The organism is Terriglobus roseus, assembly GCF_900102185.1.
GTDB lineage: Bacteria > Acidobacteriota > Terriglobia > Terriglobales > Acidobacteriaceae > Terriglobus > Terriglobus roseus_A.
In genome coordinates, this window is sequence record NZ_LT629690.1 from 113,687 (window position 1) to 171,357 (window position 57,671).

Genomic DNA, 57,671 nt, shown 5'->3' on the forward strand with positions numbered 1-57,671 from the left:
CATCAATCTTCCGTTCCTCACGCTGTATGCGTTTTCGCTTGAAAACAATCTGCGACGCCCCAAGGCGGAAGTCAGCTTCCTGATGAAGCTGCTGAAGAATTATCTGGTCAGCAATGTAAAGCGCATGCAGGACAACAATGTCCGCATGAACTACATTGGCCGCACCCATGAACTGCCGGAAGAAGTGCAGGAAACCATGAAGTGGGCGCAGGCGGAGACCGCAAAGAACACCGGCACCACGCTCACACTGGCGCTCAATTACGGTTCGCGTGCAGAGATTGTGGACGCAACGCGTTCCATCCTGCGCGATCTGATGGAAGAAGCGCACCGGCGCGGCTGCTCTGTAGAAGATCTGTTAAGCGTGCAGGGCGGCGTCGAATCCATCGACGACGAAACCATGTCGCACCACATGTACACGCGCAACATGCCCGACCCGGATCTACTGATCCGTACCAGCGGCGAGATGCGCATCTCCAACTACCTTCTCTGGCAAATCGCGTACTCAGAGTTGTTCGTCACAGACCGCCTGTGGCCGGACTTCCGCGGTGTACACCTGCTGGAAGGCATCGCAGCGTTCCAACAGCGCAGCCGCCGCTTTGGCGGTTTGGATACAGAATTCACCGACGAAACGTTACCTGATCCTCAAATGCCGCAGGCCGCAACGCCGGAGATGGTTAGCCGCTAGCCGATGCGGACGCTCGACCGCATCCTCGGCTGGGTTCTCGTCGGCTGCAGTCTGGCGCTATTCGTCCTTCTGCACCGCTCATACTCAGGAACTGCTGAACCACTCGTTCTAAGCACCACGCTCTGCGGGCTCCTCTTGGGTTCCATGAACCTGATGCGAGCCGAACGCCCCCACGATCGCACACTCGCAAAGGTTTGCGTCGCAGGCAATGCGTTTTTCGCCGTTTTGCTCGGTGCTCTGGCGCGTGCCACAGAGAATCTTCCCCTGCCGCTGACCTTGGCAGCTGTTTGTGTGGCCCTCTTGCTACTCAGCATGCGAACACGCCGACGCAGCCGCCCGATGTAAAGGGTATTCTCAACACTGGCCTATGAAGAGAATCCTTACTGCCACGGTCCTGATCGCCCTCGTGTTTGGGTTGATCTTCTGGGGAAATCAGCTTGCTTTGATCGTCATGTCAGCGCTGGCGGCGCTGCTGGCCGCGTATGAATACGTGGCGCTGACGCGAGCAGGCGATGAAGTGGTTCCTGCATGGTGGTTGCTCCCCGCCGTGGCTCTGCTGTTCGTGGTGACGTACTGGCGTCCTCTCGATTCGCCGCTTCCCGTGTTAAGCGCGCTCGGCCTCAGCCTGTTGACCATCGTCGCCTTTCGCGAAGCAAAGAGCGGGCATCTAGAACGCGTTCTTCCAATCGCCGCCGCAGGCTTTTTCGGCCTCATCTACATCGCCTATCCGTTGACGCTCCTGCCGCAAATCGAGGCAAAGGAAAACGGCCCCACACTGCTGATCTTCCTCATGCTCGTGGTTTGGACAGGAGACATCGCCGCGCTCTACATCGGCAAGGCATTCGGCAAACACAAGCTCGCTCCAGCACTCAGCCCCAACAAAACACAGGAAGGCGCACTGGCATCCATCGCCGGTTCGGTGCTGATTGCAGCGATCCTGGCAGGCGTATGCGAACTCTTCGGTCGCCGCGGCAGCACCCTGCTACACATCTCCGAGCCTCTCTGGCAAACGCTTCTGCTCGCAGCACTGGTCAACGTAGCAGCCCAGGTAGGCGATCTGCTCGAAAGCGCACTGAAGCGCGGCGTCGGTGTAAAGGACTCCGGCGCAATGCTGCCAGGACACGGGGGCATCCTCGATCGCATCGACGCGCTGCTCGTAGCTGCGCCAGTGCTCTGGTACCTACTCCTTCTCAAAGACGCCGCAGGATTCGGCGGATTCTAGCGACCTCGCAGCCGGGCATGCGTGAGCTAACATGCCCGCCCCTGCGATAAACTTTTGATAAAGATGCTCCGTTCTCTCCTGATCTCACTTTCCCAGAACAACACTATGCGCGGCATCATGGAGCGGTCGGCTCCCGGTCGCAAGCTGTCCAGCCGCTTCGTCGCTGGCCTGACCGTGGAAGACGCGCTTCGCGTCACGCGCGACCTCAACGCGCAGGGATTCGCCGTCACCGCCGATGCCTTAGGCGAAAGCGTGCGGTCAGAGGCGGAAGCACTCGCTGCTGCTGACATCTACCATCGTCTGCTCGACGGCATCACCACAGCGCGCCTCAACGCGAATGTAAGCCTCAAGCTGACGGGCGTGGGCATGGATGTTTCGCCGGAGCTGGCAGAACGCACCACCGGCGACATCGTGGCACACGCCGCGCATGAGGGAAACTTCGTCCGCATCGACATGGAAGGAACGCCATACACCGAAGCGACCATCGCCCTCACAGAGAGGCTGGCCCAGCAATATCCCGGTTCAGTGGGAACTGTGTTGCAGGCCTACTTGTTTCGCACCGCCGATGACACGGCGCGCCTGCTGCAGCAGGGCATTCGCATCCGTCTCTGCAAGGGTGCTTACAAGGAAGCTGGCGACGTTGCTTTCCCCGCCAAGTCTGACGTGGACGCGAACTATGTGAAGTTGATGCAGACGATGCTGCCCTCAGGAGTCTTCTGCGGCATTGCCACACATGATCCCGCGATGGTCGAAGCGACCGAACGTTTCGCTGCAGAAAACAACATCCCGCGCTCCGCGTTTGAGTTCCAGATGCTCTACGGCGTGAAGCGAGAATTGCAGCGGGAGCTGGTGCGTAAAGGCTACGGCGTGCGGATTTACCTGCCCTTCGGCACTGACTGGTATCCGTACTTTATGAGGCGTTTAGCAGAGCGTCCCGCCAACGTTCTTTTCCTACTGCGAAACCTCGTGTCCAATTAACGCCACTGCTGGCTTTTTCACGACGTTTTCTGCATCTTAGGGAGAGATTTCCCGTCTCTAATCTTTGTGACCCAAGTTATGATTCGTAGTCGTTTTGCGCCTGTACTTCTTGCACTGGCGTGCACCACCCCTGCCCTGCATGCACAGCAGGCCAGCGTTCCCGTGCAAACTGCCGCAAACGACAATGCTGTCGTCGCAGTGGCCCAACCCGTAAACCTGGCAGCGGAATCGTCCAGCCTGCCGGATGCTCCGGGAAGGAATACGGACTCCGATCAGCAGTCTCAGGATCCGCATGCCGCTAACGCAGGGCAGACTGGCCACACGGCAACAGGAGAGCCTCAGCAGACGCAACGCATCCTCGGCATCATGCCAAACTTCAGCGCGGTATCCGCCGACACCAAGCTGCCTCCCATGACGTCGAAGGAAAAGTTTGTGCTGGCCGCGAAGAATTCTTTTGACTACTCAAGTTTCGTGCTCGCCGCATTCACTGCAGGCTTTGCCATGAACGGCAATTCCTATCCTGAGTTTCATCAGGGCGTGAAGGGATACGCGCGTTACTACTGGCATGGACTGGCTGACACGGCCAGCGAAAACTTTATGGTGTCCGGCGCCATGCCGGTGGTCTTCCATCAGGACCCGCGGTATTACACACTGGGCCACGGTGGCTTCAAAAAACGGGCGTTGTATGGTGCCACCCGCATCTTCGTCTCGCGTTCGGATGACGGTGCCGCCATGCCGAATTACTCAGAGATCATCGGTGCTGGAGCAGCAGCCGGCATCTCTTCTCTGTACTACCCCACGCGTTATCGCACGTGGACCAAGGTTGGGCAGAAGTGGCTGACCAGCGCACTGATTGACGGAGCCGGTTACACATTCAAGGAATTCTGGCCTGACATCAACCACAAGCTCTTCCACACGCATTAATTCTTCGCATACGAAAGGGCGGACTAAGGTCCGCCCTTTTCAATTCAGTATGTCGATCGATCAACGCGCAGATTATTCCTGCGCTGCTTTCTTTCGTGCTTCCCACACCTTCACATATTTCCAGTGAGCATAGACAGCGTGGTTGAGGTGGAAGATCAAACCTTCCGCGCCATCCAGAAAGCCTAGCCGGAAGATGTAGTTCTTCACCCATCCAAAGAATGGATTGATGAAGGACTGTGCCAGCAACGCCCAGTTGGGTGTTCCAGCCTTGCGTCGTGACAACGACACCACCGTACCGGTGGAGTACTCGTTCATGTGGTCAAGATAGTTGGCGAAATCCGGATAGCCGTAGTGCTGCAGATGATGTTTTAGGTAGGCCTTGTCCGCATCGTATTGCGGCGTGCCATGTGGCCCAATGCTTTCGTCCACGGTGGCCATGCCGCGCCGGAAGAGCCGCAGCTTTTCATCAGGAAACAGGCCGCCGTGGCGCATCCATCGCGTCATGAAGATGTTCAGCCGCGGCATCCAGAAGGCGTTCACCGTCGCATTGCGTAACGCATTCTGAATCTCGACAGCCAGCTCTGGCGTCACCACTTCATCCGCATCCAGCAACAGAATCCAATCGCCGGTGCACTTCGCAATGGCAACGTTCTTCTGCTCCGCGTGCCCTTTGAAGTCGCGATTGTAGCTGTGCTTCGCGCCGTATTGCACGGCAATCTCCGGCGACCGATCCTTCGATCCAGAGTCGACGATGACGATCTCATCCACCCACCCCTGCAATGCAGCCAGCGTGCGGGGCAGGTTCTTCTCTTCGTTGGTGGCGATCATCGCCACGGAGATAGTGGGCCCGGAGTTTTCGTTCGTGTTCACAGCAGTTGAGTCTAGAGCATTTTCTGTTTAGAAATCGAAACGCGCACCCAATTGAATTTGGCGACTCGGCGTGAGCGTTGTCGTAATGGTACCGGCGCTGGCCATGGGAATCTCGCACGGAGCACCGATGATCCTTGTCGTTGTCGGCGTCGCATTGAGACAGGTACTCATGTTTGTCGCTGCTGAAGTGGGCGTACTGGTGAACACATTGCGCTGACTCGGAATGCCGAAGTTAGGCCGATTCGGCAGATTGAAGACCTCCGCGCGAAGTTGCAGTCGGGCGCGAGTACCGAAGGAGAAATTCTTCGCAAGCGCTGCGTCAAACGACACCAGTCCGGGACCAATCAGCGTATTTCTTCCCAGGTTTCCATAAGATCCTGAGGGCTTCAATCCATAGTTTGTGGGCGCTATAGCGAACGCACTCGGATCGAAATATTGGACCGGGCCACCCTTTACTGGGTTGGAGCTGCGACCGGGCACCAGGTCTGGCCGCAGTGGCGAAGGGCCAGTTCCAAAGTTTGCGCCTGCGCTGTCATAGCTGATCAGTGCAGAGAACGGCGCACCGGAGGCGAGGATGCCAATGGCGTTGAACTGCCATCCCTCTGCAATCGCACGTGGCCCACGGAAGAAGCGCGGCAGGTTCGCCGTCAGGAACGTAGACGAGTAATTGCGCAGATCGTAGTTGCTCAGACCCTTCTCCGCAGCCAACGAATCCGGATCCTGCGGCACATCGTTTTCAGAACCCTGCGCTGTTACCAGCGAACTGGTGTCCAGGCTCTTGCCCCAGATGTATGTCGAGCGTAACTGCAGAATGTCGCGCCACTGCCACGCCAACACTGCTTGCAATGCGTTGTAGCTGGAGAGGCCGTTGGTCTCCTTATAGCGAATGGCGGTGAAGTTCGGATTGCGTACCGGAGTGCCAACAGGGAAGAACTTGCGCCCATTTACGTAGGTCGGCAGCGACTGGTTCTCATCCACAATGCGTTGATCGTGCACGCCGCGATTGGCGTCGTAAGCCAGCGTGAATGAAATTCCACGATGCAGTTGTTGCTGCATGCTCAGATTCCACTGCATCACGTAAGGCGCTGCAGGGTTGTACTGCACCACGTCGATGCGCCCCAGCTTGAGGTTGGACGCCGTGATGTTCGCATGCGGAAACGTGGGTGGCGACACCGTGCCTACCGTGAAGAATGGAGGCTGACGGCTGCCCGCGTTCAGATAGAAATCTGTCCACAACGGATCAAAGTACACGCCGAACGCACCACGAATGCTGGTGTTCTTCTCTCCCGGCACGTAAGCAAAACCAACACGCGGCGCGAAGTTCAACTTCGACGGATCGGTGTACATGGGGCCGATGGTGTCTGCCGTATCGTGCAGCACATCGCGCACCGTGGCCTGCAAGCCATTCTCTTCCTGCGGCACGCTGGTGTGTTCATAACGGATGCCGCCGGTCAGCGTAAGTGCATCGTTTGCACGCCACGTATCGCTTATGTACGCCGCATCCATGTGCTGCCGCCAGTTGCGTTGCGGATTCGAATTCGGCAAAGCCACTTCAACGCTGGAAGCCGTTCCCGCCATGAAATTCGCAACAGACGTGAACTGATAGAAGCCGTTCTGGCTCTGCGCCGCTTCCTGCGGGAAGATGATCTGCTGCTCATCGACACCAAACGACAGCGTATGGCGGCCAATCGTCCACGTCAGATCGTCCGCACCCTGAAACAGGTTCAGTTGGTTCACATTCGGACCAAAGCGCATGGGGCCAATCATCGCCAGGCCGGTCACACTGATGGAACCAAAAGGCCTTCCCGGCACGAAGGACAACGAATCAGGAATGTCCTTAATCAGCGTGTATTCCAGCGTGTAGTACGACCGGTTGTAAGCAACACGCGCTTCGTTCACCAGGTGGTCATTGAAGCTGTGCGTCGTCTGGGCCGTCAGGTACTGCGTGCGCGAACGATTATGCGCCTGCGAAATCTGCAGCGAATCCGGCGTGTACGCATTAGCGTTATCGAACTGATAACGCGCAAACCAGCTTGTCCGTTCCGAGTGCTGATGGTCGTACCGCAGCACGAAAAAATCTTCCGTGGTCTTATTCGTGTTCGTGGTCTTGAAATACCCCGTGCCATCGTTGAACAGAGTGCTATTAGGCGAAGGGATGATCGTAAGGAACGGCTGAACACTGGCCACAGCAGTCGCACGCGCCGTCGCATTCGGCACCAGCGCGCTTGTGGTTACGCCAAGGCTCTGCCGCAGACCCTCATAGTTGCCAAAATAAAAATCACGCTTTGAGATCGGACCGCCCAGCGATCCACCAAACTGATTGCGACTGAAAGCCGGGATAGGCAACGAAGCCGAGTCAAAATAATTCTTCGCATCCATCGCAGAGTTACGAGCAAATTCAAACGCACTGCCATGAAGCTGCGACGTTCCACTGCGAGTAATCTCGTCAATCACGCCGCCGCCGGTGCGCCCAAACTCCGCGCCATAGCCACTCACCAGCACGCGGAACTGCCCCACCGAATCCACACCCAGGATCGTGCCGCTCGCTCCGCCCGGCGTGTTGTTGTACGCGTCGTTTACATCGGTGCCATCCAGTAGGAACGCCACCTGGTTGGTGCGACGCCCAGAAATGCTGATCTGCTTACCCAACCCCTGCGAATCCGGATTCAATCGCCGAGACATCACCACGCCCGGCGACAGATACGCAAGCTGCGTAACATCGCGACCATTCAGCGGCAGTTCACGAATCGCACGCGGCCCAGTCACCGTCGACAGCGACGCATCCTCGCGCTCAATCTCGGTCTCAGGCGCAGCCTGCACCTGCACGCTGGCAGAAGCTTCCACACGCAGCGCAGCATCCAGCGCGGCATGCTGACCCACGGTCAACGTCAGCTTCTGTTCCGTCGGCGCAAAGCCCGCGGACGTAATCTGCACCACATAATCGCCCGGTGCAATCTGCGGAATCACATAAACGCCGGTGCTATTGCTATCCACCGTACGCACCGTGCCGCGATTGGCATCGGTCAGCGTCACATGCGCTCCGGGAACAACAGCCCCCGACTGGTCATGAACAATGCCAGACAGCGAAGCATTCGCGCCCTGAGCCATGGCAACGCCGGGCAGCAGAACGCAGGCAAGCGCCATCGCAGGCGCGCTCAAGCCACGCGCACGGGCGGGCAGAAATCTCTCATTGCTAAACAAGCGCATGGTATGCCGATTGGACGGTAGTGGAGCCCGAAAGGACTCGCGCAATTATGCTACGGATTCCGACGGTGAATTGTCACGGCATTCGCCTGGTCAATGGACGTCAGCAACAAAGACGAGACATTCACGTGCGCAGGCCGCGTAACCGCCCACACAATCGCATCCGCCACGTCGTCCGGCGACAGCGGCGTGGTGTTGGCATACACTTTGGCCGCACGCTCTTTATCGCCGCCAAAGCGAACTTCGCTGAATCGCGTCTCCACCATGCCGGGGTCAACGCTGGTCACGCGCACCGCAGTCCCCATCAGGTCAATGCGGATGCCCTCTGACAAAATCTTCTCTGCCGCCTTGGTCGCGCAATACACGCTGCCACCGGCGTAAGCGGTCCATCCAGCCGTCGAGCCAAGATTCACCACATGGCCACGATTACGCGCCACCATACCCGGCAGAATCGCACGCGTCACATACAGCAAGCCCTTGGTGTTGGTGTCGATCATCTCTTCCCAGTTGTCGATGTCGTCCAGATAAAACTTGTCCATGCCACGAGCCAGCCCAGCGTTATTCACCAGGATGTCCACCGCACGCCATTCCTCGGGAAGATTTGCAATCGCATCGGCAACAGCAGCACGATCCCGCACATCCAGCGCAAACGTATGCACCGTAGACGCACCGGCCTGCAAAAGCTCGTCACGCATCGCGTCCAACGCATCCGTGGAGCGCGAACACAGCAACAGCTTTGCGCCTTCTTTTGCCAATGCCAGTGCTGTTGATTTCCCAATGCCCGCGCTGGCGCCCGTAACAAATGCAATGCGATCGCGAATGCTGATTCCCATAGGTATCAGTAGACCAGACCGCTCCGGCATATGTCATTGCGCGCAAAAGAAAAAGGCTGCGCTTTCACGCAGCCCTTTCCTTCCTCCAACAACCTTGTTTCTTACTGACCGACCGTTGGTTCCGCCTGCGTCTTCACGCCAATAGAAGGTCCTGAAACCACCATCTCCACGCGGCGATTCTGCGCGCGACCCGAAGAGGTTCCATTGTCCGCAACAGGATTTGACTTACCAAATCCAAGCGAGGACACATTCGTCGGGCTCACGCCATTGTTCACCAGGAACGCTTGCGTGGAATTCGCACGATCCTCACTCAACTTCAGGTTGTAGGCATCGCCACCAATCGCGTCGGTGTAACCCTCAATCTGCAGTTTCAGATCAGGATATTGCTGCAGAATCGCGGACACCTTCGCCAACGAAATCTGCGCATTCTGCTTCAACGAGCTCTTGCCCGTGTCGAACAATACGTCACCCAGAGTTACAACCAGGCCACGCGCCGTTTCCTGCGTTGCCAGCACTGCGTTCAACTGTGCCCGCAGCTTTTCACGCATCGCCACCACGTCCTGCCGAGCAGCATCAGCTTGTGCCTTTGCTGCTGCAGCGGCTGCATCAGCATTGGCTGCATTGGCTTCAGCACGAGCGCGTTCCGCGGCTGCGCGGTCTGCCGATGCACGCGCACGTTCTGCGTCCAGCGCCTGTTGCTGCGCTGCCAGTTGTGCTGCAGCAGCCTGTGCCTGCGCATCCTTGCGCGCATTCACTTCAGCAATCTGACGTTCGGTTTCCTTCTTACGCAATGTTGAGATACGAGCATCTTCTGAACGCTGCACCGCCTCGCGAGCCATCGTGATTTCCATCTTTTCATCGCGATGCTTGTTCATATCCATGGCATCCGCGTTGTCCAGATTCGTCTTTACCTGCGCCATGATGTCTGACGCATACTTATCCGCTCCAGCCAGCATGGCAATTTGATAAGCGTTATGTGCTTCGTACAGTTCCAGCGGGCTGTGCTCATCACGCGTAATCGGACGGAACACAGTCTTCGCGCCATCCGTCTGCGCATACAGACCCTTTGGCAGCAACGTGTAGTGGGCATCCACGTGTTCAATCACACCGTTGGTCTTGCCTTCGATCACGTGGTTCTCCATCACAACCACATCGCTCGGAACCTTTACAGCAAAGTAAGGTTCAGCGGTGATGATCAAACCAAACGATTGCAGCGGAACAGTAACATTCATCTTCACGCGCTGGCTGCCACCGGCGGGAAGTACTTCACCTAAGTTAGTCGGAGCACCATCAGGAGTAATTGCCCACAAAACATAGGTCAGGTATTCGGGGCCAAAACCATTGGCTGGCGGCAGATGGTCTACGTCCAGATCGACGGTGATGCGACCCTTGTCGCTGTTCACCTTCGCATCGCCCTTGGCGCCTGCCAACAGGGCCGTACCATTCATGTCCAGTTTGGTATCGCCGCTGCGGTGCTTGTAATTCACCGCGTCCAGATTGCGCTTCACCACGTTCACGCGATACAGCGGCTGTCCATTCAACTCGCCCACAGGACGTCCGCCATTTTGAATACCCGTGCGCGCTGTCTGCGGGTCCGCCGTGGGATTCAACTCTTGTGCGTGTGCGAACACGCCGCACGCCAGAACACTGGAAAGAATAGCAACTGCGCCAACCCGCACCGATTTATATCCGTCGCGTTTCATGATTCTCCTCTGAGAGCGGTGTAGCCGTCGCGTGTAGTCAACAACAGGCATTCGTTCCGCTTCTTGGCATGGAAAGATGCAGAGGATAAGTTCTAAGTGGCCCGAAAAATGCGGAAAAGTATAAGTCGCACGCGACGATAATTTCTAAGTCATGGTTGCCCATGACTTAGAAAGTCGTTATCTGGCGCTGGTATTTTGATCGTTCGAAAATTTATTCACTCTTACCGGGGCGGGTCATCAGGATGCGAATCGCTTCCTGCGGCGAACGGCCTTCATGCAGGATGGCATGCATCTCGCGAGTGATGGGCATCTCGATACCCAGACGCGCAGCCAGGCCCAGTGTCGCACCTGTGCAACGCACGCCTTCTGCAACCTTGCCGTTCAATCCCGCAATGATCTCGGGCAGTTTCTTGCCCTTGCCAAGCTCCACACCCACGGTGCGATTTCTGGAAAGCGAACCCGTGCAGGTCAGAACAAGATCGCCGTAGCCTGCAAGGCCCGCCATGGTTTCTGGCTTCGCTCCGGATGCAACGGCGAGTCGCGTCATCTCTGCCATGCCGCGTGTAATCAGAGCAGCGGCTGCATTGCTGCCAAGCTCAAGTCCTGCCACCACACCAGCAGCAAGTGCGATCACGTTCTTCAATGCGCCGCCAAGCTCAACACCAGTGACATCATCGTTCACGTAAACGCGAAGAGAGTCGGATGAGAAATCGCGTTGCAGTTGCTGCGCAGCTTCCGTGTCTGTCGACGCAAGTACGATCGCCGTCGGCAACGCTGCTGCAACTTCCTTCGCAAACGAAGGCCCGCCAAGCGTGGCAAAGCGCACAGGCGATGTAGCAGCAACTACTTCACTCATACGCAGAAACGTTGCGTTCTCCAGTCCCTTCGATGCGGAGACAAAGATCTGATTCTCACGCAGCACGGGTTCCATGGCGCGCACCGTATCGCCCACAAATTCTGAAGGGGTAACGCAGAGCAGTACGTCATGCTCTTGAGCAGTCAGCAGCAGGTCCTTGGAGATGCGAAGATCTTCCGGCAGAGCATAGCCCGGAAGAAACTGCTTGTTCTCGCGTGTTGCAATCATTGCATCCACATGCGCGGGCGTATGCGCCCACAGTGTCAGCTCATGCTTCTTTTGGCGCGCCAACGACAGGGCCAGCGCAGTACCCCACGCACCCGCTCCCAGAATTGCAATCCTGCTCATGCTTCCTTTTTCTTTGCTCCGAATTTGGGTTCGGTGCGGTTCAGCAGACGCGAGATATTCGCGTGATGTTTCACAATGACCAGCAACGGAATCGCAATGTAGACAAGGTCCACAATGAGCTGGTGCCGTCTGTCGAAGAAGATGCAAAGCACTGCGAGCGCCGCGGCAGAGATGATGGAGGCAAGCGACACATACTTCGTCAGCGCGAAGATGATGGCGAAGATCACCACCGCAAACAACGTTGTCAGCGGCATCAGGTAAAGGAACACGCCCAACGCCGTGGCAACGCCCTTGCCGCCCTTGAAGCCAAGCCACACTGTGTACATGTGACCCAGCACGGCGAACAAGCCCGCCATCGCTTCCAGATCATAGCCGCTCGGAAATCCAAGGCGTTGTGCCATGTGCCATGCGAATGCAACGGCAACGAAACCCTTCAGTGCATCCAGCACCAGCGTCGCAATGCCCAGTCCCTTGCCGCCCGACCGCGCCACGTTCGTCGCGCCAATATTGCCGGACCCGGTAGCGCGAACATCTTCATTCTTGAAGAAGCGGACAAGCAGGTAGCCCGTCGGGATCGACCCCAACAGATAGGCAACCAGCAACGTAATGATCCAGATCAGGGTCGGTGTCATGACTCGGTAGAGTGTAGCAAGCCGGGCCCACGAACAGACGGTTCCACAGGGCAGCGGCACCCCGCGTTATTCCCTTTCGAATGAAAAACCTGTCCAAGCCCCTAACCCCTTCAAACCCAACAAACCAAAAGAAATAGAGTTGGCAGGTTATTTCCTTCAACTCACTACAATTGAAGTAAGGAACTACCCGCGCCGGCCTCTTGCCCCAGGCGCGTCAAGTTAAGTCCTTTAGAAAGACGATTTTGCCTCTAAACCTAATGGGCTGACGATTTTAGAGACATCGCTACCGCAACCCCTTTAGAAAGACGATTTTAGAAAAACAGGGGAGGGGGTACCCCCTTACGAAAGCAATTTCTGCCGCAACATCACCAGCGCATATTGCGACGCAAACCAGCGGACGCGCTCACGGTCGCCGCTCAGGTTTAACTCACGAACCTGCGTACCTTCCGCATCGGCAAGCGCAATGTAGACACGGCCAACAGGCTTGTTCAACGTCGCTCCTCCAGGTCCAGCGATACCGGTAACACCAATCGCCAGGTCAGACCCAATACGCGCGCGAATGCCTTCTGCCATCGCCCTCGCCACAGGATCACTCACTGCACCATGCTTCTGGATCAGCTCCTTCGGCACATCGGCAAACAGCGCCTTCAACTCATCGGAGTAGACAACTGCGCCACCAAGGAATGAGCGTGATGATCCGGAAACAGCAGTGAGCCGTTCCGCAATCAGTCCGCCAGTGCAGCTCTCCGCCGTGGACAGCGTCAGGTGACGCATGCCCAGCATGAGCAGAACCACCTGCTCCAGCGACTCGCCGTCGGCAGAGAAGACGGAGTCCATCATCTCGTGCTCGCACTTGGACAGCACCTCGTCCACGCGCTCCTGCGCCTCTTCCAGCGTGGGCTTGGCACACAGGAAGTGCAGTTGGATCTCGCCGCCCGTACTCAGAATGGTCGTGCTCACATCGGGATACGAAAGGTAGATAGGCGAAGTGCGTGCATCCACTTCACTCTCAGGCACCACAGCCATGCGCAGCCAACGATACGCAATGTGCAACCGCGGAATAACCTGCTGCAACCGCGGACGCACCTGCTCCACAAACATGGGCAGCAGCTCCTTAGGCGGTCCCGGCAGCAGCGCAATATACCGCGGCTTCCCCCCATACTCCGTAGCCATCCACTGACCCGGTGCCGTACCGTTGGGGTTAGGCAACAACTTAGCCCCATCGATCACATCAGCCTGTTTGAAGTTGATCTCCTGAATCACAAGGCCGCGCTTGGCGAATCGCTGCTTCAGTCCTTCCACAACGGTCTCGTTGCGCGTCATGCCAACACCAAGCGCAGACGCGACAGCTTCACGCGTAAGGTCGTCCTCAGTCGGTCCAAGACCACCGGAGAACAGCACAATGTCCGCACGCGTAAGCGCGATCTTAGCCGCATCCACCAGATGCTGGAAGGTATCGCCAAGGATGGTCTTGAACGCAACGGTGACGCCAAGCTTATTCAGCTCCGCAGTCATGGCAAGCGAGTTGGTGTCCTGTCGGTAAGGCGTGAGCATCTCGCTGCCCACGGCAATAATCTCCGCAATCATGCTGGGTGTCGGGTCGGTGGCCATGTTAACGGTTCAACCGTCCTTCCACTCCAAGGTCCACGGTGTACAGAGCACTGTTGGTCGCCAACACCGCTTCGCCTGCCTCAGTGAACGCCAGTCCAACAAGACCTGCACCACTCAGTACAAGCGATGCTTCCTTCTCTGGTGTGATGCGGATGATGCCGCGTTCACCATGCAGCGACGCGGCGACGTACACGTTGTCCTGCGTATCCACGGCCATACCTTGCGGACGTCCCAGACCGCGATACCACACACTCACCTCACCATCCGGTGAGATGGCATGGGTCGCCTCGTTGCTACTCGTGGTCGGTCCCGTGACCAGCAACGTCCCATTGCCCAGGAACGCCAGATGGTAGGCCGATACGGATGGCTCCAGCGTGGCGAACACGAACACGTTGCCCTGCGTATCCAGCTTGAAGATGGTGCCGCTGCGGTCACCAACGTAGAGGCTGCCGCTGTCGTCGAAGGCCAGTCCTGTAGCAATGCCCATGCCCTCGGCGAACTGCACCGATGCGCCGTCAGGGTTGATGCGGTAGACCGTGCCCTCCGAACGTGAGGAGCAGTACAGATGCCCGTTAGGGCCAAAGGCAAGTGCGCTGGCGTTCTGCAGGCCCCGCACGAAAGGGCGCATCTGGTAGTCGCGGTCGATACGGAAGATGGAGACGGGTACATCCTGCCCACGCGTGCCGGAGAAGGTGGCGAAGATATTGCCCTCGCTGTCCACGGCAGGGTTGGCGATGGGATGCAGGTTATCCGCGATCGGTACAGCCACATTCAGCGGTAGAGGATTGCTGTGGTGATCGTGGATGCGCACAACGACATCGCCGGAGATAGAACCGTCGGGGACGCGGAAGCTTACGCGCGATGGGGAGGTATAGGTAAGTGGAGCAGCGCTATCGCCTATGGTGATGTTCGGGCGCGTGGCGTCGGCGAGGTGTGCGCCGTATAGGTCCACTACGCCGTCCGGCATCGCTGCGGCGGGGGTTATCCGGTCAAGGTGCGGTGCGTTGGGGTCGGCGTGGCCGCGGAGATGGGAGAGCAGCGTCATCACTCTTCAGGGTATGCCGCGATGGTGGCACTTGCAACGTTGCTAGTGTTTGGGTGCGCTCTGGATGAGGTGGTAGATGATGAAGCCCTGCTGCAGGAGTGTCTGCACAATGAGGCCGTAGACACCAGCGGCCAGGTCGTCCACCACGATGCCTGTGCCTTCGGGGAGTCGTTCCAGGCGGCGTACTGGCGGTGGCTTGAGGATGTCGAACACCCGGAAGCAGAGCAGTCCCAGCAGTGCGAACGGCATAGAAGGCAGGCAGAAGACCAGTGTCAGCCACTGCCCCGCAACCTCGTCGATGACTACGATCTGTGGGTCTTTGCGGCCGCTCTCGCGGGCTACGCGGGTCGCTGCAGGAATGCCAACGGCCGTGGCTGTTGCGGCCATGATCAGGGTGATGAGCGGTAGCCAGTGGAACGGTACGTGGCGCGCCACCACGAACCACACGATGACTGCGGCGACGGAACCGTATGTTCCGGGGCCGGGCTTGAGGAAGCCTGCGCCGAAGAAGGTGCCCACGATCCATGCCCAACGGGTACGCTTCACGCCGGGAAGGTGTTCGGCGGGAAGCACCTCGTCGCGGGTGATGGTGTCGTGTTGTGCGTCGGGAATCTCAGCCACGCTTAGTTCTCGTACTTGCGCTGCTGCTCGCGCTCCAGGTCTTCCAGTAGGTCGGGGTCAAGGATGGGTGAGGTGATCTTGTAGTCTCCGCTGGCCCACTTACCGAGGTCGATGCGGCGGCAACGATCACTGCAGAAGGGGAAGTCATCACTCTTCTCGGTGATCAGTGTTCGACATGTGGGACAGCGGAGTACTTTGGTAGCCATAACAGTTATTGGATGCTGCTGGTTATGCCTTGGCTGCGACGACCTGTGCGCGGCGTGCGGCGAGCTGCTTCTTCACGGCCTCAAACTGTGCTTGTGCCTTCTCACTGCCGTCGACCAGCTTCTTGGTGTTGGGCATGAAGGTGTTTCCGGTAGCTTCCTCGGAGATATCCGCGAACTTGGCGCGGATGAAGAGTGCTTCACCCTGTGTGGCGAGGAAGAGGTCAGAGTCGACCGCGCCGTGCAGCGGTAGCTGAGCAGCCATTTCCCAGAAGGTGATTACCTGACGCCAGTAGACGTTGTTGGGGTTCGTGGGTTTGTGGATCTCGCGGAATTCATCCACGCTTGCGGGCCAGAACTCCATACCGACGTAATTGCGCGCCTTGCGCATGACCTCTTCGCGGCGGAGCTCGTAGAGCTTGAGGACGATATCTGCATCTGCGGGTGTTGCCATTGTCTGTATGATCCTTCTTCCAGTGCTATTCACTCGGCTCTAACGGGATGCCGATCTGGATCGGTCCGCTGGCCCTGAGTGGATTGTACGGTGCCGTGAACCGCTCGAACTCCGGGACGTTGCGTTCGCGGCGGCCAGATTGAGGTAGCCACTCGCGTAGAGCCCAGATCCATGTGTCGCGAAGTGTGGCGATGTCATGCACGGTGAAGATGGCGTATTCGCCGGCTTCGATAGTGATGCGGGCAGGCGAGTTCACGCCTTCGTAGCTGGGGACTGCAATGCCCGTGAAGTAGTGGAGCTTGCCATCAGCGGTGCAGGGCGATGCGCCGTAGACGTGCGTTGCCGAGTGGAGTTCCGGGACTGGACGCGACATGAGTTCTGCCCACTGTGATGGGATGCGCTCGGTTGCGTCCTGCTGTCCTTCGTAGATGACCATGGTGCCTGCGAGGAGGATCGTGTCGATGTGGCGGAACTCGGGTTGCATCATCGGTTGTCCTTTGCGCGGGCGTTTGCCTAGTCGAGAATCCTTGCGACCACGTCGTAGTCGTGGGCTTCAGTGATCTCGGCCTGGTAGAAGGTGCCGGGTAGGAGGGCTTCGTGGGGGCCGAAGTCGTTCAGTAGGACGTGGCCGTCGATCTCCGGGGCTTGCTGGAGGGTACGGGCCTGCCATAGGAGTTCGGTCTCCTCGCTGGGGCCTTCCACGAGTACTTCCACTACCTTGCCAACCTGTGCGGCGCGGGCTTTGGCGCTGAGCTTGAGCTGGGTGCGCATCAGCTTGCGGCGGCGTGACTCGATGGTGCGCTTTGGCACCTTGTCGCCGAGGTCGAAGGCTGGTGAGCCTTCCTCGTCCGAGTAGGAGAAGACACCGAGCCAGTCGATCTTGGCGGCCTTGATGAAGGTCTCCAGTTCGGCGAACTCCTCGTCCGTTTCGCCGGGGAAGCCGACGATGAAGCTGGTACGGATGGCGATGTCCGGGACGATGCTGCGGGCCTTGTCGAGCATGCGGAGGAAGATGTCGCCGCTGCCGCCACGCTTCATACGCTTCAGGACGGTTGGTGAGGCGTGCTGCAACGGTACATCGAGGTACTTGGCAATGTTGTCGTGCGCCGCGATGGTCTCCAGCAGCTTGGTGGTGACCTTGTTCGGATAGGCGTAGAGGAAGCGCAGCCAGTGGATCTTGCCGATGCCTTCTACTTCCAGTGTGGCGAGGGCTTCGAGCAGCATGGCGAGGCCGTCCTTCATGCCGAGGTCTTCGCCGTAGCAGGTGGTGTCCTGACCGATGAGGGTGATCTCGCGGACACCCTGCTTCACCAGGTTCTCTGCCTCGTTGAGGATGGAGGAGATGCGGCGCGAGCGGAACTTGCCGCGGAGCTGCGGGATGATGCAGAAGCCGCAGGGATGATCGCAGCCTTCGGCGATCTTGATGTATGCCGAAGCGCGCGGTGTGCTGAGGATGCGCGGCGTCTCGTCGGAGTAGAGATAGCTGGGCAGCTCGGCGGTTGCGCCATCCCAATCGGTGCGCGCGAAGCGGCCCTGCTTCTCGCGGAGGTCGCCTTCGGGGCGCGAGGTCTGTTCGGGGACTTCAAGCTGGCTGTGCTTGCGCACGGCGCTGGATGCGCGGTCGATGAGGCTGCTCTCCGCGATGGTTGCGGGAGAGAGATTGCCTTCGGCTACTTCCACCTCAAGCGCGGCTGCTCCACCGAGTTCGGTGTGCGCGTGCGTGTGAACCGGTGCGTTCGCGGAGGTGAGGATGTTGAACGGGCTGTTGTTCGGGACGGGCTTTGGGTGCAGGCCTGCTGCGGCGAGGATGTCGTCCAGTTCGCCTGTGCCGAGGACAGCGTCGACTTCGGGGATGTTCTTCTGGATCTCGTCGCGGTAGCGCTCGACGAGGCAGCCGGTGACGATGAGGCGCTTGGCGCGGCCTTCGGTCTTGTGCTGCACCATCTCGAGGATGGTGTTTACGCTCTCCTGCTTGGCGGAGTCGATGAAGGAGCAGGTGTTGACGACGATGATGTCGGCGTCTTCCGCGGCTGGTGTGAGTTGCGCGCCTGCGTGGTGAACCATGCCCATCATGACCTCGGAGTCGACGAGGTTCTTCGGGCAGCCGAGCGAGACGAAGCCAATCTTTGGCCGTTCGATGGTGTCGGTGCTGAGGTTCGTTTTGATTTCTGCTTCGGTGATGGTTGGCACGCGAGTGTCCCTGCCGGGGTGAGTGGTGGGGTACCCCCCTCCCCCCTCAAATTTCTAAAATCGTCATGCGGAAGGACTTAGCGCGCGAGTTTCCCTAAAATCGTCATACGATTGGGGTTACACGCAAAATCGTCATTCTGCTGGAGTTAGCAGCCGCCCGCCAAGGCTTATGCGTGCTCCTGTATGGTCACCCTCTATTGTAGCGGGTTTTGGGGAAATTATCGGCATGGGGAAGTGGTTTGGATTGTTTGGGTTATGAGGACTAGGGCTTGACAGGTTTTCAGGGAGGGAACTGCTTGTTCTAGAGCGGCCAATTGATGGCTCTTATAGCTGAGTTGAAAATACTGAGTCGCGTGGGTCGATCCATTCCGTTCTTATTGACAGACGAGAACTCCAGGAGAAGGATGGCGGATTAACGGAAGCCTTTCGGCGACATTGAATGTTGGGATCGGTGTGGCGTCGCCGTGTTCTTAAGACTCATTCAACCAATGAGGAGACACTGCCATGAAGATTCAGCCCGTGATGATTGCTCTTACGTTGGCAAACGCGGCGATGCTTAGCTATTCGGTGATGCGTCCTGCAGCCAACGTTGTTGCTGCGCCGGAGGTTATCTCGCCGGTTGTTCGCGCGCATGCTTTGGAGATTGTGGATGAGCAGGGACGTACTCGCGCAGAGTTGCGCGTGCTGCCTGCGCAGCCCGACTTCAAGATGCCGGATGGAACCAAGGGATATCCAGAGACGGTGCTGTTCCGGTTGCTGACTTCGCAGAACGGGCCCAACGTAAAACTTGCGACGACCGAAGATGGTGCGGGGCTTGTGTTGGGTGGGGATTCCGGTTACATACAACTCATCAAGCGTGGACCGGCGAACCCTGTGATGAACCTGGTTGCGAAGGATGGGCGGCATCGCGCGATCCAACCATAAAGCTTTTTGACGGACCAGCATTGCCAATAAAAAAGAAACGCCGTTCGCGGGCGGTGATTGGCATACACTGATTTCGTTTGTCATCATTCCTTCACTTTCCCTCGGAGTTCCAGTCCTGATGCGTCTTGCTTCTTCGGTAGTTTTTGCGTCCTTGTTGATGGTTCCTCCAATGGTGGCGCAGGCGAATCTGACTCTGCCCGATGCAGCGCAGCAGGAAGAGAAGGTAATTGATCCGGAGCGGTTGCGGCAGCATGTGAAGACGCTGGCCAGCGATGAATTTGAGGGTCGCGCGCCAGGGCAGCCCGGCGGTGAGAAGGCTGCGCAATATATTGCTGCCCAGTTCAAGGCGGCGGGGCTGGAGCCTGCCGGTGATCATGGCACGTATTTCCAGCAGGTGCCGATGGTGGGTGTGAAGACCGATCCTTCGACGGCGTTTGCGCTGGTGCCGGAGAAGGGTGAGCCGATGAAGCTGACCTTTGGCACGGACTATGTTGCGAACAACCAGACGCACACACCGACTGCGGAAATTGATGCTCCGCTGGTGTTTGTGGGGCATGGCATTGTGGCGCCCGAGTATGGCTGGGACGACTACAAGGGCGTGGATGTGAAGGGCAAGGTCGTGGTGGTGATTGTGAACGAGCCCACCAGCGACGATCCGAAGTTCTTCAACGGCAAGAGCATGACCTACTACGGCCGTTGGACGTACAAGTTTGAAGAGGCTGGCCGGCATGGCGCGGTGGCTTGCCTGATTGTGCATCGCACGGATTTGGCGAGCTATGGTTGGCAGGTGGTGCAGAACTCGTGGAGTGGTGAACACAGCTATCTGCGGGATGATCCGGATACGAAGCTGAAGGCTGCGAGCTGGATTACGCATGACGTTGCGGACAAGTTGTTTGCCACGGCTGGGATGACGGCGGATGAGGCGATTACTGCGGCGGGCAAGCGCGGATTTGTGGCGAAGCCGTTGCCGGTGCGGCTGAAGGCGCATGTGATCACGAACGTTCACATGTATGAGTCAGCGAATGTTGTCGGCAAGATTACGGGAGCGAAGCCGGGACGCACGGTGCTGTACACAGCGCACTATGACCACTTCGGTATTGATCGCACGCGTAAGGGCGATCCCGTGTTTCATGGCGCTGCGGATAACGCGACGGGTACTGCGATTGTGATGGAGATGGCAAGGGCGTTTGGGCAGAAGAAGATTCAGCCGCCATCGACGGTGATTTTTGCAGCGGTGACTGCGGAAGAGCAGGGGCTGCTGGGGTCGCAGTATCTGGGAATGCATCCGCCGGTTCCGGCGAAGGATATTTCGCTGGACATTAACTATGACGAGCTGTTGCCGCTGGGCGATGTGACGGGAGTGGGCGCCGGTGGAGCGCAGAGAACGACTGCTTATCCGCTGCTGGAGGCGTTGGCCGCGCACGACAACCTGACGCTACGCAAGGGCGGTGTGGATGCGGGCGGTGGGTACTACCGTAGCGATCACTTCTCGCTTGCGAGAGTGGGTATTCCGGCGTTTTCGCTGGGCCAGGGCGGCATGTTTGTGGGGCATGACGAGGCGTGGGGACGCGAGCAGTCGCGTGATTTTGGGCAGAACAAATATCACAGGCCTGCGGATGTTTACTCAGACTCGATGGACTTCACCGGTAATGCGCACATGGCCCGCTTTGGATTTGAGCTGGGATGGATTGTGATGAGTCAGCCGGAACGCATGGAGTGGTTGCCGGGCGACGAGTTTGAAGCAGCTCGAAAACGGCAGTAGGCAAAAGCAAGATCACGAATTTCGTCTGAATAGCATCACACCGCACGCAGAGCATTTTGCCGCGGATCACAGTACGGAAGGTACCTCCAGCGGCATGCTCAGGGATTGGATTGCGGGATTGAGCCGGAGGCCACACGTGGACTACGCAATGCTGACTCATGTTGGCCGCTGTCGTGTGCACAACGAAGACACCTGCGCTGCCGATGAGATGGCGGGGCTGTTCGTGGTGTGCGACGGCATGGGCGGCGCTGCGGGCGGTGAAGTGGCGTCGCAACTGGCGGCGCGTGCGTTTCTGGAACAGGCTCGGGCGGGGCGCGATACGCAATCTGCCCGCTGGCGGTTGGAGAAGGCAGCCATGGAGGCGAATAACGCTGTCTTCATGGAGTCGCACAGGGACATGTCACTGCGCGGCATGGGAACGACGCTGGTGGGGATGGAGATTGGCCGCGACCTGCGTGAAGCGTGGATTGTGAATGTGGGCGATTCGCGCTGCTATCGGTTGCGCGATGGTGTGTTGGAGCAACTTACGCATGACCACTCGTTTGTGGACGAGCAGGTGCGTGCGGGGTTGATGACGGTGGATGAGGCTTCAATCTCGCATCTGCGGAACATCATTACGCGTGCTGTGGGCTCGCATGTGGATGTGGATCCGGATGTGGTGCGGTCGCCGCTTATGCCGGGCGATTTGTTTTTGCTGTGCTCGGATGGGCTGACGCGCGAAGCGGACGATGAAGCGATTGCCCAGGTGCTCAACGGACATCAGTGTGTTGATTTGCAGATGTGCGCGAATGCGTTGGTTGCGCTGGCGAATGAGTGTGGTGGGTCGGACAACATCACCGTGGTGTTGGTGCGGATTTAAAGGTCTAAAACAGACGCCGCCGTGAGTCTTGATTGGCTCACGGCGGCGTTTTGTTTGTGCTCTTTGATTTTTAGCGGATCAACATGCTGACGATGGAGGCGCTCATCAGGTTTGCGATGGTGCCGGCGAGCAGTGCTCGCATGCCGAGGCGGGCGAGTTCGTTGCGGCGGTTGGGAATCAGCGCGCCGATGCCGCCGATCTGCATGCCTACGGAACCGAGGTTTGCGAAACCGCAGAGAGCGAAGGTGGCGATGGCGAGCGTGCGCGTGCTGATCTGATGCGCGTTGGCTAGTTGGCCAAGCTGCGTGTAGGCGATGAACTCGTTGAGTACGGCGCGGGTTCCGATGAGGTTGCCGACGATGGGCGCGTCGTGCCACGGGATGCCGATGAGCCACGCGATGGGTGCGCAGAAGAAGCCGAGGATACTGTTCAGCGTGGATGGGAAGCTGACGTTGTGTCCGCCGACCTGGTGCACGCCGATGAGGTTGTGGATGCCGGTGAGGATGCCGTTGAGCAGGCCGACGAGCGCGAGGAAGCTGATGAGCATGATGGCGACGTTGAAGGCGAGTTGACCGCCGTCAATAGTGCCGCGCGCGATGGCTCCGATGAGGTTTTCGTTCTTGTGTTCGTCTTCGCTCTTGATGTGGACGGTGCCCAGGGTTTCCGGGACTTCGGTCTCCGGCACGAGCATTTTTGCGATGAGGATGGTGCCGGGCGCGGTCATGATGACGGCGCTGAGCAGGTCCTGCGCGCGGATGCCGAAGGAGATGTACGCCGCCATGATGCCGCCGGAAACGTGCGCCATGCCGCTGGTCATGATGGTCATCAGTTCAGAGCGGGTGGCGTTGTTGAGGAAGGGGCGGATGGTGAGCGGAGCTTCCGTCTGGCCCATGAAGATGGAGGCCGCGACGTTCGTTGATTCTGCGCCGGAGGTGCCCATGGTGCGCTGCATGACCCATGCCATGCCGCGGATGACGATCTGCATGATGCCGAGATGGTAGAGCACGGCGAACAATGCTGACACGAAGATGATGGTGGGTAGAACGGCGAAGGCGAAGACTTGCAGGGGGCTGGTGGGGTCGCCGAGTTTGCCGAAGACCATTGATGAGCCGTCGACCGAATGCGCGAGGAGACCGGCTACTGCGCCTGCGCCTTTGGCGAGGAGGAGCTGTCCGAAACTCCACTTGATGACGAGGAAGGCGAAGAAGACTTGCAGGGAGAGGCCCCAGGCGACGGTGCGCCAGCGGATGGCACGGCGGTCGGTGGAGAGGGCGTAGGCAACGCCAAGTAAAACGACTAGGCCAATGAGTCCGGTAAAGCGGGCCAAATCGGGCCCTCCTCTGCTGCAAATCAGGTGCGTTGCAGAAAGAGTGTACCGGAGGCGAAGGGGAAACCGCCTCCGGCTTTTCACCGATTGTTTATACGGCCACGAATCCGCCGTCGACGAAGAGTTCCACACCGGCGACGAAGCTGCTGTCGTCCGAGGCGAGGAAGACGACTGCCTTGGCGAGTTCGTCCGGTTCGCCCATGCGGCCGAGAGGAACGCCTGCTGCCAGACCTGCCTTCAACGCCTTCTCCTGCTCGGAGTCGTTGCCGACGAGACCGCTGATGGCGGGGGTGTCGATGGGGCCGGGGCTTACGACGTTGACGCGGATCTTGCGTGCCTTCAGTTCGTTGGTCCAGGTGCGGGCGAAGGAGCGGACGGCAGCCTTGGTGGCGTTGTAGACGCCGAAGTTCTCAAAGCCCTTCATGGAGACGATGGAGCCATTCAGCACGATGGTTGCGCCGTCGGGCAGCAGCGGGAGCGCCTTCTGCACGGTGAAGACGAGGCCTTTCACGTTGATGTTGAAGGTCTTGTCGAAGTGCTCTTCAGTGTAGCTGCCGAGCGGAATGAATTCGCCACCACCAGCGTTGGCGAATACGACGTCCAGCTTGCCCTTTTCGGACTTGATCTGCGCGAAGAGACGATCAAGGTCGTCGAGGTTGGAGACGTCGCCCTGTACGGCGGTGACATTCTTGCCGATGAACTTTACGGCTTCATCCAGGGAGCTCTGACGGCGTCCGGTGATGAACACGTAGGCGCCTTCATCCACGAAGCGTTTTGCCGTTGCGAGGCCGATGCCGCTGTTGCCGCCGGTGACGAGTGCGATCTTTCCTTCGAGCTTACCCATGATGTTTCCGTCCTTTTGATATTTTGACAACCATCGAAATGATCCATCGGGATAGATTGCTGTGGCTTTGAAAAGGATTCATGAAGTTGTTGGGTGAACTGTTTAAAACCTGCTGCACCGAAGGATACGCTCGTCTACGTGCGCTGACTTTGGTTGTCAATGAATCTCGGTAAATGCCTTGCGATCAGGCACTCACCGAGATTCACCGATTTCAGATAGCCGAGAAGCCGCCGTCGACATTCAGCTCCACGCCATTCACGAAGCTGGAATCGTCTGAAGCAAGAAACAGAGCTACTGTCGCGATTTCTTCAGGTTGCCCCATTGTTCCTCGAGGGATCAAGGATTCAAACATCTGCTTCGCCTCAGGAGTGAGCACTTCTTCCTGCATCGGAGTAGCGATTGGCCCGGGGCCCAGCACGTTCACCCGGATATGCCTGTCCTTCAATTCGTTGAGCCATGTGCGTGCGAAGGAGCGCAGTGCTGCCTTGCTTGCCGCATACACGCCGAAACCGGGAAAGCCCTTTACTGAAGCGACTGACCCGGTCATGATGATCGATCCGCCGTCGTTAAACAGTGGCAATGCCTTCTGAACTGTAAACAGCGTTCCGCGCGTGTTCAGGCCGAAGGCCGCATCGAAGTGCTGTTCGGTAATTTCGCCCAGTGGCAGGGCCTCGCCCCGGCCAGCGCTCGCGAATAAGACGTCGATCTTTCCCTTTTCCCGTTTGACGATGTCGAACAGACGATCAAGGTCGTTGAGATTGGCTGCGTCACCACGTACGCCGGTTACGTTTCGACCAATCTGCCTGACTGCCTCATCGAGCTGTTCCTGCCTTCGGCCTGTGATGAAAACGTAGGCACCCTCTTCCACGAAGCGTTTGGCGCTCGCCAGTGCCAGCCCACTCGATCCCCCCGTGACGACTGCGACCTTACCTTCCAGTTTTCCCATAATTGCTCCCTTCGGTAGATGTGTAGCATTCACTACAGCAGAGTAGATTTCCTTGGAAGTGGACGAGAACTGCCCAAGAATCCGAATATTTTGTCTATTCGTCCAAATTGTGGAGGTTATGTTGGACCCAATAACGGACATCTTCAAAACGATGCACGTGACCGCGTTTGGTCTGCACAGGCTGGAAGCCACAGTTCCGTGGGGCGTGAAACAGGAAAATCGGTCCGAAGAAAAAGTCACGCCCTCCGGCAAGAAAACGCCGCCCGCAGATTTGGCGCACTTCGCCATGCTTTCGCGGGGCAGCTGTTGGCTGAGTGTGGAAGGCATTGCAGAGCCAATTCCCCTTAGTGGTGGTGATTGCTTCTTGGTGGCCAAGGGGACTTCGATCGTTTTGCGCGACAGCCCGCGAACACGCCCGAAGTGGACATTCCGCGAGATCGGGGCTTTGGCCAACGGCAATGTCGCTCAGTGTGGGGGTGGTGGCGCACCCACGACTATCGTCTGTGGGTCTTTGAGTTTCGATCGCGCGAGCCTGAAGCCGATCACCCAGTTATTGCCGAGCTTCATTCTGATGAAGGCCGATGAGGAACGCACGCTTGCTCTTCACAACACCGTGCAGGCGCTTGCGTCAGAAATGGCTGTACAGGCACCGGGATCGGAGGTCGTCGCGACGCGCCTGGCCGAGGTTCTGTTTATACAGGTGTTACGAGCGCATATCGCGTTGGGGCAGCAACGCAACAAAGGATGGCTTCGCGCGATCTTCGATCCTCAAATGGGAGTCGCTTTGAGTGCCGTTCACGACAGTGTGAGTGCGGCCTGGACGGTTGAATCACTGGCCGCAGCGGCGGGCATGTCTCGCTCCGCATTCGCAGTGCGCTTTAAAGAACTGCTGGGACAAACACCAATGGAATACGTAACCGAGTGGCGGATGCAAAAGGCGATGCAGTTACTCCAGCAGCGTGACAAGAAGCTCATAGACGTTGCTCGGTTAGTCGGTTACGAGTCCGACGCTGCTTTCAGTAAGGCGTTCAAGCGAGTTGTTGGGGTCAATCCTGGTGAGTACCTGAAACGTGGTTTTGAAGATCACAGAAATGCCGGGATGACGGAAGATTTTTGAAGCGAAGACTCTGACTCGGCGGGGAGCAGATGCCATGGAAGTATTTTTCCGCTGAGCGCAATGCGGCTACAGCTCATGCGCTGCAGAGGGTATTGGTAGAGTAACTCTTCGTCATGGATAGTTCACACTGCGGTCATGCTGCAGCAATGAGCCCGCGCGAAGCTGTTGGGGTATGGTGCGGACCTGCGATACGCTCATCCTCTCCGACGTCCACCTGGGCTCAGATGTTAGCCGGGCGGAAGAAGCCATCGATGTGCTGGAAGGTGTGGACTTCCGGCAATTGATTCTGCTGGGTGACATCTTCAGCGATCTTGATTTTGCGCGATTGAAGCGACAGCACTGGGATTTTCTGTCGTGTATCCGTAAGCTCTCCAACCCGAAGCAACGTCGCACGATTGTGTGGGTGGAAGGCAATCACGATCATGGGTTGTCGCAGTTGATGTCGCACATGGTGGGCGTGCCGGTATATCAGCGCTACGTGTGGGAGTACGCGGGTAAGCGACATCTGGCGGTGCATGGGCATCAGTTTGATCGTTTTATCAACCGCAACATTTTGTTGAGCCGCTTCTTTGAGGGCTTCTACGAGATGTCTCAGCGGTTGGATGGCAAGGAACAGCGGATGTCGCGCTGGTTTGATCGCTTCAGCACACGCTGGTTGCGGTTGTCAGACAAGGTTGCAGAGGGTGCGCTGGCGTATGCGAAAGAAGGTCACGCAGACCGAGTGTTCTGCGGGCATACGCATGAGGCGATGCAACGTAATGAAGGCAGTATTGAGTATTTCAACTCCGGGTGCTGGACAGATACACGCGCCACGTTTTTGACCATCGACCGTAAGGGAGTCCAGATCCATGAGTATCAACCCGGAACTGTCCATCGTGATCCCGGCAAAGAACGAATCGAGACACCTGCCCTCGCTGCTGAGTTCGCTGGCGAAGCAGGATTATCCGGCTATGGCGGATACGGAAGTCTTCGTTGCTGATGCCGGTTCGACCGACGGAACGGCTGCCATTGCACGTAGCTATGACAACCTGCTGAATGTTCGTGTGATTGAGGGCGGGTTGCCTTCTGTGGGACGGAATCGTGGTGCGGCGCAGAGCACATCGCGCTATGTGCTGTTTCTGGATGCGGATGTAGAGTTGCGTGATCGTACGTTGCTGCGTCGCGCGATGACTGCCATGCAAAAGCAGCGCCTACACTGCCAGACGGTGGACATTGCGTGTGCGGAAGGAACGTGGGCGGACCGGCTGCTGTATTGGGGTAACAGCCGGATGCAGCGGTTGAGCGCGTGGGGCATGCCGTTTGGCACGGGAATGTTTCTGCTGTTTGAGCGCGGACGCTTTCATGAGCTTGGTGGCTTTGCTGAAGATGCAGTTTTTGCTGAAGACTTTCTGCTGACGAAACAGGTTTCCTCTCTGCGCTTTTCTGTGTTGGATGGATGCATCTACACGTCGAACAGGCGGTTCCACAGAACAGGACATGCGCGCATGGTGTTTCTGTTTTTCTGGACGCTGCTGAACTGCAAAAACCGTAGCCACTTTGTACGTGACCACGGTTATTGGGATGGTGCTGCTACGGAGACGGTTAGCAAGGCCTAGTGTTGTTGGTCTGCAACGATAACCTGGCGGATGAGTGGCTGCTTCACTGGAAGTTCTTGCTTGATCTGAATGGTCTCTCGCAACATCTGTTCGGGTGTGTCGAGTAGCTCTGCGTTTTCTGTAAACAGCGTGACGAGTGGCTGCCCCTTGATGATGCGATCGCCGATCTTTGCGTGCATCTCAATGCCTGCATGAGCTGAAACTGGGTCGCCGGGTTTCTCGCGGCCTGCACCTAGGCGCTGCACAGCCCATCCGACTTGTGTGCAATCCATGCTGGCAAGATAGCCGTCGGATTCTGCCTTTAGAACGCGCGTGGCCTTGGGTTTGTGGAAGGCTGCTGGATCGTCGAAGGGTTTGATGTCGCCGCCTTGCAGCTTTGTCATCTCAATCCATTTTTTGTACGCAGAGCCATCGTGGAGTAGTGCGAGGGATTTTGTCTTGCCTTCCTCTGGAGTCTTGCTGACGCCGCCAAGATGGAGCATCCATCCGGAGAGTGTGACGGAGAGTTGGATGAGGTCGGCGTACATGGGGTGATGGACGCCCTTCATGATGTCGATGCATTCCCACACTTCGATCCAGTTGCCGGAGAAACGTCCGAGTGGCTCGTCCATGGTGGTGAGCAGAGCGACGGTGCGCGTGCCGTTGCCTTCGCCGGTGCTGACCATGAGGCGTGCGAGGTGTTCGCTGTCCTCGTACTTTTTCATGAATGCGCCGCTGCCTGTTTTCACGTCGAGCACGAGGCCATTGAGGCCTTCTGCGAGCTTCTTGCTCATGATGCTGGCGGTGATGAGATATGGCGATTCAACGGTTCCGGTGTGGTCACGGAGTGCGTAGAGGATGCGGTCGGCGGGGACGAGGTTTTTGGTTTGTCCGATCATGCTGAAGCCGCACTTTTCGATGACTTCGCCGAACTGTTTGAGTGAGAGTTGCGTGTTGAAGTTGGGGATGGTTTCGAGCTTGTCGAGTGTGCCGCCGGTGTGACCGAGCGAGCGGCCGCTGATCATGGGATCGGCGAGACCTGCTGCTGCCACGATGGGTGCGATGAGTAAGGAACTTTTGTCGCCGACGCCGCCGGTGGAGTGCTTGTCGACGGTGAACTTATTGAGGAATGCGGAGTCAAAGACTTCGCCGCTGCGACGCATCGCGTCAGTCAGTGTGGCGAGTTCGCGGGGGCTGAGGCCTCGCTGAAAGATGGCCATGAGCAACGATGCGATGCGCGCGGGTGTGATGGATTCGTCAACGACGCCAGCGATGAAGCCGCGGATTTCAGCGTCGGAAAGTTCGTGGCCGTCGCGCTTGTGCAGGATAACGTCGATGGGATGAATGCTCATGATTACTTGGATGCTGATTGTTGCAGGCTTTGTGCGTTGAAGGATGCAGGAAGGAGATCGGCCAGGGTGCATTCGCCGGGCTTGCCGTGTTCCGCGGGAAAGAAGATGCGGCAGGTGGGGTCGGCGAATTCCGCGATGGTTTGACGGCAGGCACCGCAGGGCTGGCATGCGATGGTGGCGTCTTCGTTAGCGATGGCAACGGCGACGATGCGGATGTGTGCGCCGCGCTCGACTACTGCGCGTGCGACCGCGGCTTGTTCGGCGCAGGTGGTCAGGCGGTAGCTGGCGTTTTCGACGTTGCAGCCGGTGATTATGTGGCCGTTGTCCAGCAGCAACGCGGCGCCTACGTGGAAGAGGCTATAGGGCGCGTAGGCGTTTTTTGCGGCGTGGGCGGCCTGTTCGCGAAGGCTGCGGATGCGGCTTTCGTCGAGGGTTGCGGATTTGTTTTCCAGCGACATAGATTGCTGAGGCTAAACCCATGCGCGAAAGGTTGCAAGCGATGCGGCGCGAAGGGGCACCTGCGCGTCTAACATGCTGCCAGATATGCCTGTTAAGAAAACAGCGACGAAACGAACGAAACCGAAGAAGCCGGAGAGTGTTGAAGCATCCGTGCAGGCGGTTGATCCTGCTGATACGAGCGTGGATGATTCAGTGTTGAAACTGTTTCATCCGGTGACGGCGGCCTGGTTTCGTGCGGTGTTTGAAGGGCCGACGCAGCCTCAGCGCGAGGGATGGCCTGCGATTGCGCGTGGGGATTCGACGTTGATCCTGGCGCCTACTGGTACTGGTAAAACGCTGACGGCGTTCTTGTGGTGTCTGGATCGTTTGATGCTGCAGCCTCGTGCGGCTGCTCCTGTCGAAACTTCAAAGCGTGGGCGCAAGGCTGCTGCGTCGCCGGTCTTGGACGGCGTACGTGTTGTTTATATTTCGCCGCTGAAGGCGCTTGCTGTCGATGTAGAGCGCAACCTGCGTTCGCCTTTGCAGGGCATTGCGAATATGGCGCAGCGCATGGGCGTTGATGTACATACGCCAGAGATTAACGTGCGTACGGGCGATACGCCTGCGAATGAGCGCGCGCGTTTCAGCAAACATCCTGGCGAGATTTTGATCACTACGCCGGAGTCGCTGTATTTGCTGCTGACTTCGAATGCGGGCGAGGCGCTGCGCAGTGTTGAGACGGTGATCATTGACGAGATTCATGCACTGGTACCGACGAAGCGTGGCGCGCATATGGCGTTGTCGTTGGAGCGACTGGAGGCGTTGACTGGGCGCAAGGTGCAGAGGATTGGATTGTCTGCAACGCAGAGGCCGCTAGAAGAAGTGGCTCGGTTTCTTGGTGGTGCTGAAGGAACGCAGCAGGTTAGCGCATCTGCGAATGAGCAAGTGGGAGACGGGGAGGCGGAGGCTGGTGGGATTCGCTATCGGCCTGTTGCGGTTGTGAATGCGGGTGCGCGGAAGCGGTTGGAGTTGACTGTGGAAGTGCCTGTGGAGGATATGGCGAAGCTTGGCGAGATTCAGGACACGCCGAGTGGGCCGGCTTCACAGGGGCCGAAGCGAACAAGTATCTGGCAGAGTATTCATCCGCGTTTGCTGGAGCTGATTCGCGCGCATCAGTCGACGATTTTGTTTGTGAATGCGCGGCGCATTGCAGAGCGGCTGGCGGGTGCGATCAATGAGCTTGCGGGTGAGCCGATTGCGCGTGCGCATCATGGTTCGCTTGCTGCTTCACAGCGTAGTGAGATTGAAGAGTTGTTGAAGGCTGGTGAGATTCGCGCGCTGGTTGCTACGTCTTCGCTTGAGCTTGGCATTGATATGGGCGCGGTGGATCTGGTGATTCAGATTGAAGCACCGCCTTCGGTTGCGAGCGGGATGCAGCGCATTGGGCGTGCGGGGCACCAGGTGGGCGCGCCTTCCAAGGGCATTATCTTTCCGAAGTATCGTGCGGATTTGATTGCGTGCGCCGCGGTGACGCGTGCGATGCATGAAGGGCATGTGGAGAGTACGCGCTATCAACGGAATGCGCTGGATGTGTTGGCGCAGCAGATGGTGGCGATCATTGCACATCCTCCGTTGCCTATTGCGGAAGCGGAACGCAGGATGAAGCGGTTCCGCAGTGATGAGGAAGATGCTCCGGGCATTGCGTATGACGAGTTGTTGCGCATTGTGCGTTCGTGCAGTGGATATGCGGGTTTGAGCACGCAGGTGTTTGATGGTGTGTTGGACATGCTGGCGGGGCGTTATCCGTCGGATGAGTTTGGCGAACTGCGTCCGCGCATTACGTGGGATAGAACGAAGCAGTGGTTGACGCCTCGGCAGGGTGTGAAGCGGATTGCGATTTTGAATGGCGGTACGATTCCGGATCGCGGTTTGTATGGTGTGTTTCTTTCCGGTGAGCGATCAAAGCCGATTCGCGTGGGCGAGTTGGATGAAGAGATGGTCTTTGAGGCGCGCACGGGTGAGACGTTTGTTCTTGGTGCGAGTACGTGGCGCATTGATGAGATTACGCATGATCGTGTGCTGGTTTCGCCTGCGCCGGGTGAACCGGGGAAGATGCCTTTCTGGCATGGCGATCAAGCAGGGCGGCCGTTGGAGTTTGGACGACGCATTGGTGCGTTGATCCGTGAGTTGCGCGATATGCCTCGTGCCGCTGCTGTCTCGCGATTGACGCGTGAGCATGATCTGGATCAGCTTGCTGCGGAAAATGTGATGCGTTACCTGACCGATCAGGAGGTGGCGACCGAACAGGTGCCGGATGATCGCACGATTGTGGTGGAGCGCGTGCGCGATGAGCTTGGTGATTGGCGCGTATGTGTGATGACTCCGTTTGGTTCACGTGTGCATGCGCCGTGGGCGATGGCGGTGCAGGGACGCATCCGTGCGGCAGGCGCGGTGGATGTGGAGACGATGTGGAGCGAGGATGGCTTCGTCGTTCGTTTTCCTGAGGCAGATAATGCGCCGGATGTTGATCCGTTCTTTCCTGAAGCGCAGGAGGCGGTGGAGTCTGTACAGCGGCAGTTGGGTTCGACTGCGCTGTTTGCTGCGAAGTTTCGTGAGGCGAGTGCGCGTGCGTTGTTGTTGCCGCGTCGTCGTGCGGATGGTCGTGCTCCGCTGTGGCAACAACGTAAACGTGCGTATGACTTGTTAGCTGTTGCTGCGCGGTATCCGGAATTTCCGATGTTGCTGGAGGCGTATCGCGAGTGTTTGCGTGATGTGTTTGATATGCCTGCGCTGGCTGAGATTCTGAGGAGCGTGGAGCAGCGGCAGATTCGTGTGCACACGGTGGATTCGCGCACACCTTCGCCCTTTGCTTCGGCGCTGTTGTTCTCTTACGTTGCGAATTACATCTATGACGGCGATGCTCCGCTAGCCGAACGTCGTGCGCAGGCGTTGGCGATTGATCAAGATCAGTTGCGTGAGTTGATGGGCGATGCCGATCTGCGTGAGCTGCTGGACCGCAATGCGATTGAAGAGACGGAAGAGCAGTTGCAGATGCTGGCGGATGACTATCGTGCGCGCACGATGGATGGTGTGCATGACATGCTGCTGCGGCTGGGTGATCTAAATCGCACTGAGTTGTTGCGGCGATGTGTTTCGCCCGAGGTGGCGATTACGCTGGATCGTTTAGCGAAGGCGCGTCGTGCACTGGAGTTGCGCATCGGTGGCGAGAAGCGATGGATTGCTGTGGAGGATGCGGCACGTTATCGCGATGCGTTGGGAGTTCCACTGCCGCCGGGTTTGCCTACGGCATTTCTTGAACCTTCTGCGGATGCGATTACGGATTTGATTCGGCGTTATGGGCGTACGCATGGGCCATTCACAACGGCGAAGGTGGCTGCGCGATTTGAAGTGCCGATCCAGACCGTTGAGGCAGTCTTGCAGAAGCTAGTGGGCATGGGGCGCGTGGTGGAAGGCGCGTTCTGTCCTGGTGGGCAGGAGCGTGAGTGGTGCGATGTGGAGGTGTTGCGCACCATTCGCAGGAGATCGTTAGCCAAGTTACGCAAAGAAGTGGAGCCGGTGGAGCAGCAGACGCTGGCGCGTTTGTTTACGCACTGGCAGGGCGTGTTGACGCCTCGGCGTGGGTTGGATGCGTTGCTGGATGCGATTGATAATTTGCAGGGTGCGCCGCTGCCTGCGTCGTTGCTGGAGACGGAGATACTTCCTGCGCGTATTGCGAATTATCGATCTGCTGACTTAGATACATTGGTTGCCGCTGGCGAAGTGACGTGGGCAGGGTTTGAGCCGATTGGCGAACGTGATGGTCGTGTGGGTTTGTATCTGGCGGAGAGGTTGCCGCTGCTATGGCCGGTGGTGAATACACAGCAGGCTGCGAGTGCCATTGAGAATGGGAGCAACACGCGGGAACGCGAAGAGAGGATTGTCGAGTATCTGCGCGCGCATGGTGCTTCGTTCTTTCAGAATGTGCATGACGGCACGGGCGGCGGTTTTGCGAACGAGACGATTGAAGCGCTTTGGAACCTGGTGTGGCGCGGTGCGATCACGAATGACTCGTTGCAGGCGCTGCGGGCTTATACGAATCGCGAGTCGACGAGTACGCGGAAGCCTGCGCGGCGTGTGCACAATCAACAGGCTGCATTTCGTTCGCGCAGAACGACACCGCCTACGGCTCAAGGGCGTTGGGTGTTGCATCCTGCGCTTGGTGCGGTGAATCGCAATGCTACAGAGTGGTCGCATGCGGAGGCGCAGCAGTTGCTGCAGCGATACGGCGTGGTGTTTCGCGAGACGGCGCATGCGGAGAATTTGCCGGGTGGTTTCTCTGCGGTGTATGACGTGTTGAAGGCGCTGGAAGAGAGTGGCAAGGTGCGTCGCGGATACTTTGCGGCTGAGCTTGGTGCTACGCAGTTTGCTTTGCCCTCTGCGTTGGATTTATTGCGGTCTTTGCGCAATAAGCGGTTGGATAGCGATCCGGAGATGGTGGTGCTGGCTGCGACCGACCCTGCGAATCCTTATGGAGCTTTGTTGCGTTGGCCTGCGGTGGGTGAGGGTGTTTCGTTGCAGCGGAGTGTGGGCGCGCGCGTTGTTTTAGCGGATGGTGCGCTGGTGGCGTATCTGCGTCGTGGTAATCCGAATATTCAAGTGTTCTTGTCGGACGAAGAGCCGCAGCGCGGGCAGGTGATGCGTGCGTTGGCTCGTTACTTTGTGGTGATGGCGCAGATGCATGAGAGTGAACGTGCTGCTGCTGGGATGTTTGTGCAGACGATCAATGGTGTGAATGTTGCAGAGCATCCCATGGCGCGCGTGTTGTTGGATGCGGGGTTTCAGGCCGCGCCTATGGGGTTTAACTTGCGGCGGAATCTGCCTTCTATCTCAGTAGAGCGGCCGGTGGGCAATGCCTGAAGGGGATACCATCTATCGGTCTGCTCGCGCGCTTGCGAAGGTGCTGGAGGGGAAGCATGTCACGCGGTTTGATACGGGGTATGCGCATCTGGCTGCGGTGCATGATGACCGGCCTTTGGTTGGGCGTTTGATTGAGAAGGTGGAGGCGCGGGGGAAGTGGCTGCTGATTTATCTCTCCGGCGATCTGATTCTTGTGACGCACATGTTGATGAGTGGTTCGTGGCATATCTATCGCACGGGTGAGAAGTGGTGGATGCCGAAGAAGGCGATGCGTGCGTTGCTTGAGGTGGATGGTTGGCAGGCGGTTGCTTTCAATGTGCCGGTTGCGGAGTTTCATACTGCGGCTTCGCTTGCTCGTAAGTCGAGTGTGCCGAAGCTTGGGCCGGATATTTTGTCTGAGGGGTATAACGCGGATGTTGGTTATGCCGCGTTGAAGGTGCGTGCGGCTTCGCATCCTGAGGATGAGATTGCGAATGTGTTGCTGAATCAGCGCGTGATTGCTGGCCTGGGGAACGTTTACAAGAGTGAGGTTTGTTTTGCTGCGCGGGTGCATCCGTTTCGGATGATGAAGACGATCAGCGATGACGAGATGCGACAGATGGCCGATGTTGCGCAGCGGTATATGAAGGCGAATGTGGTGGATGGTACGGGTGAGGGGATTGTGACCTATACCGGGAAGCGTCGGACGACGCACCAGACTCGCAGGGAAGATCGGCTTTGGGTGTATGGACGGCGTGGGTTGGAGTGTCGTCGTTGCGGTGGAGTGATTGAGTATCGCAAGCAGGGGAGTGCGGTGCGGTCTACTTATTGGTGTCCGGAGTGTCAGCCCTGGGTTGGGGATGGGACTGCTGTGAAGGGACTGGATACGCCTGTGCGGCGAGTGAAGATGAGTTGTTAGGGCGTTCTTGTCTTCCCGCGAAATCGTAGTGGTGCGAGAAGAATGCAGGTCCTTCGGCTTCGCTCAGGATGACGCACTTTGTGCGTATGAGCTTCGCTAGTTTCCAGCAACGTTGTGATTGATTTACTTACGCTTCCAGCGTGGGGTCCAGTGGTTGCGGATGTCGATGTGTTGCATGCCTGCGCGTTTGGCTGCTGTGAGGCCTTCGTTTGAGTCTTCGAGGACGAGGCAGCGGGCGGGTGCGATGTTCAGGAGTTCGGCAGCTTTGAGGTAGATGTCTGGTTCGGGCTTGCCGTATCTCACGTCTTCAATGCTGACGATGGTGTTGAAGTAACTGATGAGGCCGGTTGCGGTGAGTGCGCCGTTGACGGCTACTCGCTGCGCGTTGGTGACGACGGCCATGGGGACTTTGCCCTGCCATGCGCGTGCCACGTCTGCAACGATGGTGACTTCTTCGAGCGCGTGTGCGGCTTCACCGTAGCCGGTGGTGCAGCGGTTGAAGAACTCTTCGCGTGTGATGTTGAGTGCGCCGATGGCGGCTTCGTAGTCGTCCATGAGATCGGCGGGGGAGAGGCCGAGGCGTGCGAAGTACCAGTCGCGCGGCATGGGTGCGGAGTGCGGATGGAGCGCGTTGGTAATGGCGAGATGCCATGCGGGCGCTGATTCGACGAGTGTGCCGTCGCAGTCAAAGAGAATGGCGTCGAACGCGCCTTCTACAAGATGGATCGGCTTTTCGTACAACGGTTACATCTCCAGTGCGAACTGTGCGGACTCAGCAAAGACGCCGTTGCGCGGTTCGGTGGCGAGGTCGAGGATGAGGCGCTCGAGCACGAGTGTCTTATCAACGGGGCCGCTGCGCAGTTCGATGTCCGCGCGTGCGATGAGGCGCATGGCGCGCGAGATTTCGCGGCGTGATTTGTAGCGGCGTGCCTGCTGGATCAAAACGTCTGCGGCGAAAGGCGGCATGCGGAAGCCCTGCCAGAGAACCTGCCAGATGGCGCGTGAGTCGCGCACGTTCTTCTCGTGGATGATGAGCATCTGGCGATAGGTGCGCGCGAGCATGTAGAGATGGCCGATTGCGGAGTCTTCTCCGCCGTCGCTGGCGTGCAGAAGTCCGTGAAGAAGCGAGAGTGCGCGTGGGCGGTCACGTTGCGAGAGCGCATCGGTCAGTTCGTAGAGTGAACGCTGCTTGGCTGCAAGCACCATCGTTTCGACGTCGCCCAGTGTGATGTGTCCGAAGTGTGTTGCGTCGAGGTTGTTTTCGCGGACGGGAGCGCTGACGTAGAGCAGCAGCTTTTCTAGCTCGCTGCGGATGATCATCATGTCGACGGCGAGTGCGTCGACGAGTTCGCGTGCGGCTTCAGGATCGCATTTGACGCCGCGTTCTTCCGCGGTGCCGATGACCCAGCGTGCGGCGTCGCCCTCTTCTACCTTTTGCAGTTCCACGATGCCGCAGTGATCGCCGAGCGTTTCCTTGATGCGGTCGTAGCGGTCCTTGTCTTCGCGCTCCATGCGGCGAAGGTCCGTGGGCAGTGTGAGGTGATCGGCTACGAAGAGGATGAGCGCCTGCGGGTTGGGCGACTGGAAGTATCGATCGAGTGCTGCGAACTCTTCCTTCTTTGCGCCGCGACCGTAGAGGCTCTTGAGGCCGCGAATGAAGATGACCTGGAAGGGCGCCATGAGAGATGGCGTCTGTGCGAGATCGAGCGCTTCGAAGATGGTGGTTTCGCTGCCGAGTTCAAGATCGTGCAGGCAGAAGTCGCGAAGGTCCTGCGGGACGAGCTTTTCAAGCACGCCCTGGCGCGCGCGTTCGTAGAGGAAGGTCTCATCGCCCAGGAGGACGTAGCCCGGCCGCATCTCAGCGGTGCTGAGTTGGGTGAGGAAGCGATCAGTCGATGCAAATGAACGTAACGGCGGCACTGGTTTCTATTTTCGACGAGATGAGGACTGTTTGTGCTGCGAATCCTGTGCAGGAATCAACGACGCGACGCTGTGGAATACGTGGATAAAACTTAGAAGCTGTTCAGGATGTCGGCGACGATCTCACTGGCCATATCGCGCGAGAGGCGACGGACGGCGGCGCTGTCCTCCTGAATGAAGGCGCTTAGATCCTGCGTGGACTGGTATTGCTCACGGAAACTGAGCTTGTCGTTTTGGTACAGGACGTGGCCGTCGCGCGCGGTGAGCACGATTTTTGCTGTGACCTGGATGAGGTAACTGGATGTGGAGCCTGTGCTGGGATCGTAGGTGAGCGGTGCGACGGTTTGGGTGAGGATGGTGCCTGTGAGGGTAGCGTCGGCGGACTCAGGATCGTCAGACGAGGTGATGCGATATTTTGTGCGGGTGTTGAGCTCGCGGATGGTCGCGTCGGTGAGTGCGACTTCTGTGCGGTATTGCACCACGTTGGTTTTGAAGATGGGCACGGCCAGCGTGCGGACGTTGGCGGGTACGTGCGTGGCCGAGCCTGCGACGTGGTATCCGCAGCCTGTGAGGCTTGCGGCGCCCACAAGCATTGTGAGCGCCAGTGCCGATTTGTGCAGGGAAGATCGCAGCATTTACTTTCCGCGGTTGGCCAGCGCTGCGGCCTTCTTCTGCGCTTCCATGAAACGCCGGTAACGATCCAGCGAACGGGCCTTGCCGAAGACGACCAACGACTCCAACAGCGGCGGCGATGCGGTGCTGCCGGTGAGGATGGCGCGCAGCAGCATAAAGCCTTCCTTGACGCTCCATTCCTTTGCGGTAAGAACTCCACGGACAGCGGCGTCAATGGCTTCAGTGGTCCAGTCGCTGGCTTCGAGTGCTGTGAGCAGGTCGGCGGCGAAGGCGAGTGTGTCTTCCAACGTGCGCTTCTTGGGAACGAAGAGTTCCGGTGCGGGCATGATGTTGTCCGCGAAGAAGAAGCCGGTCATGTCGCCGAACTGGCCGAGCGTTTCGATACGTGTCTGCACGAGCGGAGCGATGGCCTTGATGTAGTCGTCGCTGAGGATGGTCTGGCGCAGCGCGGCGAAGAAATCTTCCGGCGACAGCTTGCGAAGGTATTCGCCGTTCATCCACTTCAGCTTGACCAGATCGAAGACCGGACCGCCGAGCGAGATGCGCTGGAAGTCGAACTTCTGCTTCATGTCCTCGATGGAGAAGATGTCGGAGAGCTTCATGTCGAGGCCCTTGCTGACGATCTCCTGCTCGGTGGGCTGTGCCATGCCGCCGCCCATGAGGCCGAGGTAGTTGAGCAGGGCCTGTGGCAGGAAGCCGGCCTGGCGATAGTAGATGAGCGAGACGGGGTTCTTGCGCTTGCTGATCTTGCTCTTGTCGATGTTGCGCAGGAGCGGCATGTGCCAGAAGCGCGGCAGTTCCCAGCCGAAAGCCTGGTAGAGCAGAACGTGCTTGGGTGTGGAGCTGATCCACTCTTCCGCGCGGATGACGTCAGTGATGCCCATCAGGTGGTCGTCAACAACGTTGGCCAGGTGATAGGTGGGGTAGCCGTCAGACTTGAGCAGCACCTGATCGTCCACGTTGTGGTGGTCGAAAGTGATGTCGCCACGAAGTTCGTCGCGGAAGGTGGTCGACGAGATGCCGGGGCCTTTTTCGCCGTTGGGCACGCGGAGGCGCACGGTGTATGGCTTGCCCAGGGCGATGGCTTCTTCGGCCTGTTCCTTGGTGTAGTAGCGGCTGGGGCCGTTGTACTTGGGCGCGGTCTTCGCGGCCATCTGGGCCTTGCGTTCTTCTTCCAGCTCTTCCGGCGTTTCGAAGGCGCGGTAGGCTGCGCCGCTGTCGATGAGCTTCTGGCAGAATTCGCGATAGATTTCGGTGCGTTCGCTCTGGCGATAGGGGCCGACGGGGCCGCCGACATCTGGACCCTCGTCCCACTGGAGGCCGACCCAACGCAGGGAGTCGAAGATCATCTGCTCGCTGGTGGAGACGAAGCGCGTGCGGTCGGTGTCCTCAATGCGGAGGATGAATTTGCCGCCACGCTGCTTGGCGAATAGATAGTTGAGCAGGCCGATATAAGCCGTGCCGACGTGCGGATCACCTGTGGGTGACGGTGCGATACGGACGCGGACGGGCGCCGTCGCTTTATTGATGAATTCGGAAGTCATGCCACTGTTGATTCTACCGTTTCGGCGGGATCAACCTGGTCAGGCTGTTGTGTTCGGGTCCGTTGGCGGCGGTACGTAGGGTGGCTGCTGTGGCGGATAGGCTGGCGGCGCGGCGTATGCCGTGGGCGGAACGTAGCCCGGCTGCGGTGGATACGGCGGCGGATAGGGGGGATATTCCGGGCCCGCCGGGATCACGTTCCAGCGCGAGAAGGCCAGCACGTACAGCATGATGAGGTTCACCAGGGGCAGGATCATCAGCAACGACAAAGCGGGAGTCATGCCGGCTTTTTTGAAGATCTGCCAGAAGGGCACGATGAGGATGGCCCAGACAACGAGCATGCCGAAGAAGATGAAGGGGATCATCGCCATCATCATGGCGTGAATCTGTGCTGGATCGGGCGGCGTGTGCTCCATGCGCGGTGGGCCTCCGGGTGTTGGCTGCAAGCGTACACCCGGAGCATGGATTTTTCAGCAGGAAACTCTTAGGTCAGATCGTCGGTGTCGAAGGTGGGTTTGCGGCCCAGGCGGGCCATGTTGTGTGGCTCTTCTTCGCCCATAAGGGTGCGGACGACTACGTCGACTTCTGTTGGGTCGTCGATCTCTGCGACCAGCTTCTTTGGTTCGTCGAGGCCTGCGATGGATTCGAGCAGCACCGTGACGTGGGCGACGGCTGTGCCTTCCTGTGGCAGACCTTCGGGGGTCTTGGCCTTGATGCTGACGTCGCGTTCGGAGACGTGCAGCAGCTCGGCGACGCGGGCGCGCATTTCGCCAGCGATGGGCACGATCTTGGGGCGCATCATGATGAGCACGCAGTCGAGGTTGACGATGCGGTAGCCAGCGGTGGCGATCTCTTCTAACGCGGTTTCGAGGAAGACGGTGGAGTCGGCGTTCTTCCAGCGCATGTCGCTGGGTGGGAAGAAGGTTCCGATGTCGCCTGCGGAGACGGCACCGAGCAGGGCGTCGGTGATGGCGTGGAGCAGCAGATCGCCGTCCGAGTGTCCGGCGAGACCCTCGGGGTGGTCGATCTTCAAGCCGCCAATCACCAGTGGTACACCCGCCTTGAATGCGTGCGAATCAAAGCCGTACCCAATCCTCATGCCCATCGTGCTGCCTCATACCCGCGGTGTGTTCGCGCGGTTTCTTGCGAAGTCTGCATTTCAAGCATAAATGCCCGGCTGCGCGTGCAACCGGGCATAAGCGAAAGCGGATGCGCTACTTCACGTCCATCCGAGTGGGGGAGACGGCGGTGTTTTGCGCTGCAGCAATGCGCCATGTTCCTGCTTCTTCCACCAGGATGTACTTCAGGCGCGTGCGGAAGATGCCGGGTTCGGTGGGCGTGAGGCCCGGCGGTAGCGTGGCAAATCCGCTAACTTCGCTGGTGATGTCCGCAATGGCGACGTGCGGCGCAGGGTATTCGATGGTGTCGATCGAAGCGGAAAGACGCGTGCCTTTGTATGGGCCTTGGAAGATGAAGGCGTGAATCTTTTCGATGGCTTCGCGGCCTTTGACGACATCGCCACGAACGTTGATGAAGGTGGCGAGGGTGGAGTAGTCCGAGGCCCACGCTGCGGCGTCGTTACGGTTCCACGAATCGAGTTGATGCGCGATGATCTGCTGGATTTGTTCTGTGGAGGTGAGTGGTGCGGATGTTTCCGCAGCGGGTGAAAGATAGGCGGGAACCAGCAGCAATGCTGCGGCGGCCAGGATGCTGTTCATAGCTTCTCCAGAAAAATGCATGAATTGGGGGCGGAATCGCTGCTGGAGGGAAAAAGGTCAGCGTACACGCAGATGAAATGGGATACGCGTAGATTTCGCTGCGGTTCCATAAAAATGCCGATTTTGTAGATTTCAGCAGTGTTTTGATCTGGAGACGCGGAGGCGTTTGTGCGCCTCCGCACCTTAACGGGCTATACTGCACATCCTATGGTTGTTCATGCGATTCTTCCGGCAGCGGGTTTGGGCACGCGCATGGCTGTGTCCGGTGTCAGCGCCAAGCAGTTTCTTTCACTCGGCGGTGTGCCGATTCTGATCCACAGTGTTCGCGCGTTTGCGGACAAGCTGAATGTGTCGACTGTGACGCTGGCGGTGCGTGCGACAGAGATTGATCATGTTCGTGCTCAGCTTAAGCAGTATGGGTTTGGCGACAAAGTGCGCGTGGTGACCGGCGGCGAGACGCGGCAGGAGTCAGTGGCTGCGGCGCTGCGGTCGCTGGATGCTGGTGATGACGATATTGTGCTGGTGCATGATGCGGTGCGTCCGTTGATTGAGCCTGCCACGATTGAGCGCACGATTGAAGCGATTGCCAAGCATGGCGCGGCGATTGTGGGTGTGGGCGCGATTGACACCATCAAGCTGGTGGAACGCACCGCAGATGGCGCGATCATCACTGGCACTGTGCCGCGTGAACGTGTGGTGCAGGCGCAGACTCCGCAGGGCGCTCGTTATGCGGATATGTTGCGTGCGTTTGATGAGGCTGAGGTGGATAGCTTTGCCGGTACGGATGAGGCGAGTCTGCTAGAGCGTGCGGGTATCACCGTGGCTGTGGTGCAGGGGTCGTCAACGAACCTGAAGATTACGCAGCCGGGCGATCTGGAGCTTGCCGAGTTTTATCTGAAGGCTCGCAGGTAAGCGTTTTAACGCTACGCGCGAACGATTGTGGCGCGAATAGCCATGGATGATTCGCGTGGTGACGCGGCTGCTCGCGATACCATTGCCACGACCCCATGAAGACACTTGCTCTTGCTGCTCTCCTTGTTGCCTCGACTGCGTTTGCGCAAACCGTTCCGCAGGCGAACGATCGTTTGATCTTTCAGACTCAGAACGGCTGGTCACCGCGTGTGAACGTGGAGGCTGGCTCGGTGATGGTGTATGGCATCAGCGAGAGCATGCCGGATCGCATCAAGTCATGGAAGGACCATGGCTACCGCGTGACGGTGATGACTGGCGTTGCGTGGGGTACGTATGGCGACTATCTGCGTGGCGAGTTTGATGGCAAAGAACACTGGGACGAGACGCAGCAGGAGTCCAGCGGCAAGCTGATTCTGCATGGCGGTAAAGAGGTGCCATATGTTGCGCCTTCGGAAAGCTATGGCAAGTATCTCAGCCGTGGTGTGCTGCGCGCTTTGGATGCGGGTGCTGAAGCTATTTATCTTGAGGAGCCGGAGTTCTGGGCTCGCGCGGGTTGGAGCGAATCATTCAAGCGTGAGTGGGCGGCTTATTATCACGAGCCCTGGATTGCGCCGGACTCGTCGCCGGATGCGCAGTATCGCGCGAGCAAGTTGAAGTACTTCCTGTATCAGCGTGCGTTGGCGCAGGTGTTTGCTGCGGTGCGTGTGTGGGGCAAGGAGCATGGCAAGGTTGTGCCTTGTTATGTGGCGACGCATTCGCTGATCAACTATGCGCAGTGGCAGATTGTTTCGCCGGAGTCGTCGCTGCTGGATGTGGGTGCGGATGGATACATTGCGCAGGTGTGGACGGGTACGAGCCGCGCGGTGAATGTGTATCAGGGCGTGAAGGCAGAGCGCACGTTTGAGACGGCGTTCCTGGAGTATGGCGCGTTGCAGAACATTGCGCGTTCCAGCGGCAAGCGAATCTGGTACCTGAACGATCCCATTGAAGATAATCCCAATCATTCGTGGATTGATTACAAGCGCAATTGGGAGTCGACGCTGGTGGCTTCGTTGTTGCAGCCAGAGGTGAGCAGCTACGAAATTCTGCCTTGGCCGGATCGTATCTTCGGGCCGAAGGCATTGCGTCCTTCTACGGAACCAACGGAAGCAAATCCGAAGCCGCAGCGCACGTTTATTCCGGCGGAGTATGAGACGGAGTTACAGACTGTGTTTCATGCGTTGGGGCAGATGCAGGGACAGACGGCGAAGTGGCAGGTGAGCGGCACGCAGAACATTGGTGTGTTGGTGAGTGACACGTTGATGTTTCAACGCGCGAAGCCACTGCCTTCCGATGCTGACCTAGGCAACTTCTATGGCATGGCGCTGCCGTTGGTGATGCACGGTGTTCCTGTGGAACCAGTGCAGATTGAGAGCACGTATCGCGGTAAGGATGCAGCGGATTTTCTTAAGCAGTACAAGGTTCTGTTTCTTACCTATGAGGGACAGAAGCCGCCGTCGCCAAAGTTTCATGATGCGATCGCTGCATGGGTGAAGGCTGGTGGTGCGCTGGTTGTGATGGATAACGATGGTGATCCTTACAACCACGCGCAGGACTGGTGGAATGACAACGGCAAGACGCAGGTGATTCCCCGCGATTTGCTATTCCGCACGCTTGGTCTGGATGCAGCGAAGGAAGGCACGCATCGTGTGGGCAAGGGCGTGGTGATCTTCCGCAAGGTTTCGCCTTCTGCCATTGCTCAGGATGTGAAGGGGCCGGATGCGGTGCTTGCCGTGGCGAAGGAAGCTGCGGCACAGGTGAAGTTGCCCTGGCGTGAGTCATCGGCATTAGTGTTGCGGCGTGGGCCGTTTGTGATTGCCTCTGGGTTTGATCGACCGGAAGGCACACCGGAGCGTGCGATTACGCGTGTTGCGAACAGCGCTGTTGCTTCACTGGATAAGAACAATACGAGCAATGTGACGCATGAAGAGGCTGTTGTATTGCCGCACACAACGCCTGCTCCTACGGTGTTGCGTGGCGAGTATGTTGATCTGTTCGACGCGCATTTGAAACTGGTGCAGAACCCGCAGGTGGCAGAGGGAGAGCGGCGTTTGTTGCTTGATCCTTCTGTTGTTGCCAAAGGCAAAGCGCATGTTCTTGCCGCGAGTGCGAAGGTGACGGATGAGCAGGTGACTGCGAGTTCGCTACGCTTTGCGGTGTCGAACATTGATGCTCGTGATGAGCATGACGTGACGGCTGTGCGGTTGATGTTGCCGCGTGCTGCGAAGAGTGTGACGGTGGATGGAAAGCCGCTCACGCCTGGTAAGGGAGAGAGCGGCACGTTGTTGCTGGAATTCAAGGCGAGCGCAACGCCTCAACAGGTGAATGTGACGTTCTAGTTCAACATGCCGATGGTGTGCAGCCACACTTCAACGAGGTGTGGCCACGCCGTTGCGGGATACTTTGTTGGTCGCAGACCGAAGGCGTGCGCGCCTTCTGCGTAGGAATGGAACTCGACCGGCACCTTGGCTTTGATGAGTGCGGCTTCGTAGCTGAGCGCGTCCCAGATGCTGTCCACGTTGTCGTTCTCGTTTTGAAGAAGGAACGTGGGCGGTGTCTGCGCGGTGATGTGGCTTGCGATGTCCGGGTTCAGTTCCAGCGTGCCTCGCTTGAAGCCGAGATGACCGGGGTAGAGTGCAACGGCGAAGTCGGGGCGGCAGCTTTGGTCGTCTGCGGCATCTACGCGTGGGTAGATGCGTTTGTCGAAATGGACGCTCATGCCTGCGACCATATAACCGCCTGCTGAGAAGCCGAGCACGCCGATCTTATGTGGGTTGATTTTCCATTCGGCCGCATGTTGGCGAACGAGGCCCATGGTGCGTTGCGCATCTTCGAGCGCCATGGGGGATCCGGGATACGCACCCCAGTATGGGGCTGAGCGCGGCGCGGGTACGCGGTACTTCAACACAATGCAGGTGATGCCATGCGTGGTGAGCCAGTCGCAGACCTCTGTACCTTCCAGGTCAATTGCGAGTTCCATGAAGCCGCCGCCGGGGAATACGACTACGGCAACGCCGGTGTTGTTGGACTTGGGTGAGTAGACCGTCATGGTGGGTCGCGAGACGTTTTCAATGCCGCTGGATGGCTTGCCACCAATGAAGTACTTCGGGTCGGTGGTTGTCTCCATGCGCTCTGGACCCTTGGCTGGCAGTGCGTCGGGAATTTTTCCGGGCCAGATGGGGATTTGTGTGTGGCCGGGAGATGGCTGCCACGTGTTGGCCTGCGCCCTGAGCATGGGCAGGCATGTGAAGACGGCGAGGCAAAGGAGCAACAGACGTGCGGAACGCAGACGGCTCACGGGAAAACCTGATGTGTGGAGTGGTGCGGCAGCGGGATGCGCGGCGGCACCAGCACAGGCTACGCCCGTGGCCTGTGCATCGTGCCGGAGGTATCCGCGTTGCTACTACGTCAGTTTCAGCATCTCGTTGGCGCACTGGAAGCTTGCCCAAAAATATTTCTGCAAAAACCCTTGGAATATATTCCGATATAGGAATATATTCTTGCCATGACACGGAGATCACATTCTGCGGATGTCTTCAGCGCCATCGCCGAGCCGCGGCGGCGAGAGGTTGTTGCGGTGCTTGCGGATGGCGAGGAGTATGCCGTCAATGAGATCGTGCTGCGGATGAAGATGGCTCAACCTGCCGTCTCAAAACACCTGAACGCCCTGCGCAAGGCCGGGGTGGTGACGGTGGTCAAACGCGGACAACACCGCATGTATCGTCTCGATGCCTTGGCGCTTAAGCCGGTGCATGACTGGGTGCGGGAATTCGAACGTTACTGGACGCACCAGGTGGATCAGATCAAGCAGCGTGCCGAGCAGAAGGCGCTGGAGAGATTGATTCGTATCGACAAAGACAAGAAGTAAACCCAAAGGGGGAGCAATGGCAGCCACAGTTATAGAAGGCGTTTTGCATGCCTTTGAAATCGTTAAGGAAGAACGAATCGCGGCTCCGATTGAGATCGTCTTCGAGACCATTCTGGAGCAGATGGGACCGCTTAATTCCACTCCGGAAAAGCCGATGCCGATGGTATTGGAGGCGTGGCCCGGAGGACGGTGGTACCGCGATCTGGGCAATGATTCTGGTCACTTCTGGGGAAATGTGCAGGCCATCAAGGCGCCTTCGTTGCTTGAAATCTCGGGGCCTCTTTTCATGTCCAACCCTGCGGTTTCGAATTTGCAGTATCGGCTTACAGAAGAGGATGGCGAAACTGTGATGCGCTTTCGTCATCGTGCGATGGGCTGGGTTGGCGATCAGGAACGTGGCGTGGATGCCGGCTGGAGCAACATGATTGAACGGATTCGCGAGGCTGTAGCGGAACGAGCGAGGAAATAGCCATGTGTCCCTTTTGCATTTCGACTGCGGTATGGATTGCGGCGGGTGTTGCATCTGCGGGAGGAGCTTCCGCGCTTGCTGTAAAAATTTGGAACTCAAAGACGCACAAACAGGAGGTGAACGGTGACAACGAATGAGCAGATTGCGCAGATGAAGAAACCCGCCGTGGTTTCTGCAGAAGAATGGCAGAACGCATGGCAGGAGATGCTGGTGAAAGAGAAGGAATTCACTCGTTCACGCGACGCTTTGGCAGCGGCACGCCGTCGGATGCCCTGGTTTGCAGTGGAGAAGGAGTATGTCTTCGAAGGGCCGCAGGGCAAGGTTTCACTGCTGGATCTATTCGATGGACAGCGGCAGCTTGTGCTGTATCGCGCGTTTTACGACTCGAATGTTTATGGCTGGCCGGAGCATGCCTGCGTTGGTTGTTCGATGGGGGCAGACCAGGTTTCGAACCTGTTGCACCTTCATGCACGCGACACCTCGCTGGTGTATGCATCGCGTGGATCGCAGGAGAACATTGCCACGCTGAAGCAGCGTATGGGATGGGATGCGATTCCCTGGTTCACCATTACGGATGACTTCGATAAGGACTTCGGTGTGGATGAGTGGCATGGCCACAACGTGTTCTTTCGCGATGAGCACGACAAAATCTTCCGCACGTACTGGGTGAATAGCCGTGGCGATGAAGCGATGGGGAATGTGTGGAGCTATCTTGACGTGACTCCGCTGGGACGGCAGGAACTTTGGGAAGATTCGCCTGAGGGTTATCCGCAAACGGAACCGTATAAGTGGTGGCGTTGGCATGATGCTTACGGGAAAGAAGATGCGAAGTGGTCGAACGTTGTTGATAACGCGACGGTACTTCTTAACCTGTAAGAGTGAGCAAGATCGACGCGCGATCACGAGTGGAGGGTATGTTCTAAGTCAGGGAGCGACTGCATGAACATACAGAAGCAAATTCAGGAGTATATCGCCGCGCAGCCAGAGCCCAAACGCGGCGATATACAACAACTGCATTCCATGATTCTGGCGCTGAAGCCCACCTGCAAATTGCGGTTTCTGGATGGGAAGGACGAACACGGAAAAACTGTCTCAAACCCAAACATTGGTTATGGTTCGCAGAACATTCCCTATGCCAATGGAAAAACCAGAGAGTTCTATCAAGTTGGACTGAGTGCGAATACGACAGGCATCTCCGTCTACATCATGGGCATAAGTGACAAAAACTATCTCGCCCAGACATTTGGTCCGGAACTTGGCAAAGCAAGCATTACGGGATATTGCATTAAGTTCAAAACACTCTCAGACATAAAAATGGATGTACTGAAAGCCGCAATTCAATATGGCCTGGATCGCGAGTAAGCGTGCTGATCTCGAGCGATCCAGGCATTGCAACTCGTTAGAGCTTCAACATCATTTCGTTGGTTTGGTTGAAGCCAGCCTTCTCATAGATGGGTTTGCCGAAGGGCGAGGCATGCAGTGTGATGACTTTGTAGCCGAGTTCACGGCATAGATCGGTGGCTGCCTCCAGGATACGCTTCGCGTAGCCTTTGCCGCGGGCTTTGTCTGCTGTGTAGAAGTTCAGTAAATAGGGGCGGCCCGCTTCCGTGTGGAGATAGTGCGGCGGGAAGTCGCCGAAGAAGATGCCGCCGCTTGCCATTACTTCGCCTTCTTCTTCGAGGAGCAGACCCACGTAGCGGCCATCGGCAAGGCGATCGCGTACCCACGGTTCGAAGTTGGCGTCCATCGTGTTCAGTCGCTCTTCGGTTGCGAACTCATTGGCAGTGAACATGGCGTGGCGATGTTCGGTGATGAGCTTCGTGTCTTCGACGGTGGCTTGGCGGATGGTGGACATCTCTGTGGTCTCCTTCAGCATTGCAGTAGTGCGAAAAGAATGCAGGTCCTTCGGCTTCACTTCGTTTCGCTCAGGATGACGCTTCGTTCGTATGAGCTTCGCTTGTGGTTGAGAGACTTCTGTTGGTTGGTGAAAAGAAGAAGGGCGGCCTGTGGGCCGCCCTTACTTGGCTTGGTGGGCGGCTTAGCTGCCGCCCTGATTGGGTGACAGCGATTTAGCGGGCTGCTCCTGCGAGCTGCTCGGCACCGGCCTTGAGAGCTGCGGCCTTGTCCGTGTTCTCCCAGGTGAAGCCTTCGCCGCTACGGCCAAAGTGACCGTAGGCTGCGGTGGCCTGGAACTTGGGCTTGCGCAGGTCGAGCGTCTCGATGATGGCCTTCGGCGTCAACGAGAAGTTCTCGCGGACGAGCTTGGTGATTTCGCCTTCGGAGATCTTGCCCGTGCCGAAGGTGTCAACCAGAACGCTGACCGGCTCAGCTACGCCGATGGCGTATGCGAGCTGAACTTCTGCGCGGTCTGCGAGGCCGGCAGCAACGATGTTCTTGGCGATGTAGCGCGCCATGTATGCAGCCGAACGGTCAACCTTGGTGCTGTCCTTACCGGAGAATGCGCCACCACCGTGACGACCCATGCCACCGTAGGTGTCCACGATGATCTTGCGGCCGGTCAGACCGGAGTCGCCCATGGGGCCACCGACAACGAAACGGCCGGTCGGGTTGATGTGGTACTTGGTGTCTGCGTCGAGAAGCTCAGCGGGGAGGACAGCCTGGATTACGTGCTCGAGGATGTCAGCGCGTAGCTGTTCGGTGGTGACAGCTTCGTCATGCTGCGAGGAGATGACGACTGCGTCGATGCGCACGGGCTTGTGGTCAGCGGAGTACTCCACAGTGACCTGGCTCTTACCGTCGGGACGGAGGTAGCCGAGCTTGCCGTTCTTACGCACTTCGGTGAGGCGTGCGGCCAGCTTGTGTGCCAGCGAGATGGGGGTGGGCATCAGCTCCGGGGTCTCGTTGGTTGCATAGCCGAACATCATGCCCTGATCGCCCGCGCCGCCCGTGTCCACGCCCATGGCGATGTCCGGCGACTGCGAGTTGATGGAGGAGATGACGGCGCAGGTGTTGCTATCGAAACCGTACTCGGAGTGGGTGTAGCCAATGCCTGCAACTGTCTCGCGGACGAGCTTCTGGAAGTCGACGTAGGCCTTGGTGGTGATTTCGCCAGCAACTACGACGAGGCCGGTGCAGGTGAGAGTCTCGCACGCAACGCGGCTGTACGGATCCTGTGCCAGGCAGGCATCGAGGATGGCGTCGGAGATCTGGTCGGCAATCTTGTCGGGATGGCCTTCGGTGACGGACTCAGAGGTAAAGAGGAAACGATCGCGAGTGGACAAAAACTGCTCCTTGAGGCGCTTGCAGCGAGGAATAGATATTCGATCCATTTTAACGCGCATGGATGCAGAAAACGCTGATTAAGGAAGGAATGAGTACTAGTGCGTTCTGTAAATGGCCGGAACCCACTTCTTTTCCGGCAGATGCACGATGCCGCGACGCACAAGAACCCATAGAACACCGGCGGCAAGGGCAAGGACAATGAGCAACATAGCCACGACGCCGAGCCAGCGCAGGCGGCGGGCCGGGGCATCCGTGACGCGGCTGCGATGTACGGCTTCGGCGAGTTCACGCCAGTCGTCTTCGTGTCCGTTGGTATCGAGGCCTTTGGCGCGCATGGCGTCCAGGAAGCGACGGACGGTTTCGTCTACATCAAGTCCGCAGAAGTTGGCGTAGGAACGAACGATGCCACGATTGAAGACTCCGCCGGGCAGGTCAGTGTAGCGGTCTCCCTCAAGCGCCTGAAGGTGGCGCAAGGAGACACGCGTGGAGACTGAGACCTCGTCGAGCGAGATGCCGCGCGATTCGCGCTGCTCCTTGAGTTCCTGACCGAATGGCATGCGTTCCGATGCTCGTAATGTACTCTGCAGAGTTTGCGACTGACGCTACGCCGTCATGCTACATGTAACCCGTTAAAAACCAAAGATACTGGCAGATAAAAAGCCTATTACCGAACCTGAAATGGAACGGCTGATATTGCCAGCAGGGTCAAAACGGGTTGCGATATAAGGGTGAGCTAAGAAATTCCGCTCGGAGAGTGCTGTGAAAGCTTGCCGTTTGTTGTTCGTTCTTCTTGTTGCCGTACTTGTTTCGGTGATTTCGTCACGTGCCCAGGAGCGCTGGTCCGCTGACAAAGCAAAGGATTGGTATGCCAAGCAGCAGTGGTTGGTGGGCGCGAACTACGTGCCTTCCGATGCCATTAACCAGCTTGAAATGTTCCAGGCAGCAACGTGGAATCCGGCGCTGAATGACAAGGAACTGGGATGGGCTGAAGGCATTGGCATGAACACCATGCGCGTGTTCCTGCATGACCAGTTGTGGGCGCAGGATCCTGAGGGGTTCAAGAAGCGGCTGAATGAGTTTCTGGCCATCTGCGCGAAGCATCACATCAAGCCGATGCTGGTGCTATTTGATTCTGTGTGGGACCCCGAGCCAAAGCTGGGACCGCAGCATCCTCCGATTCCGGGAGTGCATAACTCGGGATGGGTGCAGAGCCCGGGACGTAAAGGCCTAACTGATCCTGCTTATGAGCCGAAGTTGGAAGCGTATGTGAAGGGCGTTGTTGGTGCGTTTGCGAAGGATGATCGCATCCTGGCATGGGACATCTGGAATGAGCCGGATAACGACACGCCGCAGTACGGTGTGATTGCGAACAAAACAGCGCGCATCGATTACTACCTGCCCAAGGCGTTTGCATGGGCGCGTAGCGAGCATCCGATACAGCCGTTGACCAGCGGTGTGTGGCATGACGATTGGAATCCCGGGAAGTTGAAGTCGACCGCGAAGATTCAGCTTGAAGAGTCTGACGTGATCAGCTTCCACAACTACGGATGGCCTGAGGAGTTTGAGGCGAAGATCAAGGAACTGCAGCAGTATGGCCGTCCGATCATCTGCACGGAGTACATGGCGCGTGGTGCGGGCAGCACGTTTGATAACAGCTTGCCCATTGCGAAGCAGTATCACGTGGGTGCCATCAACTGGGGTCTTGTGGATGGCAAGACGCAGACGCGTTATCCGTGGGACTCATGGAAGAAGCCCTATGTGATGGATCAGCCGGTGCTTTGGTTCCATGATGTGTTTCATGCGGATGGCACGCCCTATCGTCAGCATGAGGCGGAGTTGATTCGGCAATTGACTGGCCGGGGCATGCAGTAGAGAGCAAAGCGCGAACGCCGTGGTTGCAGGGAATCCTCTGCGATCACGGCGTTTGTTGTTTACAGAACTTGTAGGGCGTCTAGTGCTAACCTTGGCAGTGACGCATTATCTTTTCACGAGGTTTCACGACACATGGCTACAGCCGTAATCGCACCCGAAGAAGTTCTCCCGTACAAGGTCGCTGACCTATCGCTTGCTTCATGGGGACGTAAGGAAATCGACATTGCCGAGCAGGAGATGCCCGGCCTGATGAGCATCCGTGCGAAGTATGCTGCAGGCAAGCCGCTGGCGGGTGTACGCGTGACCGGATCGCTGCACATGACCATTCAGACGGCTGTGCTGATCGAGACGTTGAAGGACCTTGGTGCCGATGTTCGCTGGGCAAGCTGCAACATCTTCTCCACGCAAGATCATGCGGCTGCTGCTATTGCAGAGACGGGCACGCCGGTCTTTGCATGGAAGGGCGAGACCCTGGAGGAGTACTGGTGGTGCACGTACCAGGCACTGACGTTCCCTGGTGGTCTGGGACCGCAGCTTGTTGTGGATGATGGTGGCGATGTGACGCTGCTGATCCACAAGGGCGTTGAGTTGGAAGATGGTGACCGCAGCTTTGTGGATGCGAAGACTGGCATCAGCGAAGAAGAGGCCGTGATCCAGAAGCTGTTGCTGAAGGTGCTTGCTGAAGATCCGCAGCACTGGCACAAGCTGGCGAAGGAGTGGCGTGGTGTTTCGGAAGAGACCACGACGGGTGTACATCGCCTGTACGAGATGATGCGCAAGGGATCGCTGCTGGTGCCGGCCATCAACGTGAATGACTCCGTGACCAAGAGCAAGTTCGACAACCTGTATGGCTGCCGCGAGTCATTGGCCGACGGCATCAAGCGCGCAACGGACGTGATGATGGCGGGCAAGGTTGCTGTGGTCTGCGGTTACGGCGATGTGGGCAAAGGCTCTGCGCATTCACTGCGTGGTATGGGCGCTCGCGTCGTTGTTACGGAAATCGATCCCATCAATGCTCTGCAGGCTGCGATGGAAGGTTTTGAAGTGACCACGCTGGAAGACACGCTGGGTCGTGGCGATATCTATGTCACCTGCACCGGCAACCTGGACATCATCACGCTGGAGCACATGCAGCAGATGAAGGATCAGGCCATCGTTTGCAACATTGGTCATTTCGATAACGAAATCCAGATGGAGCGCCTGAACAACTCTGGCGCAGAGAAGCTGGAGATCAAACCGCAGGTACACAAGTACACGTTTGCCAAGGGCAATGCGATCTTCATCCTTGCGGAAGGCCGCCTGGTGAACCTGGGTTGCGCAACGGGTCATCCTTCGTTCGTGATGAGCAACAGCTTCAGCAACCAGACGCTGGCGCAGCTTGATCTGTGGAAGAACAAGGACACCTACGAGGTGGGTGTGTATGTACTGCCGAAGCAGTTGGACGAGGAAGTCGCTCGGCTGCATTTGGAGAAGATTGGCGTGAAGCTGACGACACTCTCGCAGAAGCAGGCTGACTACATTGGCGTGAAGGTAGAAGGTCCTTATAAGGCCGAGACTTACCGCTACTAGCTGTTTGTTGTTCGTGGAAGGGCGCGGCTTCGGCTGCGCCCTTTTTCGTGCCATGAATATGGCGCATTCAGGCATAGGTAGGCATGGCCACACGCAGGACTCCCTGTCAGACAGGGCGGCATCCTAGCCTGCGATGAGGTGAACTGCTATGCGCCTAAGCATTGCGTTGTTCGTTTCGAGTTTTCTTGTGGCCGGGGCCGGCATGGCTCAGACGACGATGACTCCGCCCGCCGCCGCAACCCCCGGTCAGCCGGTCGCACCTGTGGGGCCGCCCAGCGTGAACAACCCTCCGAAGCCAGGTGCGCCCGCGTTGCCAACGGCGCCCGGAACCTTACCGGAGCAACCCGCGCCGGGAGGCGTAGCGCCGACTCCGTCGCCGTCCACGCCTTCTACCGCTCCGGGCAGGTCACCCACGCCCAGCCTGTCACCGACTCCGGGAATGTCGCCCGCGCCGATGACGCCGCCCTCTGGTGCATCCGTCAACGGAACGACGCAGACTACGCCGTCTGGCAGTTCCACCCAGACGCGTGGCAGTGGTCGAACTGGCCGAACGGGTGCCAATTCCTCGACATCCACCACAACGACGACACCGTCCACAACCATTCCCAGCTCGCAGCCCGGTGCACCGGGATCGAACGTGGCTCCTCACTAGAGAGGCGCTTTCCTAATCACGCAGGAGGTAAACCCAAATGAAGCACACCACGATGACTACCGCGCTGCTGGCGCTTTCCCTGACATTTGCAGGCAGTCTGGCAGCACAACAGACCAATGAGCAGGCACGACAGGACGCAGCGGCGCAGGCAAATATGGATCAGCATGCGTCGAAGCAGCAGAAGAAGGCAGCTAAGGCCCAGGAAAAGGCCGATCAGAAGCGCGAGAAGGCGCTGAATACCGACGCATCCAAGGATGCAGCCAAGGCCCAGGACAAGGCGGATAGCCAGGCAGTGAAGGCTGGCGAAACTCCGCGATAAATCGGTTTCTTCAATAGAAAAGGCCCACCCGAATTGTCCGGGTGGGCCTTATTTTTGTGACTTTGATTACTTGTGAGCGGCGGCCTTGGTGGCAACCGGTGCGCCCTGTGTCTGGCGGAGTGCGCCTTCCACCATGGCGAAGACGCGGTTGGGATCGTTCGATCCGCTTTCACTACCGGAGACGATCTGCCACTTGTTCGCGGTGGCCACCACAATCGTGGGGGTGCGGGTGACGTTCAGCTTCAGGCCCAGGTTGTAGTCGGCCTGCACTTCTGCGGCGAACTTGGGATCCATGGAGAAGGGCATGGCCTGGCCGTGCTGCTGCATCCAGCGGCGGGTGAAGTTCTGGAGATCATCCTTGCTGTTCAGCGCGGGCTGCTGGACGAAGACGTCGTCGCGGTACTTGTTGGCCATGTCAGGGCTGACACGGTCCTGCAGGTAGCGGGCGAAGATGGCCGCGTCTTTGCTCCAGACGTGCATCTGGAGGGGGAAGTCATACCGGATCAGCGGTACATGGTATTGGGCCGCAGCGCGCTCCATGATGGGATTGGCGTTCCGGCAGGCGGGGCATTCGAGGTCGAAGAATTCAATAATCGCCACCTTGTGACCGGCGGGCGGCTTCAGCATGGAGGTATCGCGGAAGGTGGAAGGATCGGGTGTTCCGGCGAACTGTGCGTGGGCGGCGGGTACTGCGGCAAGGCCGATGGCAAACAAAGAAGCGGCCACGGTGCGGCGAATCGACATGGGTTTCGGGTCTCCCGGCGCGGGCTCACAGGCCACACATGCGCCATGTTCTGCATTCTATGACGTATCGCCCGGCGGAAAGTCGCTGAAGAGCAAGGTGGCGCACGATAAACTTTCCGCAACCGTCAGGCCCTTCCGGGAATCGAATGAAATGTCTGCCCCTTCCGGGGCCCTGAGTCAGAAAGCCTTGAGCGAAAGCGTTTATACAAAAAGATTGCCGATGTGGGCCGCCGTGGTGCTGGCGGCGCCGATGGTTGCCTCTGCGCAAACCCAGCCGGTTCCGCCTGTACAGGAACCCGCCATCCAGACTGCGCCCGCGCCGCAAAAGCAACCACCTGTTGCGGATGCGCTGAATCTTCCAGAAGCTCCCGCACCGCAGGCTGTGTCGCAGCCGGTGCAGGCAGCCTTGGCCGCAGCCAAGCCTCAGGATTTAGGTCATGGTGTGACGACGCCGGTCTCCACGGGACAGCCCCTGGCGCTCTCGCTGGACGATGCCGTGCGTATCGCGCTGGAACATAACCTGACGATTTCGGTCGATTTGCAGAATCAGCGACAGATCAGCGGATTGCAGAAGACGGCGTTCAGCGCTCTGATTCCGACGATGACTGCCGTGGGTAAGACCAATACCCAGGAAGTGAATCTGGCGGCGATGGGCTTTAAGCCGTCGTCCGTGGCCGCGTTGCTGCCCCCGGGAACGACCTTCAACACGATTGTGAAGTTTGACACCACCGGCGCCCAGTTGAATGTTTCTCAGCAGTTGTTCAACCTGCCCGCGTATGAGGTGTACAAGGCTTCGAAGTCTGTAGCCGATGTGGCGAAGTGGCAACTTTATCTTGATCGCGGCGACGTGGTGAACAAGGTAGCCGCGCAGTACATCCAGGTCCTGTCGGACATGGCTTCCATTGAGAATTCGAAGTCTCAGGTGGCCAGCGATCTTGAGTTGGAACGACAGTCGCAGGCACGCAAGGACACAGGAACGGGCACGAACCTGGATCTACTGCGCGCACGTGTGGAGCGACAGACGCGCCAGCAGGAATTGATCGCCAACACGGCTCAGTTTGAGAAGGACAAGGTGCAGTTGAACCGGCTCATGGGGCTGGCGGCGGATCAGCCGTTGCAGTTGACCGATGCGGTTCCGTACCACGAGCTGGAAGCTTTGCCGCTGGAAACAGCGAATCAGGTGGCGTTGAAGCGTCGTAAGGATCTGCTGGCTCTGCAGGCGCAGATGAAGACTGCTGAATTGCAGCGCAAGGCTGTGAAGTATGAACGCCTGCCTGCGGTGACGCTTGGCGGTTTCTATGGTGTCCTGGGGCAGACGCGTGGCTTGTATCACGGTGTGTTCTCGGCGCAGGGCGGTATCAACTTCCCCATCTTCGAAGAGGCACGTATTCGTGGCGACCGCGAAGTGGCCGATGCACGGCTGGTGCATCTGCGCAAGGAAGTGGATAGCCTGAAGGCCTACATTGAGGCGCAAATTCGTTCGGCGATGCTGGATGTGAATACTTCCGACGAGCTGGTGAAGGATGCCACGAGTAATGTGGATCTGGCGGCCGAGGCGCTGGACGAGACGCGGCAGCGTTATCGTGCAGGCATCGACGACAACCTGCCAGTCGTTCGTGCGCAGGCGACGTTGGCGAATGCGCAGGCACAGCTTGTAAGTGCGCTGTATCAGTTCAATACGGCTAAATTGCAACTTGCGCGTAACACTGGCGTGGTGGAGTCGCAGTACGACACTTACCTGGGCGACTAAAGTTTCTGTAGTCTGCTAACGGCAGACGCAATGGGTGCGTCCTTGCTATGTCACCATAGAAGACAGGGATGCCCGACTCCGCCTATTCCAGTGAAGTGCACCACGGCAAACGCCCGTTAGATTCTGAAGGTAAGGAAGGCGCGGCGTTTTCGTCGCGTAACTTTCGTCGCTATCAGCTTGCGCGCATGCTGGCCATTATGGGTGCCGAGGCGCAGTCCGTCGCCGTTGCGTGGCAGATTTACCAACTGACACATAATGCGTTTCTACTGGGCTGCACTGGCCTGGCGCTGTTTCTGCCTGGCATCTTCTTTGTGTTGCCGGCGGGGCATGCCGCGGACCGTTACGATCGCCAACGCATTATTGTTCTCTGCTACGCGATGCAGGCCATATGTACAGCGATCTTGTTGTACATGTCGCTGGTGGGCGTGCGGCATGTGCTGTACATCTACGTGATGCTGTTCTTCATTGGTGCGGGGCGCGCATTCAGCGGGCCAGCATCATCGGCCATTCAGCCGCAGCTTGTACCCAAGGGCGCGTTTGTGAACGCGATGACCTGGGGCTCGGCGATCTTTCAGATTGCGAACATCAGCGGACCTGCCATTGGCGGATTGCTCTTCACCATTCAGTTTTCCGGTTCGATGGCCCAGTGGACGGGTGCGCCCATTGTGTATGCGTTGACCATGTGCACCATGCTGACGTTTGTGGTGCTGGTGAGCACGCTGCGGCCGCGCAAGGAGCAATCGGAGAGCCGTGCCATGTCATTGCAGACGATGATGGAAGGCGCTCGCTACGTCCGAAACGCAAAGCTGCTGTTGGGATCGATCTCGCTGGATATGTTCGCGGTGCTGTTGGGCGGTGCTGTGTCACTGATGCCCATCTTTGCGCAGGACATTCTTCATGCCGGACCGCGTGGACTGGGCATTCTGCGTGCCGCACCCGCGCTAGGCGCGTTGTGCACTTCGATTACGTTGTCGCTGCGACCCATTCGGCACAGCGCGGGTAAGTTGATGCTGGTGGCGGTGGGTGTCTTTGGTGTGGCGACGGTGGTGTTCGGGCTGTCCAAGTCACTGCCACTATCGTTGGC

54 protein-coding genes (2 of these 54 running past the window's edge) are annotated in these 57,671 nt (G+C 58.1%); 23 read left to right on the plus strand and 31 right to left on the minus strand.

The window, feature by feature from the left end; genetic code table 11:
* From BLT38_RS00580 to BLT38_RS00600, 4 genes are all read left to right on the plus strand, one after another.
* A protein-coding gene (locus BLT38_RS00580) for an isoprenyl transferase (protein ID WP_083343442.1) crosses the window boundary here: on the plus strand, positions 1-685 show its 3' portion. It extends 209 nt beyond the left edge of the window; 685 of the gene's 894 nt are visible here — the last part of the coding sequence; the start codon falls outside the window, past its left edge; the stop codon is at positions 683-685.
* A 367-nt stretch (positions 686-1,052) separates the two neighbouring features.
* Positions 1,053-1,907 carry a phosphatidate cytidylyltransferase gene (locus BLT38_RS00590; protein ID WP_083343444.1) on the plus strand — a complete coding sequence of 285 codons (855 nt, stop codon included), beginning with the start codon at positions 1,053-1,055 and terminating at the stop codon, positions 1,905-1,907.
* A gap of 63 nt (positions 1,908-1,970) precedes the next feature.
* Positions 1,971-2,885 carry a proline dehydrogenase family protein gene (locus tag BLT38_RS00595; protein ID WP_083343445.1) on the plus strand — a complete coding sequence of 305 codons (915 nt, stop codon included), beginning with the start codon at positions 1,971-1,973 and terminating at the stop codon, positions 2,883-2,885.
* Between the two features lie 78 nt (positions 2,886-2,963).
* On the plus strand, positions 2,964-3,809 hold the full coding sequence (locus BLT38_RS00600; protein WP_083343446.1) for a hypothetical protein: 846 nt from the start codon (positions 2,964-2,966) through the stop codon (positions 3,807-3,809).
* 72 nt (positions 3,810-3,881) lie between these two features.
* Here the strand turns inward: BLT38_RS00600 and BLT38_RS00605 are convergent, their stop codons facing one another.
* The 13 genes from BLT38_RS00605 to rimO form a co-directional block, all read right to left on the minus strand.
* Positions 3,882-4,679, minus strand: a complete 798-nt coding sequence (locus BLT38_RS00605) for a glycosyltransferase family 2 protein (protein WP_231966654.1) — start codon at positions 4,677-4,679, stop codon at positions 3,882-3,884.
* Positions 4,680-4,706: 27 nt separating this feature from the next.
* Positions 4,707-7,886 carry a TonB-dependent receptor gene (locus tag BLT38_RS00610; protein ID WP_083343447.1) on the minus strand — a complete coding sequence of 1,060 codons (3,180 nt, stop codon included), beginning with the start codon at positions 7,884-7,886 and terminating at the stop codon, positions 4,707-4,709.
* A gap of 50 nt (positions 7,887-7,936) precedes the next feature.
* Positions 7,937-8,716 carry an SDR family NAD(P)-dependent oxidoreductase gene (locus BLT38_RS00615; protein WP_083343448.1) on the minus strand — a complete coding sequence of 260 codons (780 nt, stop codon included), beginning with the start codon at positions 8,714-8,716 and terminating at the stop codon, positions 7,937-7,939.
* Between the two features lie 101 nt (positions 8,717-8,817).
* Positions 8,818-10,419: an OmpA family protein gene (locus BLT38_RS00620; protein WP_083343449.1), complete on the minus strand. Its 1,602-nt coding sequence runs from the start codon at positions 10,417-10,419 to the stop codon at positions 8,818-8,820.
* A gap of 211 nt (positions 10,420-10,630) precedes the next feature.
* Positions 10,631-11,623: an NAD(P)H-dependent glycerol-3-phosphate dehydrogenase gene (locus BLT38_RS00625; RefSeq protein ID WP_083343450.1), complete on the minus strand. Its 993-nt coding sequence runs from the start codon at positions 11,621-11,623 to the stop codon at positions 10,631-10,633.
* The gene (gene plsY, locus BLT38_RS00630; protein ID WP_083343451.1) at positions 11,620-12,255 is read right to left on the minus strand and encodes a glycerol-3-phosphate 1-O-acyltransferase PlsY; all 636 of its coding nucleotides are present in this window, start codon (positions 12,253-12,255) and stop codon (positions 11,620-11,622) included. Before plsY ends, BLT38_RS00625 begins: the two co-directional genes overlap by 4 nt.
* A gap of 339 nt (positions 12,256-12,594) precedes the next feature.
* Positions 12,595-13,866 carry a competence/damage-inducible protein A gene (locus BLT38_RS00635; RefSeq protein WP_331711391.1) on the minus strand — a complete coding sequence of 424 codons (1,272 nt, stop codon included), beginning with the start codon at positions 13,864-13,866 and terminating at the stop codon, positions 12,595-12,597.
* Between the two features lies 1 nt (position 13,867).
* A complete protein-coding gene (locus tag BLT38_RS00640) occupies positions 13,868-14,911 on the minus strand; it encodes an IPT/TIG domain-containing protein (protein WP_083343452.1) in 1,044 nt (347 codons plus the stop codon).
* 42 nt (positions 14,912-14,953) lie between these two features.
* Positions 14,954-15,523, minus strand: a complete 570-nt coding sequence (locus BLT38_RS00645) for a phosphatidylglycerophosphatase A (RefSeq protein WP_419865781.1) — start codon at positions 15,521-15,523, stop codon at positions 14,954-14,956.
* Positions 15,524-15,534: 11 nt separating this feature from the next.
* Positions 15,535-15,738: a DNA gyrase inhibitor YacG gene (locus tag BLT38_RS00650; RefSeq protein ID WP_083343453.1), complete on the minus strand. Its 204-nt coding sequence runs from the start codon at positions 15,736-15,738 to the stop codon at positions 15,535-15,537.
* Positions 15,739-15,760: 22 nt separating this feature from the next.
* Positions 15,761-16,189, minus strand: coding sequence for a DUF4760 domain-containing protein (locus BLT38_RS00655; protein WP_083343454.1), 429 nt, complete (start codon positions 16,187-16,189; stop codon positions 15,761-15,763).
* A gap of 25 nt (positions 16,190-16,214) precedes the next feature.
* Positions 16,215-16,676: a GyrI-like domain-containing protein gene (locus BLT38_RS00660; RefSeq protein WP_083343455.1), complete on the minus strand. Its 462-nt coding sequence runs from the start codon at positions 16,674-16,676 to the stop codon at positions 16,215-16,217.
* 26 nt (positions 16,677-16,702) lie between these two features.
* Positions 16,703-18,370: a 30S ribosomal protein S12 methylthiotransferase RimO gene (gene rimO, locus BLT38_RS00665; protein ID WP_083346838.1), complete on the minus strand. Its 1,668-nt coding sequence runs from the start codon at positions 18,368-18,370 to the stop codon at positions 16,703-16,705.
* 513 nt (positions 18,371-18,883) lie between these two features.
* Here rimO and BLT38_RS00670 point away from each other — a divergent pair.
* From BLT38_RS00670 to BLT38_RS00680, 3 genes are all read left to right on the plus strand, one after another.
* Positions 18,884-19,303 carry a hypothetical protein gene (locus BLT38_RS00670; RefSeq protein ID WP_083343456.1) on the plus strand — a complete coding sequence of 140 codons (420 nt, stop codon included), beginning with the start codon at positions 18,884-18,886 and terminating at the stop codon, positions 19,301-19,303.
* Between the two features lie 118 nt (positions 19,304-19,421).
* Positions 19,422-21,065 (plus strand): M28 family peptidase, encoded by a 1,644-nt coding sequence (locus BLT38_RS00675; protein ID WP_083343457.1) that lies wholly within the window; start codon positions 19,422-19,424, stop codon positions 21,063-21,065.
* Positions 21,040-21,924, plus strand: coding sequence for a PP2C family protein-serine/threonine phosphatase (locus tag BLT38_RS00680; RefSeq protein ID WP_231966656.1), 885 nt, complete (start codon positions 21,040-21,042; stop codon positions 21,922-21,924). The genes BLT38_RS00675 and BLT38_RS00680 overlap by 26 nt, the downstream gene beginning before the upstream one ends.
* 70 nt (positions 21,925-21,994) lie before the next feature.
* Here BLT38_RS00680 and BLT38_RS00685 read toward each other — a convergent pair whose 3' ends face one another.
* The 3 genes from BLT38_RS00685 to BLT38_RS00695 form a co-directional block, all read right to left on the minus strand.
* Positions 21,995-23,251, minus strand: a complete 1,257-nt coding sequence (locus tag BLT38_RS00685; protein ID WP_083343458.1) for a NupC/NupG family nucleoside CNT transporter — start codon at positions 23,249-23,251, stop codon at positions 21,995-21,997.
* A 91-nt stretch (positions 23,252-23,342) separates the two neighbouring features.
* On the minus strand, positions 23,343-24,095 hold the full coding sequence (locus BLT38_RS00690; RefSeq protein WP_083343459.1) for an SDR family oxidoreductase: 753 nt from the start codon (positions 24,093-24,095) through the stop codon (positions 23,343-23,345).
* A gap of 211 nt (positions 24,096-24,306) precedes the next feature.
* Positions 24,307-25,041, minus strand: coding sequence for an SDR family NAD(P)-dependent oxidoreductase (locus BLT38_RS00695; RefSeq protein WP_083343460.1), 735 nt, complete (start codon positions 25,039-25,041; stop codon positions 24,307-24,309).
* Between the two features lie 121 nt (positions 25,042-25,162).
* On the opposite strand from BLT38_RS00695, the gene BLT38_RS00700 reads away from it, so the two are divergent.
* From BLT38_RS00700 to BLT38_RS00710, 3 genes are all read left to right on the plus strand, one after another.
* Positions 25,163-26,158 carry an AraC family transcriptional regulator gene (locus BLT38_RS00700; protein ID WP_197674957.1) on the plus strand — a complete coding sequence of 332 codons (996 nt, stop codon included), beginning with the start codon at positions 25,163-25,165 and terminating at the stop codon, positions 26,156-26,158.
* 172 nt (positions 26,159-26,330) lie between these two features.
* Complete coding sequence (locus BLT38_RS00705; RefSeq protein ID WP_231966657.1) at positions 26,331-27,137, plus strand: UDP-2,3-diacylglucosamine diphosphatase; 807 nt, start codon at positions 26,331-26,333, stop codon at positions 27,135-27,137.
* Positions 27,034-27,753 carry a glycosyltransferase gene (locus BLT38_RS00710; protein ID WP_231966901.1) on the plus strand — a complete coding sequence of 240 codons (720 nt, stop codon included), beginning with the start codon at positions 27,034-27,036 and terminating at the stop codon, positions 27,751-27,753. The genes BLT38_RS00705 and BLT38_RS00710 overlap by 104 nt, the downstream gene beginning before the upstream one ends.
* Here the strand turns inward: BLT38_RS00710 and BLT38_RS00715 are convergent.
* A complete protein-coding gene (locus BLT38_RS00715; protein WP_083343463.1) occupies positions 27,750-29,084 on the minus strand; it encodes a thymidine phosphorylase in 1,335 nt (444 codons plus the stop codon). The two genes, BLT38_RS00710 and BLT38_RS00715, sit on opposite strands and share 4 nt — an antisense overlap.
* Before the next feature lie 2 nt (positions 29,085-29,086).
* On the minus strand, positions 29,087-29,542 hold the full coding sequence (locus BLT38_RS00720; RefSeq protein WP_083343464.1) for a cytidine deaminase: 456 nt from the start codon (positions 29,540-29,542) through the stop codon (positions 29,087-29,089).
* A gap of 85 nt (positions 29,543-29,627) precedes the next feature.
* On the opposite strand from BLT38_RS00720, the gene BLT38_RS00725 reads away from it, so the two are divergent.
* Together BLT38_RS00725 and BLT38_RS00730 are read left to right on the plus strand one after the other, a co-directional pair.
* Entirely contained in the window at positions 29,628-34,439 is a 4,812-nt protein-coding gene (locus BLT38_RS00725) for a DEAD/DEAH box helicase (RefSeq protein WP_083346840.1), read from the plus strand.
* A complete protein-coding gene (locus BLT38_RS00730; RefSeq protein ID WP_083343465.1) occupies positions 34,432-35,337 on the plus strand; it encodes an Fpg/Nei family DNA glycosylase in 906 nt (301 codons plus the stop codon). The genes BLT38_RS00725 and BLT38_RS00730 overlap by 8 nt, the downstream gene beginning before the upstream one ends.
* A 123-nt stretch (positions 35,338-35,460) precedes the next feature.
* Here BLT38_RS00730 and BLT38_RS00735 read toward each other — a convergent pair whose 3' ends face one another.
* From BLT38_RS00735 to BLT38_RS00765, 7 genes are all read right to left on the minus strand, one after another.
* Complete coding sequence (locus BLT38_RS00735) at positions 35,461-36,078, minus strand: HAD family hydrolase (RefSeq protein ID WP_083343466.1); 618 nt, start codon at positions 36,076-36,078, stop codon at positions 35,461-35,463.
* Positions 36,079-36,081: 3 nt separating this feature from the next.
* A complete protein-coding gene (gene holA / locus BLT38_RS00740; protein ID WP_083343467.1) occupies positions 36,082-37,257 on the minus strand; it encodes a DNA polymerase III subunit delta in 1,176 nt (391 codons plus the stop codon).
* A gap of 92 nt (positions 37,258-37,349) precedes the next feature.
* Positions 37,350-37,892 carry an LPS assembly lipoprotein LptE gene (gene lptE, locus BLT38_RS00745; protein ID WP_083343468.1) on the minus strand — a complete coding sequence of 181 codons (543 nt, stop codon included), beginning with the start codon at positions 37,890-37,892 and terminating at the stop codon, positions 37,350-37,352.
* Positions 37,893-39,434: a glutamate--tRNA ligase gene (gene gltX, locus BLT38_RS00750; protein WP_083343469.1), complete on the minus strand. Its 1,542-nt coding sequence runs from the start codon at positions 39,432-39,434 to the stop codon at positions 37,893-37,895.
* Positions 39,435-39,473: 39 nt separating this feature from the next.
* Complete coding sequence (locus BLT38_RS00755) at positions 39,474-39,848, minus strand: hypothetical protein (RefSeq protein WP_083343470.1); 375 nt, start codon at positions 39,846-39,848, stop codon at positions 39,474-39,476.
* A gap of 68 nt (positions 39,849-39,916) precedes the next feature.
* Positions 39,917-40,537 carry a 2-C-methyl-D-erythritol 2,4-cyclodiphosphate synthase gene (gene ispF, locus BLT38_RS00760; RefSeq protein WP_083343471.1) on the minus strand — a complete coding sequence of 207 codons (621 nt, stop codon included), beginning with the start codon at positions 40,535-40,537 and terminating at the stop codon, positions 39,917-39,919.
* A 109-nt stretch (positions 40,538-40,646) separates the two neighbouring features.
* Positions 40,647-41,150, minus strand: coding sequence for an SgcJ/EcaC family oxidoreductase (locus tag BLT38_RS00765; RefSeq protein ID WP_172838095.1), 504 nt, complete (start codon positions 41,148-41,150; stop codon positions 40,647-40,649).
* Between the two features lie 207 nt (positions 41,151-41,357).
* On the opposite strand from BLT38_RS00765, the gene ispD reads away from it, so the two are divergent.
* The gene (gene ispD, locus BLT38_RS00770; RefSeq protein ID WP_083343473.1) at positions 41,358-42,062 is read left to right on the plus strand and encodes a 2-C-methyl-D-erythritol 4-phosphate cytidylyltransferase; all 705 of its coding nucleotides are present in this window, start codon (positions 41,358-41,360) and stop codon (positions 42,060-42,062) included.
* Between the two features lie 95 nt (positions 42,063-42,157).
* Positions 42,158-44,440: a hypothetical protein gene (locus tag BLT38_RS00775; RefSeq protein ID WP_083343474.1), complete on the plus strand. Its 2,283-nt coding sequence runs from the start codon at positions 42,158-42,160 to the stop codon at positions 44,438-44,440.
* On the opposite strand, the gene BLT38_RS00780 is transcribed toward BLT38_RS00775, so the two are convergent.
* The gene (locus BLT38_RS00780) at positions 44,437-45,399 is read right to left on the minus strand and encodes an alpha/beta hydrolase (RefSeq protein WP_231966658.1); all 963 of its coding nucleotides are present in this window, start codon (positions 45,397-45,399) and stop codon (positions 44,437-44,439) included. The two genes, BLT38_RS00775 and BLT38_RS00780, sit on opposite strands and share 4 nt — an antisense overlap.
* Before the next feature lie 207 nt (positions 45,400-45,606).
* On the opposite strand from BLT38_RS00780, the gene BLT38_RS00785 reads away from it, so the two are divergent.
* From BLT38_RS00785 to BLT38_RS00800, 4 genes are all read left to right on the plus strand, one after another.
* Positions 45,607-45,969 carry an ArsR/SmtB family transcription factor gene (locus tag BLT38_RS00785; RefSeq protein WP_047497811.1) on the plus strand — a complete coding sequence of 121 codons (363 nt, stop codon included), beginning with the start codon at positions 45,607-45,609 and terminating at the stop codon, positions 45,967-45,969.
* A gap of 16 nt (positions 45,970-45,985) precedes the next feature.
* Positions 45,986-46,438 (plus strand): SRPBCC family protein, encoded by a 453-nt coding sequence (locus BLT38_RS00790; protein WP_083343475.1) that lies wholly within the window; start codon positions 45,986-45,988, stop codon positions 46,436-46,438.
* A gap of 123 nt (positions 46,439-46,561) precedes the next feature.
* A complete protein-coding gene (locus BLT38_RS00795) occupies positions 46,562-47,314 on the plus strand; it encodes a DUF899 family protein (protein ID WP_231966659.1) in 753 nt (250 codons plus the stop codon).
* Positions 47,315-47,377: 63 nt separating this feature from the next.
* A complete protein-coding gene (locus BLT38_RS00800) occupies positions 47,378-47,800 on the plus strand; it encodes a DUF1801 domain-containing protein (RefSeq protein ID WP_083343476.1) in 423 nt (140 codons plus the stop codon).
* A gap of 37 nt (positions 47,801-47,837) precedes the next feature.
* Here BLT38_RS00800 and BLT38_RS00805 read toward each other — a convergent pair whose 3' ends face one another.
* From BLT38_RS00805 to BLT38_RS00815, 3 genes are all read right to left on the minus strand, one after another.
* A complete protein-coding gene (locus BLT38_RS00805) occupies positions 47,838-48,293 on the minus strand; it encodes a GNAT family N-acetyltransferase (RefSeq protein WP_083346843.1) in 456 nt (151 codons plus the stop codon).
* 214 nt (positions 48,294-48,507) lie between these two features.
* Complete coding sequence (gene metK, locus BLT38_RS00810; RefSeq protein WP_083343477.1) at positions 48,508-49,680, minus strand: methionine adenosyltransferase; 1,173 nt, start codon at positions 49,678-49,680, stop codon at positions 48,508-48,510.
* Between the two features lie 96 nt (positions 49,681-49,776).
* Positions 49,777-50,238, minus strand: coding sequence for a helix-turn-helix domain-containing protein (locus BLT38_RS00815; RefSeq protein ID WP_083343478.1), 462 nt, complete (start codon positions 50,236-50,238; stop codon positions 49,777-49,779).
* Between the two features lie 202 nt (positions 50,239-50,440).
* Here BLT38_RS00815 and BLT38_RS00820 point away from each other — a divergent pair, with 202 nt between their 5' ends.
* Together BLT38_RS00820 and ahcY are read left to right on the plus strand one after the other, a co-directional pair.
* Complete coding sequence (locus BLT38_RS00820) at positions 50,441-51,553, plus strand: cellulase family glycosylhydrolase (RefSeq protein WP_083343479.1); 1,113 nt, start codon at positions 50,441-50,443, stop codon at positions 51,551-51,553.
* 132 nt (positions 51,554-51,685) lie between these two features.
* The gene (gene ahcY / locus BLT38_RS00825; protein ID WP_083343480.1) at positions 51,686-53,122 is read left to right on the plus strand and encodes an adenosylhomocysteinase; all 1,437 of its coding nucleotides are present in this window, start codon (positions 51,686-51,688) and stop codon (positions 53,120-53,122) included.
* 246 nt (positions 53,123-53,368) lie between these two features.
* On the opposite strand, the gene BLT38_RS00830 is transcribed toward ahcY, so the two are convergent.
* A complete protein-coding gene (locus BLT38_RS00830; RefSeq protein ID WP_083343481.1) occupies positions 53,369-53,725 on the minus strand; it encodes a hypothetical protein in 357 nt (118 codons plus the stop codon).
* A gap of 86 nt (positions 53,726-53,811) precedes the next feature.
* Here BLT38_RS00830 and BLT38_RS00835 point away from each other — a divergent pair, with 86 nt between their 5' ends.
* Entirely contained in the window at positions 53,812-54,093 is a 282-nt protein-coding gene (locus BLT38_RS00835; protein WP_083343482.1) for a hypothetical protein, read from the plus strand.
* 66 nt (positions 54,094-54,159) lie between these two features.
* On the opposite strand, the gene BLT38_RS00840 is transcribed toward BLT38_RS00835, so the two are convergent.
* Positions 54,160-54,837: a DsbA family protein gene (locus BLT38_RS00840; RefSeq protein WP_083343483.1), complete on the minus strand. Its 678-nt coding sequence runs from the start codon at positions 54,835-54,837 to the stop codon at positions 54,160-54,162.
* A 220-nt stretch (positions 54,838-55,057) separates the two neighbouring features.
* Here BLT38_RS00840 and BLT38_RS00845 point away from each other — a divergent pair, with 220 nt between their 5' ends.
* Together BLT38_RS00845 and BLT38_RS00850 are read left to right on the plus strand one after the other, a co-directional pair.
* Positions 55,058-56,587, plus strand: coding sequence for a TolC family protein (locus tag BLT38_RS00845; protein ID WP_231966660.1), 1,530 nt, complete (start codon positions 55,058-55,060; stop codon positions 56,585-56,587).
* A gap of 68 nt (positions 56,588-56,655) precedes the next feature.
* On the plus strand, positions 56,656-57,671 hold the 5' portion of the coding sequence (locus tag BLT38_RS00850; protein WP_083343484.1) for an MFS transporter. The gene runs 334 nt beyond the window's last position; the window shows 1,016 of its 1,350 coding nt (coding positions 1-1,016); it begins with the start codon at positions 56,656-56,658; the stop codon falls past the right edge of the window.

Coding starts and splice junctions, on each gene's coding strand:
- BLT38_RS00590 (WP_083343444.1), top strand. CDS start 1,053: ATGAAGAGAATCCTTACTGCCACGGTCCTGATCGCCCTCGTGTTTGGG.
- BLT38_RS00595 (WP_083343445.1), top strand. CDS start 1,971: ATGCTCCGTTCTCTCCTGATCTCACTTTCCCAGAACAACACTATGCGC.
- BLT38_RS00600 (WP_083343446.1), top strand. CDS start 2,964: ATGATTCGTAGTCGTTTTGCGCCTGTACTTCTTGCACTGGCGTGCACC.
- BLT38_RS00610 (WP_083343447.1), bottom strand. CDS start 7,886: ATGCGCTTGTTTAGCAATGAGAGATTTCTGCCCGCCCGTGCGCGTGGC.
- BLT38_RS00615 (WP_083343448.1), bottom strand. CDS start 8,716: ATGGGAATCAGCATTCGCGATCGCATTGCATTTGTTACGGGCGCCAGC.
- BLT38_RS00620 (WP_083343449.1), bottom strand. CDS start 10,419: ATGAAACGCGACGGATATAAATCGGTGCGGGTTGGCGCAGTTGCTATT.
- BLT38_RS00625 (WP_083343450.1), bottom strand. CDS start 11,623: ATGAGCAGGATTGCAATTCTGGGAGCGGGTGCGTGGGGTACTGCGCTG.
- plsY (WP_083343451.1), bottom strand. CDS start 12,255: ATGACACCGACCCTGATCTGGATCATTACGTTGCTGGTTGCCTATCTG.
- BLT38_RS00635 (WP_331711391.1), bottom strand. CDS start 13,866: ATGGCCACCGACCCGACACCCAGCATGATTGCGGAGATTATTGCCGTG.
- BLT38_RS00640 (WP_083343452.1), bottom strand. CDS start 14,911: ATGACGCTGCTCTCCCATCTCCGCGGCCACGCCGACCCCAACGCACCG.
- BLT38_RS00650 (WP_083343453.1), bottom strand. CDS start 15,738: ATGGCTACCAAAGTACTCCGCTGTCCCACATGTCGAACACTGATCACC.
- BLT38_RS00655 (WP_083343454.1), bottom strand. CDS start 16,189: ATGGCAACACCCGCAGATGCAGATATCGTCCTCAAGCTCTACGAGCTC.
- BLT38_RS00660 (WP_083343455.1), bottom strand. CDS start 16,676: ATGATGCAACCCGAGTTCCGCCACATCGACACGATCCTCCTCGCAGGC.
- BLT38_RS00670 (WP_083343456.1), top strand. CDS start 18,884: ATGAAGATTCAGCCCGTGATGATTGCTCTTACGTTGGCAAACGCGGCG.
- BLT38_RS00675 (WP_083343457.1), top strand. CDS start 19,422: ATGCGTCTTGCTTCTTCGGTAGTTTTTGCGTCCTTGTTGATGGTTCCT.
- BLT38_RS00690 (WP_083343459.1), bottom strand. CDS start 24,095: ATGGGTAAGCTCGAAGGAAAGATCGCACTCGTCACCGGCGGCAACAGC.
- BLT38_RS00695 (WP_083343460.1), bottom strand. CDS start 25,041: ATGGGAAAACTGGAAGGTAAGGTCGCAGTCGTCACGGGGGGATCGAGT.
- BLT38_RS00705 (WP_231966657.1), top strand. CDS start 26,331: ATGGTGCGGACCTGCGATACGCTCATCCTCTCCGACGTCCACCTGGGC.
- BLT38_RS00715 (WP_083343463.1), bottom strand. CDS start 29,084: ATGAGCATTCATCCCATCGACGTTATCCTGCACAAGCGCGACGGCCAC.
- BLT38_RS00720 (WP_083343464.1), bottom strand. CDS start 29,542: ATGTCGCTGGAAAACAAATCCGCAACCCTCGACGAAAGCCGCATCCGC.
- BLT38_RS00725 (WP_083346840.1), top strand. CDS start 29,628: ATGCCTGTTAAGAAAACAGCGACGAAACGAACGAAACCGAAGAAGCCG.
- BLT38_RS00730 (WP_083343465.1), top strand. CDS start 34,432: ATGCCTGAAGGGGATACCATCTATCGGTCTGCTCGCGCGCTTGCGAAG.
- lptE (WP_083343468.1), bottom strand. CDS start 37,892: ATGCTGCGATCTTCCCTGCACAAATCGGCACTGGCGCTCACAATGCTT.
- gltX (WP_083343469.1), bottom strand. CDS start 39,434: ATGACTTCCGAATTCATCAATAAAGCGACGGCGCCCGTCCGCGTCCGT.
- BLT38_RS00755 (WP_083343470.1), bottom strand. CDS start 39,848: ATGGAGCACACGCCGCCCGATCCAGCACAGATTCACGCCATGATGATG.
- ispF (WP_083343471.1), bottom strand. CDS start 40,537: ATGGGCATGAGGATTGGGTACGGCTTTGATTCGCACGCATTCAAGGCG.
- BLT38_RS00765 (WP_172838095.1), bottom strand. CDS start 41,150: ATGAACAGCATCCTGGCCGCCGCAGCATTGCTGCTGGTTCCCGCCTAT.
- ispD (WP_083343473.1), top strand. CDS start 41,358: ATGGTTGTTCATGCGATTCTTCCGGCAGCGGGTTTGGGCACGCGCATG.
- BLT38_RS00775 (WP_083343474.1), top strand. CDS start 42,158: ATGAAGACACTTGCTCTTGCTGCTCTCCTTGTTGCCTCGACTGCGTTT.
- BLT38_RS00785 (WP_047497811.1), top strand. CDS start 45,607: ATGACACGGAGATCACATTCTGCGGATGTCTTCAGCGCCATCGCCGAG.
- BLT38_RS00790 (WP_083343475.1), top strand. CDS start 45,986: ATGGCAGCCACAGTTATAGAAGGCGTTTTGCATGCCTTTGAAATCGTT.
- BLT38_RS00800 (WP_083343476.1), top strand. CDS start 47,378: ATGAACATACAGAAGCAAATTCAGGAGTATATCGCCGCGCAGCCAGAG.
- BLT38_RS00805 (WP_083346843.1), bottom strand. CDS start 48,293: ATGTCCACCATCCGCCAAGCCACCGTCGAAGACACGAAGCTCATCACC.
- BLT38_RS00815 (WP_083343478.1), bottom strand. CDS start 50,238: ATGCCATTCGGTCAGGAACTCAAGGAGCAGCGCGAATCGCGCGGCATC.
- ahcY (WP_083343480.1), top strand. CDS start 51,686: ATGGCTACAGCCGTAATCGCACCCGAAGAAGTTCTCCCGTACAAGGTC.
- BLT38_RS00830 (WP_083343481.1), bottom strand. CDS start 53,725: ATGGTTGTGGACGGTGTCGTCGTTGTGGTGGATGTCGAGGAATTGGCA.
- BLT38_RS00835 (WP_083343482.1), top strand. CDS start 53,812: ATGAAGCACACCACGATGACTACCGCGCTGCTGGCGCTTTCCCTGACA.
- BLT38_RS00840 (WP_083343483.1), bottom strand. CDS start 54,837: ATGTCGATTCGCCGCACCGTGGCCGCTTCTTTGTTTGCCATCGGCCTT.
- BLT38_RS00845 (WP_231966660.1), top strand. CDS start 55,058: ATGTGGGCCGCCGTGGTGCTGGCGGCGCCGATGGTTGCCTCTGCGCAA.